Origin of the sequence: Thermocrispum sp. (assembly GCF_002919275.1) — a bacterium.
Lineage (GTDB): Bacteria > Actinomycetota > Actinomycetes > Mycobacteriales > Pseudonocardiaceae > Thermocrispum > Thermocrispum agreste.
In genome coordinates, this window is the sequence record NZ_PKFA01000007.1 from 1 (window position 1) to 57,467 (window position 57,467).

General features: G+C 70.3%; 50 protein-coding genes and 2 pseudogenes (1 of these 52 running past the window's edge). 16 read left to right on the forward strand and 36 right to left on the reverse strand.

Going from position 1 to position 57,467, the window contains the following annotated elements; genetic code table 11:
* From secA to ahcY, 8 genes are all read right to left on the reverse strand, one after another.
* On the reverse strand, positions 1-2,648 hold a 2,648-nt coding region (gene secA, locus CXP56_RS01465), incomplete at its 3' end, for a preprotein translocase subunit SecA (protein ID WP_286899308.1).
* Between the two features lie 234 nt (positions 2,649-2,882).
* A complete protein-coding gene (gene hpf / locus CXP56_RS01470; RefSeq protein WP_028847691.1) occupies positions 2,883-3,563 on the reverse strand; it encodes a ribosome hibernation-promoting factor, HPF/YfiA family in 681 nt (226 codons plus the stop codon).
* An 855-nt stretch (positions 3,564-4,418) separates the two neighbouring features.
* The gene (locus CXP56_RS01475) at positions 4,419-5,261 is read right to left on the reverse strand and encodes a ComF family protein (RefSeq protein ID WP_286899309.1); all 843 of its coding nucleotides are present in this window, start codon (positions 5,259-5,261) and stop codon (positions 4,419-4,421) included.
* Positions 5,262-5,371: 110 nt separating this feature from the next.
* The gene (locus CXP56_RS01480; protein WP_028847690.1) at positions 5,372-7,099 is read right to left on the reverse strand and encodes an LpqB family beta-propeller domain-containing protein; all 1,728 of its coding nucleotides are present in this window, start codon (positions 7,097-7,099) and stop codon (positions 5,372-5,374) included.
* On the reverse strand, positions 7,096-8,712 hold the full coding sequence (gene mtrB, locus CXP56_RS01485; protein ID WP_051310253.1) for an MtrAB system histidine kinase MtrB: 1,617 nt from the start codon (positions 8,710-8,712) through the stop codon (positions 7,096-7,098). Before mtrB ends, CXP56_RS01480 begins: the two co-directional genes overlap by 4 nt.
* A 102-nt stretch (positions 8,713-8,814) precedes the next feature.
* Positions 8,815-9,492 (reverse strand): MtrAB system response regulator MtrA, encoded by a 678-nt coding sequence (gene mtrA / locus CXP56_RS01490; RefSeq protein WP_028847689.1) that lies wholly within the window; start codon positions 9,490-9,492, stop codon positions 8,815-8,817.
* Between the two features lie 101 nt (positions 9,493-9,593).
* The gene (locus CXP56_RS01495) at positions 9,594-10,241 is read right to left on the reverse strand and encodes a dTMP kinase (protein WP_028847688.1); all 648 of its coding nucleotides are present in this window, start codon (positions 10,239-10,241) and stop codon (positions 9,594-9,596) included.
* Positions 10,242-11,413: 1,172 nt separating this feature from the next.
* The gene (ahcY, locus tag CXP56_RS01500) at positions 11,414-12,889 is read right to left on the reverse strand and encodes an adenosylhomocysteinase (protein ID WP_286899310.1); all 1,476 of its coding nucleotides are present in this window, start codon (positions 12,887-12,889) and stop codon (positions 11,414-11,416) included.
* A 142-nt stretch (positions 12,890-13,031) separates the two neighbouring features.
* On the opposite strand from ahcY, the gene CXP56_RS01505 reads away from it, so the two are divergent.
* On the forward strand, positions 13,032-15,392 hold the full coding sequence (locus tag CXP56_RS01505; protein WP_286899311.1) for a hypothetical protein: 2,361 nt from the start codon (positions 13,032-13,034) through the stop codon (positions 15,390-15,392).
* A gap of 47 nt (positions 15,393-15,439) precedes the next feature.
* Here the strand turns inward: CXP56_RS01505 and CXP56_RS01510 are convergent, their stop codons facing one another.
* The 6 genes from CXP56_RS01510 to CXP56_RS01535 form a co-directional block, all read right to left on the reverse strand.
* A complete protein-coding gene (locus tag CXP56_RS01510) occupies positions 15,440-16,408 on the reverse strand; it encodes a cation diffusion facilitator family transporter (RefSeq protein ID WP_051310158.1) in 969 nt (322 codons plus the stop codon).
* A gap of 99 nt (positions 16,409-16,507) precedes the next feature.
* A complete protein-coding gene (gene manA, locus CXP56_RS01515) occupies positions 16,508-17,728 on the reverse strand; it encodes a mannose-6-phosphate isomerase, class I (protein WP_028847685.1) in 1,221 nt (406 codons plus the stop codon).
* A gap of 1 nt (position 17,729) precedes the next feature.
* Entirely contained in the window at positions 17,730-18,824 is a 1,095-nt protein-coding gene (locus tag CXP56_RS01520) for a hypothetical protein (protein ID WP_286899314.1), read from the reverse strand.
* On the reverse strand, positions 18,821-19,042 hold the full coding sequence (locus CXP56_RS01525; RefSeq protein ID WP_286899316.1) for a Trm112 family protein: 222 nt from the start codon (positions 19,040-19,042) through the stop codon (positions 18,821-18,823). The genes CXP56_RS01520 and CXP56_RS01525 overlap by 4 nt, the downstream gene beginning before the upstream one ends.
* Positions 19,043-19,067: 25 nt before the next feature.
* Positions 19,068-20,426, reverse strand: a complete 1,359-nt coding sequence (locus CXP56_RS01530; protein ID WP_028847682.1) for a phosphomannomutase/phosphoglucomutase — start codon at positions 20,424-20,426, stop codon at positions 19,068-19,070.
* Positions 20,427-20,489: 63 nt separating this feature from the next.
* Positions 20,490-20,852, reverse strand: coding sequence for a DUF3499 domain-containing protein (locus tag CXP56_RS01535; RefSeq protein WP_028847681.1), 363 nt, complete (start codon positions 20,850-20,852; stop codon positions 20,490-20,492).
* A gap of 216 nt (positions 20,853-21,068) precedes the next feature.
* Here CXP56_RS01535 and CXP56_RS01540 point away from each other — a divergent pair, with 216 nt between their 5' ends.
* Positions 21,069-21,503 carry a metallopeptidase family protein gene (locus CXP56_RS01540; RefSeq protein ID WP_028847680.1) on the forward strand — a complete coding sequence of 145 codons (435 nt, stop codon included), beginning with the start codon at positions 21,069-21,071 and terminating at the stop codon, positions 21,501-21,503.
* A gap of 7 nt (positions 21,504-21,510) precedes the next feature.
* On the opposite strand, the gene CXP56_RS01545 is transcribed toward CXP56_RS01540, so the two are convergent.
* Complete coding sequence (locus CXP56_RS01545; RefSeq protein WP_353744519.1) at positions 21,511-24,873, reverse strand: glycosyltransferase; 3,363 nt, start codon at positions 24,871-24,873, stop codon at positions 21,511-21,513.
* A 60-nt stretch (positions 24,874-24,933) separates the two neighbouring features.
* On the reverse strand, positions 24,934-25,218 hold the full coding sequence (locus tag CXP56_RS01550; RefSeq protein ID WP_028847678.1) for a WhiB family transcriptional regulator: 285 nt from the start codon (positions 25,216-25,218) through the stop codon (positions 24,934-24,936).
* A 313-nt stretch (positions 25,219-25,531) separates the two neighbouring features.
* On the opposite strand from CXP56_RS01550, the gene CXP56_RS01555 reads away from it, so the two are divergent.
* Positions 25,532-26,320, forward strand: a complete 789-nt coding sequence (locus CXP56_RS01555) for a site-2 protease family protein (protein WP_028847677.1) — start codon at positions 25,532-25,534, stop codon at positions 26,318-26,320.
* An 86-nt stretch (positions 26,321-26,406) separates the two neighbouring features.
* Here CXP56_RS01555 and CXP56_RS01560 read toward each other — a convergent pair whose 3' ends face one another.
* From CXP56_RS01560 to CXP56_RS01575, 4 genes are read right to left on the reverse strand one after another with little or no spacing between them, the layout of a single operon-like run.
* Positions 26,407-27,174, reverse strand: coding sequence for a hypothetical protein (locus tag CXP56_RS01560; RefSeq protein WP_342665120.1), 768 nt, complete (start codon positions 27,172-27,174; stop codon positions 26,407-26,409).
* Complete coding sequence (locus CXP56_RS01565) at positions 27,059-27,649, reverse strand: hypothetical protein (RefSeq protein ID WP_342665109.1); 591 nt, start codon at positions 27,647-27,649, stop codon at positions 27,059-27,061. Before CXP56_RS01565 ends, CXP56_RS01560 begins: the two co-directional genes overlap by 116 nt.
* Positions 27,646-28,479 (reverse strand): N-acetyl-1-D-myo-inositol-2-amino-2-deoxy-alpha-D-glucopyranoside deacetylase, encoded by an 834-nt coding sequence (gene mshB / locus CXP56_RS01570; RefSeq protein ID WP_038045015.1) that lies wholly within the window; start codon positions 28,477-28,479, stop codon positions 27,646-27,648. Before mshB ends, CXP56_RS01565 begins: the two co-directional genes overlap by 4 nt.
* Positions 28,476-28,757 carry a hypothetical protein gene (locus tag CXP56_RS01575; RefSeq protein WP_028847674.1) on the reverse strand — a complete coding sequence of 94 codons (282 nt, stop codon included), beginning with the start codon at positions 28,755-28,757 and terminating at the stop codon, positions 28,476-28,478. Before CXP56_RS01575 ends, mshB begins: the two co-directional genes overlap by 4 nt.
* Before the next feature lie 379 nt (positions 28,758-29,136).
* Between CXP56_RS01575 and CXP56_RS01580 the strand changes: the two genes are divergently transcribed.
* From CXP56_RS01580 to CXP56_RS01605, 6 genes and pseudogenes are all read left to right on the forward strand, one after another.
* Positions 29,137-30,774, forward strand: coding sequence for a peptide ABC transporter substrate-binding protein (locus CXP56_RS01580; protein WP_286899321.1), 1,638 nt, complete (start codon positions 29,137-29,139; stop codon positions 30,772-30,774).
* 134 nt (positions 30,775-30,908) lie between these two features.
* Positions 30,909-31,832 carry an ABC transporter permease gene (locus tag CXP56_RS01585; RefSeq protein ID WP_028847672.1) on the forward strand — a complete coding sequence of 308 codons (924 nt, stop codon included), beginning with the start codon at positions 30,909-30,911 and terminating at the stop codon, positions 31,830-31,832.
* A gap of 7 nt (positions 31,833-31,839) precedes the next feature.
* Positions 31,840-32,058, forward strand: a pseudogene (locus tag CXP56_RS01590) (ABC transporter permease); the annotation flags it as partial.
* A gap of 303 nt (positions 32,059-32,361) precedes the next feature.
* Positions 32,362-33,129, forward strand: a pseudogene (locus CXP56_RS01595) (ABC transporter permease); the annotation flags it as partial.
* 5 nt (positions 33,130-33,134) lie between these two features.
* Positions 33,135-34,172: an ABC transporter ATP-binding protein gene (locus CXP56_RS01600; protein ID WP_038045013.1), complete on the forward strand. Its 1,038-nt coding sequence runs from the start codon at positions 33,135-33,137 to the stop codon at positions 34,170-34,172.
* Entirely contained in the window at positions 34,165-35,163 is a 999-nt protein-coding gene (locus CXP56_RS01605; protein WP_028847670.1) for an ABC transporter ATP-binding protein, read from the forward strand. Before CXP56_RS01600 ends, CXP56_RS01605 begins: the two co-directional genes overlap by 8 nt.
* Before the next feature lie 145 nt (positions 35,164-35,308).
* On the opposite strand, the gene CXP56_RS01610 is transcribed toward CXP56_RS01605, so the two are convergent.
* Positions 35,309-37,036 (reverse strand): ABC transporter family substrate-binding protein, encoded by a 1,728-nt coding sequence (locus tag CXP56_RS01610; RefSeq protein WP_286899324.1) that lies wholly within the window; start codon positions 37,034-37,036, stop codon positions 35,309-35,311.
* A gap of 113 nt (positions 37,037-37,149) precedes the next feature.
* The gene (gene typA / locus CXP56_RS01615) at positions 37,150-39,051 is read right to left on the reverse strand and encodes a translational GTPase TypA (RefSeq protein ID WP_028847668.1); all 1,902 of its coding nucleotides are present in this window, start codon (positions 39,049-39,051) and stop codon (positions 37,150-37,152) included.
* A gap of 188 nt (positions 39,052-39,239) precedes the next feature.
* On the opposite strand from typA, the gene CXP56_RS01620 reads away from it, so the two are divergent.
* Positions 39,240-39,434 carry a hypothetical protein gene (locus CXP56_RS01620; protein ID WP_038045012.1) on the forward strand — a complete coding sequence of 65 codons (195 nt, stop codon included), beginning with the start codon at positions 39,240-39,242 and terminating at the stop codon, positions 39,432-39,434.
* 520 nt (positions 39,435-39,954) lie between these two features.
* Here CXP56_RS01620 and CXP56_RS01625 read toward each other — a convergent pair.
* From CXP56_RS01625 to CXP56_RS01640, 4 genes are all read right to left on the reverse strand, one after another.
* Positions 39,955-40,257, reverse strand: coding sequence for a YciI family protein (locus tag CXP56_RS01625; RefSeq protein ID WP_028847667.1), 303 nt, complete (start codon positions 40,255-40,257; stop codon positions 39,955-39,957).
* Between the two features lie 76 nt (positions 40,258-40,333).
* Positions 40,334-40,726, reverse strand: a complete 393-nt coding sequence (locus CXP56_RS01630; RefSeq protein ID WP_028847666.1) for a (deoxy)nucleoside triphosphate pyrophosphohydrolase — start codon at positions 40,724-40,726, stop codon at positions 40,334-40,336.
* Complete coding sequence (locus CXP56_RS01635; RefSeq protein ID WP_051310250.1) at positions 40,723-42,078, reverse strand: sensor histidine kinase; 1,356 nt, start codon at positions 42,076-42,078, stop codon at positions 40,723-40,725. The genes CXP56_RS01630 and CXP56_RS01635 overlap by 4 nt, the downstream gene beginning before the upstream one ends.
* Positions 42,079-42,092: 14 nt before the next feature.
* Positions 42,093-42,785, reverse strand: coding sequence for a response regulator transcription factor (locus CXP56_RS01640; RefSeq protein ID WP_286899329.1), 693 nt, complete (start codon positions 42,783-42,785; stop codon positions 42,093-42,095).
* 139 nt (positions 42,786-42,924) lie between these two features.
* Here CXP56_RS01640 and CXP56_RS01645 point away from each other — a divergent pair, with 139 nt between their 5' ends.
* From CXP56_RS01645 to CXP56_RS01655, 3 genes are read left to right on the forward strand one after another with little or no spacing between them, the layout of a single operon-like run.
* Positions 42,925-44,088 (forward strand): LolA family protein, encoded by a 1,164-nt coding sequence (locus CXP56_RS01645; protein ID WP_028847663.1) that lies wholly within the window; start codon positions 42,925-42,927, stop codon positions 44,086-44,088.
* Between the two features lie 8 nt (positions 44,089-44,096).
* On the forward strand, positions 44,097-45,125 hold the full coding sequence (locus CXP56_RS01650) for an ABC transporter ATP-binding protein (protein WP_286899333.1): 1,029 nt from the start codon (positions 44,097-44,099) through the stop codon (positions 45,123-45,125).
* Positions 45,125-45,991 (forward strand): ABC transporter permease, encoded by an 867-nt coding sequence (locus tag CXP56_RS01655; RefSeq protein ID WP_286899335.1) that lies wholly within the window; start codon positions 45,125-45,127, stop codon positions 45,989-45,991. The genes CXP56_RS01650 and CXP56_RS01655 overlap by 1 nt, the downstream gene beginning before the upstream one ends.
* Positions 45,992-45,997: 6 nt before the next feature.
* Here CXP56_RS01655 and CXP56_RS01660 read toward each other — a convergent pair whose 3' ends face one another.
* Positions 45,998-47,041: a thiamine ABC transporter substrate-binding protein gene (locus CXP56_RS01660; protein WP_028847661.1), complete on the reverse strand. Its 1,044-nt coding sequence runs from the start codon at positions 47,039-47,041 to the stop codon at positions 45,998-46,000.
* Between the two features lie 53 nt (positions 47,042-47,094).
* Here CXP56_RS01660 and CXP56_RS01665 point away from each other — a divergent pair, with 53 nt between their 5' ends.
* The gene (locus tag CXP56_RS01665) at positions 47,095-47,409 is read left to right on the forward strand and encodes a 4a-hydroxytetrahydrobiopterin dehydratase (RefSeq protein WP_028847660.1); all 315 of its coding nucleotides are present in this window, start codon (positions 47,095-47,097) and stop codon (positions 47,407-47,409) included.
* Between the two features lie 119 nt (positions 47,410-47,528).
* Here the strand turns inward: CXP56_RS01665 and CXP56_RS01670 are convergent, their stop codons facing one another.
* From CXP56_RS01670 to cutA, 7 genes are all read right to left on the reverse strand, one after another.
* Positions 47,529-47,720 carry a hypothetical protein gene (locus CXP56_RS01670; RefSeq protein ID WP_028847659.1) on the reverse strand — a complete coding sequence of 64 codons (192 nt, stop codon included), beginning with the start codon at positions 47,718-47,720 and terminating at the stop codon, positions 47,529-47,531.
* A gap of 45 nt (positions 47,721-47,765) precedes the next feature.
* Entirely contained in the window at positions 47,766-48,299 is a 534-nt protein-coding gene (locus CXP56_RS01675) for an MmcQ/YjbR family DNA-binding protein (RefSeq protein ID WP_028847658.1), read from the reverse strand.
* A 109-nt stretch (positions 48,300-48,408) separates the two neighbouring features.
* Positions 48,409-48,942 carry a putative immunity protein gene (locus CXP56_RS01680; RefSeq protein ID WP_028847657.1) on the reverse strand — a complete coding sequence of 178 codons (534 nt, stop codon included), beginning with the start codon at positions 48,940-48,942 and terminating at the stop codon, positions 48,409-48,411.
* A 9-nt stretch (positions 48,943-48,951) separates the two neighbouring features.
* Entirely contained in the window at positions 48,952-49,275 is a 324-nt protein-coding gene (locus tag CXP56_RS01685; RefSeq protein ID WP_028847656.1) for a nuclear transport factor 2 family protein, read from the reverse strand.
* A 169-nt stretch (positions 49,276-49,444) separates the two neighbouring features.
* On the reverse strand, positions 49,445-50,320 hold the full coding sequence (locus tag CXP56_RS01690; protein ID WP_038045011.1) for an alpha/beta fold hydrolase: 876 nt from the start codon (positions 50,318-50,320) through the stop codon (positions 49,445-49,447).
* A gap of 15 nt (positions 50,321-50,335) precedes the next feature.
* A complete protein-coding gene (gene ychF / locus CXP56_RS01695) occupies positions 50,336-51,418 on the reverse strand; it encodes a redox-regulated ATPase YchF (RefSeq protein ID WP_028847654.1) in 1,083 nt (360 codons plus the stop codon).
* A gap of 179 nt (positions 51,419-51,597) precedes the next feature.
* The gene (gene cutA / locus CXP56_RS01700) at positions 51,598-51,915 is read right to left on the reverse strand and encodes a divalent-cation tolerance protein CutA (protein WP_028847653.1); all 318 of its coding nucleotides are present in this window, start codon (positions 51,913-51,915) and stop codon (positions 51,598-51,600) included.
* A gap of 107 nt (positions 51,916-52,022) precedes the next feature.
* Between cutA and CXP56_RS01705 the strand changes: the two genes are divergently transcribed.
* Both CXP56_RS01705 and CXP56_RS01710 read left to right on the forward strand, forming a co-directional pair.
* Entirely contained in the window at positions 52,023-53,549 is a 1,527-nt protein-coding gene (locus CXP56_RS01705) for a DNA-3-methyladenine glycosylase 2 family protein (protein ID WP_028847652.1), read from the forward strand.
* Positions 53,546-54,052: a methylated-DNA--[protein]-cysteine S-methyltransferase gene (locus tag CXP56_RS01710; protein ID WP_286899343.1), complete on the forward strand. Its 507-nt coding sequence runs from the start codon at positions 53,546-53,548 to the stop codon at positions 54,050-54,052. The genes CXP56_RS01705 and CXP56_RS01710 overlap by 4 nt, the downstream gene beginning before the upstream one ends.
* Before the next feature lie 6 nt (positions 54,053-54,058).
* Here the strand turns inward: CXP56_RS01710 and CXP56_RS01715 are convergent, their stop codons facing one another.
* A complete protein-coding gene (locus CXP56_RS01715; protein ID WP_286899344.1) occupies positions 54,059-57,010 on the reverse strand; it encodes an AAA family ATPase in 2,952 nt (983 codons plus the stop codon).
* Positions 57,007-57,467, reverse strand: partial view of an exonuclease SbcCD subunit D gene (locus CXP56_RS01720; protein ID WP_286899347.1) — the 3' end only. Its footprint extends 724 nt past the window's final position; 461 of the gene's 1,185 nt are visible here — the last part of the coding sequence; its start codon lies beyond the right edge, outside the window; the stop codon is at positions 57,007-57,009. The genes CXP56_RS01715 and CXP56_RS01720 overlap by 4 nt, the downstream gene beginning before the upstream one ends.

Sequence of the window (57,467 nt, forward strand, 5' to 3'; positions counted from 1 at the left end):
TGTGCCGGGTCCGAGGGAGTGGCGGCGTGAGAGCGACTTCGCCAAGCCTGCAGTCGCGGTGAACGGTCGTCCCAGCGCGCGGGCCGCTCGGCCCGGCCGTTGCCGCGCGCGGCAGCCGGGACCTCGGTGGCCGCCTCCGCGGGCGCCTCCGGCTCCACCGGCTCGACCTGCGCGTTGAACAGGATGCCGACGACCTCTTCCTTCAGCGAGTCCAGCATGGCCTGGAACATGTCGTAGCCTTCGCGCTGGTACTCGATGACCGGGTCCTTCTGCGCGTACGCCCGCAGCGAGATGCCCTCCTTGAGGTAGTCCATCTCGTACAGGTGCTCGCGCCACTTGCGGTCCAGCACCATCAGCACGACGTGGCGCTCCAGCTCCCGCATCGCGCCTTCGCCGCGCTTGCTGTCGATCTCCGCCTCGCGGCGTTCGTAGGCCTTCCTGGCGTCTTCGACCAGGGCGTCGCGCAGCTGCTCCTTGGTGAGGTCCGGATGGCTGCTCTCGATCTCGTCCCAGGTCACCGACACCGGGTAGAGGGTGCGCAGGTTCGTCCACAGCTTCTCGTGGTCCCAGTCCTCCGCGTACCCCTCGGCGGCGACCTCCTCCACGTAGTCGGTGATGACGTCGTGGATCATGTGCAGGCACTGCTCGCGGAGATCCTCGCCCTCCAGCACCCGGCGGCGCTCGGCGTAGACCACCTTGCGCTGCTGGTTCATCACCTCGTCGTACTTGAGGACGTTCTTGCGGATCTCCATGTTCATCTGCTCGACCTGCGCCTGGGCCGACTTGATGGCGCGAGTGACCATCTTGGCCTCGATCGGCTGGTCGTCGGGCAGACGCATGGTCGTCATGACCCGCTCCACCATGGACGCGTTGAACCGCCGCATCAGTTCGTCCTGCAGCGACAGGTAGAAGCGGGACTCACCCGGGTCACCCTGACGTCCGGACCGGCCGCGCAGCTGGTTGTCGATCCGGCGCGACTCGTGCCGTTCGGTGCCCAGCACGTACAGGCCGCCGGCTTTGATGACCTCTTCGGCCTCGCGCTTGCTCTCCGCGATGGCCTTCTCGTGCTCGGCCGGGTAGGCGGCCTCGTACTCCTCGGGGGTCTCGACCGGGTCCAGGCCGCGCTCGCGCAGCGCCTGGTCGGCAAGGATCTCCGGGTTGCCGCCCAGCACGATGTCGGTGCCTCGGCCCGCCATGTTGGTGGCGACCGTGACCGCGCCCTTCTTCCCCGCCTTGGCGACGATCAACGCTTCCCGCTCGTGGTGCTTGGCGTTCAGCACCTCGTGCGGGATGCCGCGCTTGAGCAGCAGCTTCGACAAGTACTCCGAGCGCTCGACACTGGTCGTACCGACCAAGACCGGCTGGCCCTTGGCGTGCCGCTCGGCGATGTCGTCGGCAACCGCCTCGAACTTGGCCTCCTCGGTCTTGTAGATCAGATCCGGCATGTCCTTGCGGATCATCGGCTTGTTGGTCGGGATCGGGACCACGCCGAGCTTGTAGGTCTGCTGGAACTCCGCCGCCTCGGTTTCGGCGGTACCGGTCATGCCCGCCAGCTTCTCGTAGAGCCGGAAGTAGTTCTGCAGCGTGATGGTGGCCAGCGTCTGGTTCTCGGCCCTGATCTCGACGCCTTCCTTGGCCTCGATCGCCTGGTGCAGGCCTTCGTTGTACCGGCGGCCGGCCAGCACGCGGCCGGTGAACTCGTCGACGATGAGGACCTCGCCGTTGCGGACGATGTAGTCCTTGTCCCGCTTGAACAGCTCCTTGGCCTTCAGCGCGTTGTTCAGGTAGCCGATCAGCGGGGTGTTGGCCACCTCGTAGAGGTTGTCGATGCCCAGCTGGTCCTCGACGAACTCGACACCCTTCTCGGTGACACCGATGGCGCGCTTGCGCTCGTCCACCTCGTAGTGCACGTCCCGCTTCATCAGCGGCGCCAGGCGGGCGAACTCCTGGTACCAGCGCGAGGACTGGTCCGCGGGCCCGGAGATGATCAGCGGGGTCCTGGCCTCGTCGATGAGGATCGAGTCCACCTCGTCCACGATGGCGTAGTGGTGGCCACGCTGGACGCACTCGTCCAGGCTCCACGCCATGTTGTCGCGCAGGTAGTCGAAGCCGAACTCGTTGTTGGTGCCGTAGGTGATGTCGGCGTTGTAGGCGGCCCGCCGCTCGTCCGGCGACATGTGCGCCAGGATCACGCCGACCTCCAGGCCGAGGAAGCGGTGCACCCGGCCCATCCACTCGGCGTCGCGCTTGGCCAGGTAGTCGTTGACCGTGACGACGTGCACGCCTTTGCCGGAGATCGCGTTCAGGTAGGCGGGCAGCACACAGGTCAGCGTCTTGCCTTCACCGGTCTTCATCTCGGCGACCTGACCGAGGTGCAACGCGGCGCCGCCCATCACCTGCACGTCGTAGTGCCGCTGGCCGAGCACGCGGGACGCGGCCTCCCGGGCGACCGCGAACGCCTCGGGGAGCAGGTCGTCCAGCGACTCCCCCTTGGCGTGGCGTTCCCGGAATTCGTCTGTCTTCGCCCGCAGCTGCGCATCGGACAGGGGCTTGACGTCGTCTTCGAGGGCGTTGACCGAGTCGGCGATGTACTTCAGGCGCTTGACCCGTTTACCCTCACCCGCTCGCAGCAGGCGGCTCAAAACCATTCCGGCTCGACCTCACTGAGTATTGCTGTCGTTCACGGTGCATGAAGCTGGTTGTCCATCGTAGTGGGCAACCAGTGAGAACAACGGTCGCCTCGAGGTGAATAGTTCCTCTTCGTACACCGACTTTCGTCGTCAACCTACCTTGCCGCCGCGTCGCACCGGCCGGAACGGCCCGATGCCCCGAGCCGGTTCACGGCATCGGGGCATCGGTGCATCAAGGGTTGCTGCCTGGCCTCAGCCCAGCCTGATCACCCCGTAGTCGAATCCTTTCCTGCGGTAGACCACGCTCGGTTTGCCGGTCTCCGAGCAGTTGAACAGGTAGAAGTCGTGTCCCACCAGTTCCATCTCGTAAAGGGCCTGGTCGACCGTCATCGGCGTGGCGGGATGGGTCTTCTCCCGCACGATGCGGCCCGGCTCGTGTACCTCGACTCCGTCGTCCCAGCGCTTCTGCTCGGGGACGGTGACCTCGTCCGTTTCCTGGTCCTCGACCGCGGCGCGTGGCGCCGGCGCCTCGAGTACCGCCGTGGATGCCCGGCGCTTGCCGTTTGCCGAACCACCTGCGGCTGCCGCCGCGGTGGCCTCCGCAACCGACTCGGGGCATCGCCTCCCGTAACTCACCCTCCTGCGGTCGTGCATCCGGCGCATGCGGTTCTCCAGCTTGTTCACCGCTGCGTCCAGTGCCGCGTAAAAGTCACCTGCCGTGGCCTCGGCGCGGACCGGCGAACCCTTGCCCATGCCGGTGATCTCGACGCGCTGGCAGTTCTTGAGCTGACGACGGTTCGGCTCGTGGAACAACTCGACGTCGAATCGGATGATCTTCCTGTCGTAGCGCGCGAGGCGGGCCAGCTTGTCGCTGACGTGGATCCGATAGTGGTCGGGTACCTCGACGTTGCGGCCCTTCACGACGATGTCCATTCACGACCTCCCTAGCTCGCGATGCGAGCTCTGTGATCAACGGGGCTCGGTACCAGTACGTCGATCAGCTCACCGGCACCGAAGGGACATGGACTGTTCACCTCCTCGTGCCTGGCAGGATTCGGGGGGAACCTGATAGCGCAGCACGTTAGCTGCTGACGTCCATGAACAACAGCCCCCGGTGCGGGGGATAGAAAGCCGTGGTGCATAATGCGCGATCCTCGCGCTGCGCGACCCGCAACCGGCGAAACCGACAGGTTGATCGGCCACTCGAGTGGCCTGGATCTCACCCGCACGGAGCAAAGTCACCGGAAACCAGCGGCTCCGGGTAACAATTTGGCCTCGAGGCCACGCGACGCCCACAGGGGTGAATTCCGACTGACGACCGCCTTGTGACCGAGGCCTCACACCCGGACAACGATGCACGAATGCCGGTAGTTCCCAGTCGGCACAGCCGATAGTTCCCACCCGGCGCAGCCGACTGTCCTCAACCGGTACAGCCGACCGCCCCCGGTCGACCCAGGCGGCAGTCCCCGGACGACACAGGCAATAGTTCCCAGTCGGCACAGCACGCGGTCTCCGGGTCGGCGCAGCGGGCACCCCCCGTCGGTGCGGTCGACGTTCCCCGGTCGGCACAGCCGACAGAATCCGTTCGCTCCGGCACTACCGGATCGCCACATCTGCGGGGGCGGGTCTCCCCTGGCCCCCGCGTCACCGCAGGACATCCACCAGATCGCCACCTCTGCGGGGGCGCGTCGCACCGCCCGAGCGTCGCCCCTCCTCTCTCCTTCTCGCCCTCTCGCGCCGCCCCTCCCCGCGGCCTGCGATACCCGGCCCCGCGCCGACGGAAGTCGGTCACTGCACCCACCGGAAAGCCTGCGGCGATGTCAGCGTCAGGACAGCAGCAACCACCACTTTCGCCGTGTCGAGCACCCGCACGGCCTCAGCGGCCGTGGCACCGGTCGTCAGCACGTCATCGAGCACGACGACCTCGGTGCCGGCGGCGGGACATCCATCGCGGACGACTCGCATCCGGCCGGCAAGGTTCGCAGCTCGCGCCACGGCATCCAGACCAACGGCGTCCCGCACTCCGGAGGTCAGGCGAAGCGCGGGCGCCACCGCGGTCGGTACGCCAGCTGATGCCAACTCCGCAGCGCACGCCTCGGCAAGCCGGAGAACATGCTGCCCGCCACGCATTCGCGCGGCTGCCTTCGTGGACGGGACCGGCACCAGAACGACCGCGTCCTCGGCCGGCTCGGTTCGCGGGCGGCTGTCCGGCGACCCACGATCCGCAGCGCCGGGACCGTCGCGAGCCCTGCCGGACGGACGACACCCCGTACCACTGTTCCGACCGCTATCGACTTGGATGCCCACTGCGGCCCGGTCTCGTTGCGATGTCCCGGCCCGGACCTCGCCATCGCCCTGGAAACTCCCGGTGCGCAGGCCGAGCACCCCATCGGCCAGCACGCGGCCCAGCACTCGCGCGAGGTCGCGGCGTCCCCGCTCTTTGTAGGCCAACACCAGCTGACGTGCCGGACCGCGGTAGCCGGCCATGGTGAAAGCGGGAACGCCGCACGGCAGCGGGCGCGGCACCGGCAATGGGCCGGTGAACTCGCTCAGGCACCGGTCGCAGCATGCAGAGCCGACCGCGCCACAGGCGGCACAGCGGACAGGGAAGATCAGATCGAGCAAGCGCATGCACCCAGGATCGGGCCGCTTCACCGCATTGACGAGACCTCGCACCGGATACCCGACGCGAGTGGACCAGTCGTCGGCGTTTCGGCGCGCGAATGGCGCCGTATGTGCGGTCAGCCGGGGAAGAAGGGTGACTCCATGCCCTCTTGCGTGTTCCGCTGGGAATCCCACGGCTCGCCGGTGGACGACACGGTCCACAGGCCGTTCTCGTCCGCGGCGAGCACCCGGCCGTTGGGCAGAGCGGTGATCCCCTTGACCGGCGGCTGGAGGTTCGCAGCGTTGTACACCGCGGAGGTGAAGCCATCAACCGACACCTGGATCACGGGCTGGGAGGAGGAGTCCGTGGCGACGACGAGCTCGTGCTGGGTCATCCAGTCCACGTCCTTGATGTCGGCCAGTATCGACTGCTGGAGGATGCGCGGCGTGGTCAACGAGACGGTGCTGGCGGTGCGCTTGACCGCGGCGATGACCAGCTTCCCGTCGGCGACCATGGCGGCCCTGGTGCCGTCCCTGGACAAGCGGAACGCGGTGATCCGGCCGAAATTCCGCAGCTCCTTCGAGTCGACCGTCCTGGGCACCCAGGCACCGTCCGGCGTCAGCTGCGCGCGCACGACCCGCTTGCCGTCCACCACGGTCCACACCTCGTAGCTCACCTTGTTCTCCGGGTAGGCCGGCTGCCAGGTCGGACGGGTCATGCTCTTGCCGCGGATGTTCACCGGCGCGAGCTGTTTGCCCAGCTCCCCCACCCGCAAGCGGAGGTCGTGGCCGACCCGCTCCACCAGCGCGAGCTGGCCGCCTTCCAGCGATTGCGCGGCGCTGACCACGTTGTACCCGCCCGCCCCCGCGGGGCCCGGCATCGGGTCGCCGTCCTTCAACGAGTAGATCCTGCCGTTCAGCACGGCGTAGCCGTCGCTGTCGGCGATCTTCGGTGTCGCAGGCTTCAAGTCGCTGCGTCGCCAGTCGGTACGGTCCGGAAGCAACGGCTTGCCGTCCGACTGCAAGCGCACCAGGTCGACGTTCTCCAGCGACATGACGACCTGGGTGACGATGCGCCTGCGCTCCTCGGTGCTCACGCCGACCAGGCCGGTCAGTGGCACCTCGACGGCGGTCCCCACCTCGCGCACGTTGGTCTCCATCGTCGCGGCCGACAGCGGGTCCTCCACCGCGCCGCGAATAGAGTACGACGGGCCGTGCATGAGCAGGTGCATGATGCGGCTGGTCAGGCCTTCAGCGGGTTGCGCCGCCACGTATCGCAGGTCGGGGACCAGCACGTCGCTGTTCGGCGCGTAGAAGTACAGCCGCGTGGTGAAGAAGTTCTTGCTGAACTGCTCGCGGTTGGTGATCACCAAGCTGGGCAGCTCGACGATCCGCCATTCGCCGGTGTCCGGCTGCCTGCGCAGCCGCAGCTTCTTCTCCAACGGCTCGTTCTGCGGGGTGAACGAGCGATCCGGCCCGAGCTTGCCGATCATGTTCCCGACCAGCGTGATGACGGTTTCGTTCTCGTCATCGGGCTGCTCGGCTTGCGGGGCCCGGATGGTGTTGAAGTTGTCGTCGAGGATGAGGATTTCGCTGCGCGGCTTCCACTGCTTGGCCACCTCTGGAGCGAGGTACTGGCGCGACGCCGCGTGCAGGTCGGCTTCCTGGGCGTTCGCCTCCACGAAGGCACGCACGACGTCCGCCGCAGGCAGGTTCTTCTCCGGCGGCTGCAAACCCTCGGTGACCTCCGGACCGGTCGGAGCCGCACGGATGGCCTGCGGCTTGGTCTCCAACGGCAGGTTCGCGCAACCGGCCGAAGCCAGTGCAACGACCACGGCGAGCACACCGAGCTTGCGCGACCTCATCGGCTCACCTCCGCACGATCTCCGCCCAGGCCGGCGTCGTCGCCGGCGGGCAGCGCCGCCCGGCCGTTCGGGGAGCTGCCCGGCGGATCCGGCGGCAGCGGGAGCGGGCTGCTGGTGATGTCCTTTCCTTGCTCACGGGGCAACGTCAGCCGGAAGCAGGCGCCCTTGCCGGGCTCACCCCATGCCACGAGTTCGCCACCGTGCAGCCGGGCGTCCTCCTGGCTGATGGACAGACCGAGGCCGGTGCCGCCGGTGTGCCGGTTCCGCGACGGGTCGGCGCGCCAGAACCGGTTGAACACCAGTTCTTCCTCTCCGGGCCGCAGTCCGACGCCGTAGTCGCGCACGGCGACGGCGACCGCGTCGTCGCTGACCCCCATGAACAACCGGATCGGCCGCCCCTCCCCGTGGTCGACCGCGTTGGCCAGCAGGTTGCGCAGGATGCGCTCCACCCGCCGCGCGTCGACTTCGGCCGTCGCCTCGGTGTCGGGCATCACCAGCTCGATCGGCGATCCGGCGTTGTCGGCGAGCACGCGCACCTGCTCCCGTACGCGTTCGACGATGGAGCGCAGGTCGATGTACTCGGCCGCCAGTTCCTCCACACCGGCGTCCAGCCGGCTGATCTCGAGCAGGTCGCCGAGCAGCTCCTCGAAGCGGTCCAGCTCGTCCACCAACAGTTCCGCGGAGCGGGCCAGGCCGGGTGGGAACTGTTCGCGCGACGCGTGCAGCACGTCCGCGGCCATCCGGACGGTGGTCAACGGCGTGCGCAGCTCGTGCGAGACGTCCGAGGTGAACCGCCGCTGCAGCTGCCCGAACTCCTCCAGCTGCTGGATCTGCTGCTGGATGCTCTCGGCCATCTCGTTGTAGGAGACGGCGAGCTTGGACAAATCGTCCGTGCCCGCCACGGGCAGCCGCTGGTCGAAATCACCCTCGGCGAAGCGGGCGGCCGCGGTCGCGGCGCGGCGCACCGGGATCACCACCTGCCTGGTCACCAGGTTGGCGATGCTGGCGACCAACAGCAGCAACACGAACCCGCCGACCAGGAACGTGTTCTGCACCGTGTTCACGGTGTTCTGCTCCGCGGTCAGCGGGAACAGCAGGTAGAGCTGGAGCGGACGGCCGGTCGCCGCGGTCATCGGCTCGCCGATGATCAGATACGTCTTGCCCTCGACGGTGTGGATCTGCTTGGCCTCCTGGCGTTGTTCCACGAAGCGGCGCAGGTCCTCGGGGACCTTCCAATAGTCCCCGGCGGCGATCGGCTCGTCACTGCCGGGCACGGTGCCGCCGACAAGCACCGGCTCGAAGATGCCCGCCGCCGAGCCTTCCGGGTCCTGCACCGACGGCGCCGAGAAGGTGATCTGCTTGCGCGCGTTGACCAAACGCTCGCCAAGCGTCTCCGGCGAGATGTCCACGCCCGCCAGCTCGCGGCGTGCCGTCTCCAGCACCGAGCGGGCCTGCGCCAGCGCCGCCTTCTCCTTGGCGTCCAGCAGCCGTTCGGCGATCTGGTACTGCAGCACCATGACCAGCACGAAAACCACCGCGGACGACAACGCCAGCGTCGACGCGGTGACCCGGAACTGCAGGGAACTACGCCACAGATCGCCGATGGCTGCCATGCGCGCGCGACCGAACGCCACAATTCGGCCGATGATCCGACCGAACCGACGACCGACGTCACTCACCTGCACGCATACAGCCTAGATCCGCAGGGTGGCGGCTTACGGCGGGCCGGCCTTGTAGCCGACGCCACGCACCGTCAGCACCACCTCGGGATGCTCCGGATCGCGCTCCACCTTGGACCGCAACCGCTGGACGTGCACGTTCACCAGTCGCGTGTCGGCCGCGTGCCGGTAGCCCCACACCTGCTCCAGCAGCACCTCGCGGGTGAACACCTGGCGCGGCTTGCGGGCCAGCGCGACCAGCAGGTCGAACTCCAACGGGGTGAGCTGGATCTGCTTGCCGTCCCTGGTCACCTCGTGACCGGGGACGTCGATGACCAGGTCGCCGATGGTGAGCTTTTCCGCGGGCTCGGACTCCAGCCGCCGCAACCGCGCGCGCACCCGCGCGACCAGCTCCTTCGGCTTGAACGGCTTGACCACGTAGTCGTCGGCGCCGGACTCCAGGCCGAGCACGACGTCCACGGTGTCGCTCTTCGCGGTCAGCATCACGATCGGCACACCGGACTCGGCACGGATCGCCTTGCACACGTCGATGCCGTTCATGCCCGGCAGCATCAGGTCGAGCAGCACCAGATCCGGCTTCAGCTCGCGTACCGCGGGCAATGCCCGGGAGCCGTCCGCCACCACAGCGGTGTCGAAACCCTCACCGCGCAGCACGATGGTGAGCATCTCGGCGAGGGCCGGATCGTCATCGACTACCAGTACGCGTGCCTTCATGACCCTATGTTCGCACTTTCGGTGTGATCTGTTCCGTCAGGCCCCAGTGGTGTCGCGCTCACCCCGGCGTCGAGCGGCATCGCTCTGGTCCGTTCGGGTGATCATGCGCCGAATCCCAGGTCGGCGGCGAGCCGTCGCACATCGACCGAATGCTCGGCGTCGACGACGTACCAACCGGACAGCCACGACGTTTCGGCGAGCTCATCGTAGACCGCTGCCACCCTGGCCTGGAGATCTCCGTCCGCTTCGTAGGTGTCCCTGCCCCTGGCCGCGTCGGCGGCGGCGCGGCTGCGAGCGCGTTCGCCGGCCACCTCGGGAGGCACCCGCAGCAAGATCTGCGCGTCGGGCACGGGGACACCGAACCGCTCGATCTCGAGCTGGTACACCCAGGAGACGAACTCGCCGTCGACACCTTGCCCCAGCCGGGCTGCCCCGTATGCGGCGTTGGACGCGACGTATCGATCGACGAGTACGACATCGTGGTGCTTGGCGGCCTCACGTAGTTCGTCGGCCGCCGCCCGCCGGTCGAGGGCGAACAGGAGCTGGAAGCCGTAGACCGAGTCGGTGAGGTCACCCAGGCGGCCGTGCAGGCCGTCACGGATGAGGTCGGCGTGCACGTCCACGCCGTAGCGTGGGAAGGCCACTGTGTGGACGGTCGCGTCGAGGGCCTCCAGATGCGCCTTCAGCGCAGTCGTCACGGTGTTCTTGCCCGCACCGTCCAGGCCCTCGATGACCAGCAGTTCTCCCACGGCCATGAGCCTACGACCCGAGCCGGTGCCTGCCGCACGCAGAGCGGGAGAGACCAACACGGTGCTTCGCCACGCAGGCAAACCGAGCACGGCGACTCCGCCAAGCCGGCGCCGAACACGGCCACGTCCACGCGAGCCCAGCCGCGATGACCCCGAGCCCAGCCGCGATGACGCCGAACAAAGACGGATTCCCAGGCTTGCCGACTGAGCTCGGAACCCACGCCGCACAGTGGGGTCGGCGCAAGCCCGTTACCACGACGCGCCGAGTAGCCGGCTGACCGCAGCGATTCCCGGCAAACAGACCGAGAACGAGGCACCCGTGTTGCGGACGGGCGAGCGGCATCGGGCCGGGCCGCACCCGGGACAAGCAACATCCGGCCGCAGCACACCCAGGACAAGCAGCATCGGACTGGGCGGCACCGGCCGATGGGCAACCCCACCGGAGATCGGCAGGCTGCACGGCACGCGGGGCGCCGCTCGACCCCTCGCGCCAACGACGAGAACTGTGCCTGGACGCACGGCCACACCGCGCGGCCACAACCGGAACGGCACCCTGTCCCGCGCTCCAACGACGCAACTCGACACACCGCACACCGCGCGGCCACAACCGGAACGGCACCGGGGCGACAGCCGGAACGGCATCCCGCCTGGCGACACCGACAAACGGAACAGCGCGCGGCAGGCGCCAACCGGACAGGCGCGCGGCAGGCGCCAACCGGACGGGCGCCCGGCACACGCGACGCGACAGCCGAACCAGCGCCTGGGATGACACCGGACAGCGCCTGGAACGACACCGACAACCTTGGCGGCTGCCGGGACGGCGCCACGGTCATGACCGTGCCCCAGCGACACGGCCGCCACCTGCCGACAGCGAAACACCCCGGGCCGAACACCGCTCCGGCCCGCGAGGGCGCGCCGAACCCCGGTGCCGCTAGTGCCTCAGCCACACCGCCCGCGCGCATACCGGGCACCGGGCACGGCAGACCCATGTACCGGGCGAGCAGCGAACAGTCGCGCAGCAACAGCGGGCACACAGCACGGCACCGGCACGCTGACAGCAAACCCGCAGCACAGCACCTGTGCAGTCGCCGCGGACGCGCACGCCCCCACTCGCCGCCCCCACTCGCCGCCGTCGCTCGCGGCGCCGAGCGGGCCTGCGGTGGCGCCGAAGCTCAGTACCGGTAATGCTCCGGCTTGAACGGGCCCTCGACGTCGACGTCGATGTACTCCGCCTGCTCCTTCGTCAGCTTGGTCAGCTCGCCGCCGAGCGCCTGCAGATGGATCCTCGCCACCTTCTCGTCCAGCTTCTTCGGCAGCCGGTACACCTCGTTGTCGTACTCCTCGTGCTTGGTGAACAGCTCGATCTGCGCGATCACCTGGTTGGAGAAGCTGTTCGACATCACGAAGCTCGGGTGCCCGGTCGCGTTGCCCAAGTTGAGCAGCCGACCCTCGCTCAACACGATGATCGACTTGCCGTCCGGGAACACCCACTCGTCGACCTGCGGCTTGATGTTGATCTTCCGGATGCCCGGGTAGCGGGCCAGGCCCGCCATGTCCAGCTCGTTGTCGAAGTGGCCGATGTTGCCCAGGATCGCCTTGTCCTTCATCCGGGACATGTGCTCGACCGTGACCACGTCCCGGTTTCCGGTCGCGGTGATCACGATGTCGGCGATGGACACCACCGACTCCAGCCGCTTGACCTCGTAACCGTCCATCGCGGCCTGCAGTGCGCAGATCGGGTCGATCTCGGTGACGATCACCCGCGCGCCCTGCCCGCGCAGCGATTCGGCAGCGCCCTTGCCCACGTCGCCGTAGCCGCAGACCACCGCCACCTTGCCGCCGATCAGCACGTCGGTGGCCCGGTTGATGCCGTCGATCAGCGAGTGCCGGATCCCGTACCGGTTGTCGAACTTCGACTTGGTCACCGAGTCGTTCACGTTGATCGCCGGGAACAGCAGCTCACCCTGCGAAGCCATCTGGGTCAGCCGCAGCACCCCGGTGGTGGTCTCCTCGGTGACACCGCGGATGCCCTGGGCGATCCGGGTCCACTTCTTCGGGTCGGCCGCCAGCGACGCCCGCAGCCGCTCCAGGACGATGTTCCACTCCTCCGAGTTCTCCTCGTCGGCAGGCGGAACGACCCCGGCATCCTCGAACTGCTTGCCCTTGTGCACCAGCAGGGTGGCGTCGCCGCCGTCGTCCAGGATCATGTTCGGCCCGCCGTCCGGCCAGGTGAGCATCTTCTCGGTGCACCACCAGTAGTCCTGCAGCGTCTCGCCCTTCCACGCGAACACCGGAACGCCCTGCGGCTCGTCCACCGTTCCGTGCGGCCCGACGACGACCGCGGCCGCGGCGTGGTCCTGCGTGGAGAAGATGTTGCAGGACGCCCAGCGAACCTCCGCACCGAGCGCCACCAGGGTCTCGATGAGCACCGCGGTCTGCACCGTCATGTGCAGCGACCCGGAGATCCGCGCCCCACGCAGCGGGTAGACCTCGGAGTACTCCTCACGCAGCGCCATCAGGCCCGGCATCTCGTGCTCGGCCAGCCGGATCTCCTTCCGGCCGAACTCGGCGAGCTCCAGGTCGGCAACGGCGAACTCGATGCCGTTGCGCGTCTGCACCGGTACCGACGGCGTGTTTTCTGCGGTCATAAGGCGTTTCCTCCATGCGTGGTCGTCCATCGAACACTACCGTGGGCCTGCCGGTGGAAGACCGGCGTGGTGCCGCCGCCCACCCGGCGCCGGCCAGCCAAACCGAGCCATCCGACCGACACCGAAGGACCGCTGGTCATCCATGTCCCCCAGGTCACTGCCCGGCCACGACACCCGAGTGGTCGAGCTGCGCGTCCCCGGCCTGGTCGGCGTCACCGGCGAGCAGCTGCTGGACTCGGTCGCGACGGTCACGGTCGACGGCGACGCGGCGGGCGAGCTGGTGCGCCCGGCGGACCGGATGCGCAGACCGGCGCCCGGCCCCGTCCTGCAAGCGCTCGGCCGGTCGCTGCCCCGCACGCTGGAAGGCTACTTGTGGGGCAAGATGACCTCCGGCGGGGCGGTGAAGGCCACCTGGGCGCTGCTGTTCCCGTTCTCGCTGGCCAACGTCGCGCACGGCATGCTGCCCGCTCCCGCCGGCCGGCCGGGCCGCGTTCTGCTCGGCGTCTGCCGAGCGCTGCTGCGGGTCGTCGGCCTGCTGCTGACCGCCCTGCTGATCACCCAGCTCGGCGTGATCAGCCTCGACCTCATCGCCGCGCAATGCCTCGGCGGCACCGAGGACTGCCTGCCATGGGTACCCGGATGGCTGCGCGAGAGCGAACAGCTGCGCATGGCCATGGGCATACTGCCTCCCCTGGCCGTCGTCGTGGCGATGCATCGCGTGTCGGTGGTCAGCTGGCGCCACGCCGGAGTCAGACCTTCCGCCGCTGTCCGGCCGGGAGGCGAACGCTCGGGAACGCCACGGCGGCTTGCCGGTGACGTCCTCCGGCCAGGGCCGAACGCGGCGATCCTGCGGACATTGCACACTGTCACGTCGCTGCTGTGCGTGGCTTTGTTGCCACTCGGTGGCCCGTTCACCCGCCAGGACGATCCCCTGGCGCAGGTGGTGTGGATCGTCGACCTGGTGCTGCTGGTGCTCGTCTTCGTGGCCGTGGCCGCGCTCGACGACGTGGCCGCCGACCTGCGGCGCGTGTTTCCCCGGCCCGCGCGTGCCGTGGCGGTCGGTGTCGCCGGGCTGCTCGTGCCCGCCGCCGGGTTCGCCGGCTCCCCGCTGGGGGCGGGCCGCGCCGGGCTGGACTCGATGACCGAAGGCATCCTCGCCGCCCTGGTGCTGGCCTGGCTCGGCTTCGCGTCGCTGCTCGTGCCGTTGGCGTTGACCGCCCGGCGGGGGTGGAAGGACCTGCCGCACCGGCTGCGGCCGTGGCTGGGCGGCTGGGCCGCCGCGCCCACCGTGCTGCTGGCCTGCCTGATCGGCGCGGGCTTCGGCGCCGGGCTGGCCATCTCCGTTCGCGAACTGCTCGACGCCTCCGCGCTGGCCCTGCCCGACAGCTACCAGGGGATCACGTTGCTGTGGGGAGCCGGCACCATCGCCGCACTGGTGCTGTGGACCGGATTCCGGACGATCGCGCTCCCGCTGCGCAGGCGCCGCCGGGGCATCCCGCCGATCGTGCGGCTGCTGCACGACGACCACGAGGACCAAAAGGAAGCCGCACGCGCCTGGGCCACCGCGATCCTCGAGCGCAAGCACATGCACCGGCTGGTCGCGGCCCTCGCCCTGTTCCTCGCCGGGATCGCCGCCGTGCTCATCACCCGCCGGATCGCCGGCTGGGAGGTGCCGGTCGAGCTGCGCTTGCTGGACGACCTCGGCGTGGTGGCGCTGGGCGTGCTGGCTGCCGGGCTGCTCCGGGTCGTCTACACCGCCGCCCGGCAGGCCGGCCGCAGCAGGCACCTCGGCGCACTGGCCGACCTGGTGTTCTTCTGGCCTCGGCGGGCGCATCCCATCGTGCCCCCGTCCTACGCCCTCAAGGTCGTCCCCGACCTCGTCGAGCGGGCCCAGCACCACCTGGCGGAACCGAACACCAGGGTGGTGCTCGCCGGCTACAGCCACGGCGGTTTGCTCGCCCTGATCGCGGCCGCACGGCTGACCGACGTCTGCCCGCCCGACCAGGTCGAGCGCCTCGGCCTGATCACGGCGGGCACCCCGGCCCAGTGGGGCTACCAGCGAGCCTTCCCCAGCCTGCTGCCGACCGCCGAGCTCGCCGAGCTGTTCGGGCGCCTGGCCGGCCGCTGGCGCGGCCTGTGCCGGGGCACCGACCCATTCGGCGGCGGCGTCACCACGTGGCGGCACCAGGTGGTCGCGGGCAAACTGCTGGGCGTCGGCTACACCCCGGACGGCGACATCAGCCCGCTCGCCCCCGCGATCCGCGGCCCGTCGTCGGCGTTGATCATCGGCGGCGACCACTGGCTGGCCGACCCGGTCGCCCGCCAGCCCGACGTGGACCGGCGCTGGGCACCGGGCGTTCTCCGGCACAGCGACTACCTGGTCGACCCGGAATGGGATCACGCGGTCGCGATCGCCGCGGGCTTGGCACGGCCGGAGACAGCCGCCGCCAAACACGACGGCGAGCAGACGTCATGGCTCAGCGACCTGCCGCGCCTGCACTGAACCGCCGCTTGCGGGGCAGCACCCACGCGTCCCGGTGATCCGCCGGTTCAGCCCTGCTTCTCGCTGCCCGCCGCGTTCGCCGTGCCCTTGTCCGACGGCCCGGACAGCTGCCGGTCCAGGTCGGGCTCGAGATAGATCAGCCGGGCAGCAGGCACCTTGGCGCGCACCCTGGCCTCGGCTTCGTCGATGGCCCGCGCCACCTCGGGCAGCGACAACCGCGGAGTGAGCGCCAGCTTCGCGGCCACCAGCAACTCCTCCGGGCCCATGTACTGGGTCTTGATGTGGATGACCCGCTCGACGTTCTCCCCGGTTTCCAGCTCACCGACGATGGTCTTCAGCTCCTCCGGCGGCGAGCCCTCACCGATGAGCAGGCTCTTCATCTCGACCACCAGGATGATCGCGATGACGCCGAGCAGCACACCGATGCACACCGTGCCGACGCCGTCCCAGATCGGGTCCCCGGTCAGCACGGTCAGCCCGACACCGCCGAGCGCCAGCACCAGGCCGACCAGTGCGCCGGCGTCCTCCAGCAGCACCACCGGCAGCTCCGGCACCCTGGACTGCCGGATGAACTGCCACCACGAGGCGTCGCCCTTGAGCTTGGCCGACTCGACGATCGCGGTGCGGAAGCTGAACCCCTCCAGCGCGATCGCCACCACCAGGATGATCACCGCGACGATCGGCGAGTCCAGCTCGTGCGGCTCGGACAGCTTCTCGATGCCCTCGTAGAGCGCGAACAGCGAGCCCAGCGAGAACAGCATCAACGCGACGATGAACGACCAGAAGAACCGGTCCCGCCCGTAGCCGAACGGGTGCTGCAGGGTCGCCCGGCGCTTGGCGGTGCGCTGCCCGAGCAGCAGCAACCCCTGGTTGGTGGTGTCGGCGACCGAGTGAACCCCTTCGGCCAGCATCGACGACGACCCGGTGACCGCGGCACCGACGAACTTGGCCGTCGCGATACCCGCGTTGGCCAACAGCGCAGCGATGATGGCCCTGGTACTGCCCTCGGCGGCCACGCACGTCCTCCCTCACGTCCTTCGAAGTCGACGGGAGCTTATAGGACGTGCGGGTGGCCGCTTGCGTGATCTCCGCCCTGGTGTGGCGCGAGCGAGGCTTCAGCCGGTGGTCGCCCGGAAGATCTGCGCGCCGCCCGCCTCGGCAGGCCGCACCGCCACCGGCGGCTCGCCTGCGGGCAGCCACACCGAACGGCCGCGCGGGACGGTCAGCTCCCGCTCCCCGCGCAGCACCACCGAACCGCGGCTGCACAGCACGATCTGTGGCCGTCCGCCGGCCAGCACGATCTCCCCGTCGTCGCCGTCGGTCCACTCCACGCGGGACAGCTCGAACTCCGGCGCCGGGGTGTGGTAGACGCGGATGCGCGGCTCGTCCGGATCCGGATCCCCCGTGCTCACCGGCATCTCGCCGCAGGTGAAGTCCAGCACGCGCAGCAGCTCCGGCACGTCGACGTGCTTGGGGGTCAGGCCGCCCCGCAACACGTTGTCCGAGTTGCCCTGCAGCTCGATCGCCATACCGCGCAGGTACATGTGCAAATTGCCCGCGGGCAGGAAGATGCCCTCGCCCGGCTGCAGCGTCAGCCGGTTCATCAGCAAGGAAGCCAGCACGCCCGCGTCGCCGGGGTGGCGGTCCGCCAGCTCCAGCGCAGTGTGGCACTCCTGCTCGAACTCGCCGCCGGCGTCGACGTGCTCCGCGCACGCCTTCAGCACCGCGGGCAGCAGCTCGTCGAGGTGCTGCTGCGGCATCGTGATCCACGTGGTGAACAGCGCCCGCAGCCCGTCCCGGTCCGGCTGCCCGGCCAGCAGTCCCGCACTCTTGGACAGCTCCGCCGAATCCAGCGCGCGCAGCAGCGCCACGGTGCGCTCGGCGGGCGCGAACCCGGCCAGCGCGTGGAACTCGGTCAGTGCGCAGACCAGCTCGGGCTTCGGCGTCGGGTCCGGGTAGTTGCGGTGCGGCGCGTTCCGCGGAATGCCCAGCTTCTCCTCCCTGGCGAAGCCTTCCGCGGCCTGCTCGGCCGACGGATGGGCCTGCAGGGACAGCGGCTCGTCCGCCGCGAGCACCTTCAACAGGAACGGCAGACGATCGGAGAATCGCCTGGCCACCTCGGGCCCCAGCTGGCCGGAGGGGTCGGATTCGATCAGCTCGAGCAGGCTCTGCTCCCCGCCGTCGGGGGTGGCCACCCGCGAGGGGTCTTGCGGGTGGGCGCCCATCCACAACTCGGCCTCGGGATGCTCGGTGGGCGCAGGACGACCGGTGAATTCCGCCAGTGCCGTCCGCGATCCCCAGGCGTACGGACGCACCGCGTTGCGCAGCAATCGCATGTCAGGCCTGCACCGAGTGATAGCGTCCGCCGACCGTCCCCGAGGCGAGCCCCAGGTACAACGCCGCCATCTCCATGCGCAACGCCAGCACCGCGGCCAGCGCCGGCTCCGCCACACCCAGTTCATCGGCCATGTCGAGTACCTCCGCTTCTGGCAACACCTCGTGCGCCGACCGCCGCACCACGCTGGCCGCCGCGTCGGTGCGGATCGCCACCAGCAACAGCCGGATCCGCGGCACGACCCCGTCCTGCGCCTCCTCCTCGGGGTCGGCGAAGATGCTGGATCCAGTGTGCTCGTTGACCACCGCCCGGTGTAGCGCCACTCGAGTTACCGCGTGCCGGTATTCGGCCGCATCGGCCACCACCGCGGCGTCCGCGGCCAGGGCATGCGCACCGTAGCCCGCGACCGCGGCGGCCACCGGATCCAGTCCCCACAGCAGCGGCGTGCGCTCCGCCCAGCGCAGCGCCAGCGACTTCGCCGGATTGACGAACGACTCGTGGCCGAGATGGTTGCGCTCCGCCTCGGCGTCGAGCTGATCCGCCACCAGGTCGACGTCCACCGGCAGCAGGTTCAGCCCGGACACGGTGAGCAGCCCGGTGATCAACGCGCACGGGAAGCTCTCCGGGATCGCCCCGCGCAGCTGGGGAGAGATCAGCAGGCCCCGGCCGGCGACCGCGGCGGCTACCGGCCCTTCCGGCGGCGCGGTCAGCACCACGGTCGCGCCGTACCGCACCGCCCGGTCCAGGGAGACCGCCAGCTCGTCGTCCCCCGGGTCGGCGGTGAAGGCGTACACCACGTCCAGCGCACCGACCCAGTTCGGGACCACGTCGGTGACCACCACCGGCACCGGACACCCCGGAGCCAGCAGGCTCGCGATCACCCGCATGGCGGCGCGGCCGGTGCCCTGCCCTCCGGCCAGCACCAGCGCCCGCGGCCGGTCGACGTCCAGATGCCTGGCCAGATCCTGCTCGCGTGCGATCTCCGCGGACGCCCGCACCTGCGCACCGGCCATGGCCGCCGCGCGCAGCCGCGCTTCGGTGTCCGCCTCGGCCAGCCGAACCGGATCGTCGAGCAGGGTGTCGTCGAAGCCGGTCATTGCTCGCCCGCGTCCTCCACCGTGTCCTTGCCCGGCTGGATCGCCTCGTCCAGCAACAGCACCGGGATGCCGTCCCGCACCGGGAACTGCCGCCCGCACTCGGTGCAGGTCAGCACGTCGGCGTCGGGGTCGTCCGGCGTCCCGGCACGCAACGGAGCATGATCCTCCGACGGGCAGGCCAGAATCTCCAGCAGCTGCTCGTCCAGCTCTACGGCCACGCTTCCTCCCTACCAGGGTCCGCCGCTACCCGCGGATGATCGCCAGCACCTCGTCGGCCAGCGCCGCGACCGCGTCCGCGTCGGCCGCTTCCGCATTCAGCCGCAACAGCGGCTCGGTGTTCGACGGACGCACATTGAACCAGCTTCCGTCCGGCAGCTCGACCGTCAGGCCGTCCAGCTCGTCGATCCGCACGCCCGGCCGCTTGGCGAACGCCTCCTTGACCGCCATCATGCGCGCGACCTGGTCGTCCACCCGGGAGTTGATCTCGCCCGAGCCCGCGTAGCGCTGGTATTGCGCGGCGAGCTCGGACAACGGCCTGTCCTGCTCGCCGAGCGCGGCCAGCACGTGCAGCGCCGCCAGCATGCCGGTGTCGGCCCGCCAGAAGTCACGGAAGTAGTAGTGCGCCGAGTGCTCACCGCCGAAGATCGCGTTGGTCTCGGCCATCGTGGCCTTGATGAACGAGTGGCCGACCCGGGTGCGCACCGGCTTCCCGCCGTGCTCGCGGACCAGCTCGGGAACGGCCTTCGACGTGATGAGGTTGTGGATGATCGTGGCGCCCGGTTCCTTGGCCAGCTCCCGCACCGCCACCAGCGCGGTGACCGTGCTCGGCGGGACCGGCTCGCCGCGCTCGTCGACCACGAAGCACCGGTCGGCGTCGCCGTCGAAGGCCAGCCCGGCGTCGGCCCCCAGCTCGCGCACCTTGGCCTGCAGATCGCGCAGGTTCTCCGGCTCCAGCGGGTTGGCCTCGTGGTTGGGGAACGTGCCGTCCAGCTCGAAGTACAGCGGCTCGATCGTCACCGGCAGACCGTCGAACACGGTCGGCACCGTGTGCCCGCCCATGCCGTTGCCCGCGTCGACCACCACGCGCAGCGGTCGAATACCGCTGAGATCGACCAGTTTGCGCAGGTAGGCCGCATAGTCGGCGAGCACGTCCCGCTCGGTGCGCGTACCGCGCGGACCGTCGTAGCCGGGCACGCCCTGCTCGACCGCCTCGCGGATGTCGGCAAGGCCCGACTCCTGCCCGACCGGGCTGGCCCCTGCCCGGCACAGCTTGATGCCGTTGTAGGCGGCCGGATTGTGGCTGGCGGTGAACATCGCGCCGGGCAGATCCAGCGAACCCGAGGCGAAGTACAGCTGATCGGTGCTGGCCAGGCCGATCGACACCACGTCGACGCCCTGCGCGAGCACACCTTCGGAGAACGCCCGCGCCAGTCCGGGCGACGAGTCGCGCATGTCGTGGCCGATCACCACCGCCCGCGCGCCTTCGCCGCGCATCAGGCGCGCGAAAGCCGCGCCGAAGTCACCGACCAGTTCCTCGGTGAGCTGCTCGCCCACCACACCCCTGATGTCATACGCCTTGACGATGCCCGACAGGTCAGTCACACGGCCCCCGATTTCTTGACAAGCAGCAGCGGATACCGGTGCCGAGCCTACCGGGACCGGGCCCTACGTGACCGGGTCGGGCAGCACGCGCAGGTGGCCGCGACGGGTGCCGCCGCTCGGCGGCCGCTCGTCGGGCTGCTGCTGCGGCGGGGGTTCCTTCCTGCCCGCCTCGCGGACGGCTTCCGCCAGCGCGGTCAGCTCGTCGCTCGACGGCTCGTCGGAGAAGTCACCCTCGTGCCGGACGACCTCCCAGCCCCTCGGGGCGGTCAAACGCATCGCGTGTTCGGCGCACAAGTCGTAGGAGTGCGGCTCCGAGGCCGTGGCCAGCGGACCGACAACGGCCGTCGAATCGCTGTAGGCGTAGGTCAGCGTGGCGACCGCGGGAAGTCCACACCCCGACCGAGAGCACACACGCACGGTTCGCATGGCCGCAAACTGTAGCCGGAGTCGACCAGCACTGGGCGGAGGCGCACCGAGGGAAATCACATCGTCACCATCGGGCCACCCCGATGTCCGTCCGATGGTGCCCGCACGGGCAACGGCGACCGCCCGAATGCGCCTTTCACCCGCGCGGCGGGCGGCACCACCGGGCCGTCGGCACATGCCGGCGGGATGCGGACCGCCACGACGTAGGCTGCCAGCGTGGGTAGCAATCGCATCCGCCGACGGGATCGACGCGGCCGTGGCCTGCGCGGGCCGCTGCTGCCCGCGACGCTGCCGGCGGCGGCCACCCGGGCGGAGCAGTTCGACGCCTTGGTGGTCGAGGTGCTGGAGCCCATCGAGGCGCGCTGGGCGCACAAGCTGGCGGAGCTCGACGTGGCGGTGGACGAGGTCCCGGACGTCCGCGGAGAACCCGACGACGAAGGGCTGCTGCTGGACGGGCTGGTGCCGCTGTCCCGGCTGGTCCCGGTCGGGGTCGACCGCAACGGGGTGCCCACCAGGGCCAGGATCGTCGTCTACCGGCGTCCGCTGGAAGCGCGCGCCAAGGATCCGGAGGAGCTGGCCGACCTGGTGCGCGAAGTGTTGGTCGAACAGATCGCCACTTATCTCGGCGTCGATCCCGACGACGTCGAGTAGCACCCCGCTAGCCTTCGTCACCACCCGGCGACGTCTTCCTGCGCCTGCTGGGGATCGCGGTCAGCAGGGTGAACAACACCGCGCCGATCTGAGCCAGCAGCAGGATCTCCCGCACCGTGTCGTCGTGGCTCACCTCGACCTCGGCGGACCGGGTCGGCACCTCGACCGCGACCTGGTGGCCCCACGCCCGCACGATCGGCCGCTGCCTGCCGTCGACGGTGGCTTGCCAACCGGCTTCGTGCGTGGCGGCCAGCACCAGCAGGCGCCCCGCCGGGCCGTCGGAGACCCGCACCCGCACGTCCGGCGGGCTGGTCTCGACCACCGCGACACCTTCGCCTTCGATGTCCCCGGTCGGCGGCTCGCCGCTCACCGCCAGCTTGGTCACTTCCGGCGCGATCAACGTGACCGGTCCGCTGGGCGGGCGTAACCGGATCAGCTGCCGGCCGTCGGCAAGCGGCGGCGCCGTCGTCGCGATCTCCCCTGCGGTCGTGATCACACCCGCAGCGGGCACGCCCGGCGGGAGCGCGATGAAACGGACACCCGCTGCACCGGCCGCAGCCATGGTGTCCCGCACCGCCTCGGGGTCGCGCGAGGTGAGCAGCACCTGCTGCCATGCCGCGAGCCGTTCGGCCGCGCCGTCCGGCAGCTTGAGATCGTCGTCGCCGAACCGAGGCGTGCGGCCGGCGGACAGCCGTGGCGGATCACCGTCGGCACGCAGCTCGAGGATCGCCGTCGAGGTCCGGCGCAGTTCCGACGCGATCGCCGCGGTCGGCTCGATCCGGTCGGCCGGGCGCAGCGGGCCTTCGCGGCCTGCGACCACCGCGGCCGCGGCGAAGACGATCAGCCCGCCGAAGGACACCGCGACCGCCAGCCGCTGAGCCAGCCCGAGCGGGGCGCGCCGCAGATGCGCTCCCGTCTCGTACTGGGTCACCGCGAGCAACACGCACAGCAGGCCCAGCCCGATGATCAGCAGTGGCGCTCCGGCCCACCCCACCCGGGCCTCGCCGCCGCCGGGCGGAACCATCGGCACCAGCAGCACGACCGCGAGCGCGGCGCCACCCAGCGCCACGATCCCGCCGCCGACGACCGCGCTCAGGGCCGGCCGGACGATCACGCCGACCAGCGCGGCGACGATGAGCACCGCACCCAGCGGCACGGCGCCGACACCGCCGGGGTGCAGGGAGAACAGCTCGCCGCCGCCTGCCGTCACCTCCGGCAGGCGGGCTCCGACGCCATGCAGCAGCAGAGCCGGGTTGCGCACCCACTCGGTCGGCCACGGCAGCAGCAGGGCCAGGGGCAGCAAGGCCACCACGGCCATCCCGGCGATGCGCCGCGTCATCCGCACGGTCGACGGCGCCACCACGAACCCGGCCACCAGCCCGATGACGATCACCACGTGGGTGAGCGGGCTGAAAGCACCGATCAGCGCCACCCCGAGCGCCGTGGCCCCCGCGGTGGACAGCCAGCGCCGTCCGTCCCGGGCATCCGGCTTGGCCAGCACGTCCGGCCGGAGCACCGCACCGATGCCTGCCACGACGAGCGGCAGCAGGATGTGCGCGACCACGACGTCGAGTCGACCCTGCGCGACGGCAGCAGTGGCGGGCGGCAACACCGCGTAGACGGCGGCCAGCAGCGCACGCACCCAACGCCGGACCCTGAGCCTGCGCGTGGCGGCATATGCGCTCAGCGCTGCCAGCGGGATGTCGAACAACAGCAGGAGCGCCACCAGTGCGGCGGGCCCACCGACCGGCGCCAGCGGAGCACCGAGCGTGCCCAGCACTGCCAGCGCCGCAGGCGCGTGCGCCGACGTCCCACCCCCGACGGCGTGCCAGCCGGTCAGGTAGCTCGTCCAGATCTCCGCGAGCGAACCGACCGGCAGCAGCCGTCCGCCGGCCAGGTCGAGCCCCAGCCGATGCCAGTTCACCGCGAGCGCGAGAGCGACCGCTCCCACCGTCAGCAGCAGTCCGGGGGCGAGCAGGGTCGCGGTGAGGATGCGCTTGCGGTCGATCTCGACGAACACCAGGCCGGTGGACGCGGCGTGGGCGCCCGGGGACGGCCGCCACCGCTGTTCCTCCTCGCGTTCGTCCTCGGCGGGCAGCTGACGTGCCGCTTCCTGGCCGGCCAGCGGGACGGCCACCACGCCACGCGTCCGGCCACCGAAGGTGGCTGCCTTCAGCTGCTCCGGCGGCGTCCACGTCGTCCTGACCGCCTTCATCTCCGGCAGGCGGCCGAGCGCGACCTCCTGCGCCACGTTGCGCCGCACCAGCGCCAGCACGAGACGGCGGACGCCGCGGCGGACACGCGCGAACCGGCCGATGAGCAGGCCGCGTACCGGCGAACGCTTCCCACCTGGCGCGAGACGGCGCCACTCGGCGGCACGCCGGGCGCGATCCGCCCGGAGGCGCGCCAGTCCGCCGAACACCACCCCGGCGCCGGCGAACTCGGCACGCGCCCGCAACGAGCGTCCGATCAGCAGGAAGGCGATGCCGCGCAGCAGGCACAGCAACGCCAGCCGGGGCACCCCCACCAAGAACGACAACCGGGAGCAGTTGAGCAGGAACGTGCGCACCCCGGCGCGCCGCTCGGCGATGCGGAGCGCGGCCGGGTCGGTCGATTCCAACGCGGCCGTGTCCCGGTCACCGGCCTGCACCGCCCTGGCGTGCCGGATGTGCGCCTGCGGCACGCTGAGCACGGTCCTGCCGACCGCGTTGGCCCGCCACCCGAAGTCGAGGTCCTCCCCAAGCAGCGGAAACGACTCGTCGAACCCGCCGACGTCGTCCCACAGCGCCCGGTCGACCAGTGCGCCCGCGCTCGGCACGGCGAGCACTTCGGTGCTCTGCCCGGTCGGGCCGTCCAACGGGGTGCCCGAGGTCTTCAGCCCGCTGTCCTGGCGGCGGTGCCCCGACGCATCGGTGGACAGCCCGGCCTCGACCACCAGCCGGGGATCGGCCCAGTCCACCCCGAGCGGGCCGAGCACGGCCGCCGACGGCGCCGCCTCCGCGGCATTCAGCAGGGTGGCCAGGCAATCGGGTTCCGGAGCGCTGTCGTCGTGCAGCAGCCACAGCCACCGCACCTCGTCGTCGAACGTCTCGTCGGCCAGCTTCACGCCTGCCTTGACGGCGGCGGCGTAGCCACTTTCCCTCGGGACCGTCACCACCGCGTCGATCACCGACGCCGCGGATTCGGCGGCTTCGTTCAGCAAGGACGCCGTGCGGTCGGCCGAACCGGTGTCGACCGCGACGATGCGTGCAGGACGAACACTGCTGCGCTGGAGTGCTCGCAACACCGTCGGCAGCCACGCTTCGCCATCGTGGCACACCATCACCGCGAGCACGGGCGCCGTTTGCGGCGCTGCCTGGCCTTCCGACACGTGCAGAAGGTAACCGCCGCCGGGGCGCGCTCCCGTCATCACCCCGCGCAGCGGACGCGGCTACGCCGTGCGCTTCTTCAGCTTGCGCCGCTCCCGCTCCGACAACCCACCCCAGATGCCGAAGCGCTCGTCGTGCTGGAGCGCGTACTCCAGGCACTCACTGCGCACCTCGCACCCCTGGCAGATGCGCTTGGCCTCCCGGGTCGAGCCCCCCTTCTCCGGGAAGAACGCCTCCGGATCGGTCTGCGCGCACAACGCGCGCTCCTGCCAGTCCTGCTCCTCGGCCACGTCGAACAGCTCGGCCAGGATGTCGAGCTCGGGTGCGGAGTTCCCCACCCCACTCATGGCCTCCCCCTGACGCCTTGGTTCCGCGTTACCCACGTCCGCCTCCTTGCCTCCACGCAGCTTGCGGCGAACACATTCGTCCCCGGACAACCGCACCACGATTTCCGCTGTCTACCTGCGCAGCGACGCAAATGACATTACTGTGATTACACCCTTGTGATCCCACCCGGTCAAGCGAAGTCCCATAGTTGGGGGATACGAATTCCGCGACGCGCAAGCCGACACGCCGAGCAATTGGTTGGTTCCTCACGGTGCTGCCGGCTTGATACGGCCCACTGCGGGCGCGGGGTCGCTGGTAGTTCAGACTAAACGGGTGCCTCGATCAGCTGTGCGCCCCAGTCCGATCTTCCTCGCCCTGCTGGCCGTCGCCGTGGCCGGGGGCCTGCTCGCCGCGTTCTTCCCGCCGGTGGAGCTGGACGTCTCCGGCGAGGCGGGCACCAATCCGCTCGGCATCACCGGGATCGTGCTGCTCGTGCTGGGCGGCTGGGCGGTGTCGCTGACGCTGCACGAGTTCGGGCACGCCGTGGTGGCCTACCGGGGCGGGGACCGGGAGGTGGCGCACAAGGGCTACCTGACCATGGACATCCGCCGCTACACCGATCCGATCCTGTCGCTGGTGCTGCCGCTGCTGATCCTGGCCATCGGCGGCATTCCGCTGCCGGGCGGCGCGGTGTGGATCAACCAGTGGGCGCTGCGCTCCCGGGCGGTCTCGTCGGCGGTGTCGCTGGCAGGCCCGCTGTCCAACCTGGCGCTCGGCGTGCTGCTCACCGGCGCCGTCGCCCTGTTCCCGGACATGCCGTTCGGCCTGCTGTGCGGGCTGTCGCTGCTGGCGATGTTCCAGATCCTGGCGTTCGTGCTGAACATCCTGCCGGTGCCCGGGCTGGACGGCTACGGCGCGATCGAGCCGTATCTGTCGCCGCAGGCGCGCGAGTTCGGCGCCAAGGCCAGGCCGTGGGCTCCGCTGGTGCTGTTCGCGCTGCTGATCGCGGTGGAGCCGGTGGCGCGGGTGTTCTTCGAGTTCTCCTACTTCGTGTTCGGCCTGGTCGGCGGGAACGAGCTGGCCGCGATCATCGGCCTGCAGCTGTTCCAGTTCTGGCGCTGACCGGGCCCGCCGCGCCCGGTGGCCCGGCATCGCCACACCGACGCACCGGCCTGGCAGGCGCGCACCGACGCACCGGCCTGGCGGGCTCACGCCTGCGTGCCGGCATGCTGTTGCATCCACCTCCTGGCCCGCTTGGCCGCCTTCTTCAGCGCCGACCGCTCGGACAAGTAGTCCGCGGGTGCCCCGATCACCGGGAACACCCCGAACATCCGATAGATCAAGCGGCCTTGCGGGCGCTTCTCCAGCTCGTCGCTGATCGCCAGCAGCGTCCGCCCGAGGCGCCACAACGTGACCGCCAACGCCTTCAGCGACATCTTGCCGCCGGGTTTGCCGGGCAGGTCCTCGGTGAGCTCGCCGATGCGCCGGCGTTCTTCTGGCTGCTCACCGGCCGCCAACGCCCGGTCGACGTCGCGGTCGAACAGCACCCATGCCAGCAGCCGCACCCGATCGGCCTTGTCCGTCACGCCGTGCTCGCCTGCGATCGCGCACAACAGCAGCCCCTGGGCGGCGGCGCCGACCGCGTCCTGCACCGGAAACCGGTCGGCCAGTGCACCGCCGAGGCCCGGAACGGCGGTGATCAGCGCCGTGATGCGGCCGACGCGGTGGATCCACCACGCCGTGCGTTCCTCGGCGTCCATCCGCTGCCAGCCCGCACTGCCTGGCACCCGTACCGCGGCGAGCCCGTCGATCAGCCGCCTGCGCAGGGTCGGTTCGACCTGCTCCAGCTCGGCAAGCGACTCACCGCGTTCCTCGGCCGCCGCCATCTTCGCCCGCAGCCCCAGCGGGTCGGCCTCGCGCAGAGCGTCGAGCACCGGTGCGGTGGCCGCCACGAACGGGCGCAGCACCGCCACCACTTGCTTGTCGCTGATCGGCTCCGCCACGACTCCCCCTGCTCACTCCGTTGTCCGTCGACTGTCGACCCAACCGCACACCGAGCATCAGCGCACCCGGAATCGAACCGGCGGCCAGCAGGCCGATGCCCCGCCAGTCCTGGATCAGCACCATGTCGCCGCCCGGGCCGCCCAGGCCGAGCACCAGCACCGTGGCCAGCCACAGCGCCAACGGCAGCGCGGCCAGCCCCACCGGGGCGTGCATGCGGACGGCCACCCGGGCAGTCTGCGACACCAGCCACGGTGTGCTGACCGCAGCCACCACCAGGCTGATCGGCAACGGGTACCAGCCCGCCAGCGGCAACACCGCTCCGTCCAGCCGCAGCGGCACGAAGAACACCTCGAGCACCGCCAGCAGTACGGCGTCGACCAGCAGCAGCGTGAGCAACAGCTGGTCGGCGACGTCCGCACGGCTGCCATGGCTTTCCGGACGACTCATGCCAGCCCGCCGAACAAGTCGTCGGAACATCCACCGGACGGCCCGTGCGCCAGCCGGAAGTACTCGGCGGTCAGGTCCGGCTGCACCCGGTTGTTGGACAGTGCCCAGCACACCGGCGGACCGTCCCACACGGCGATCTGTGTGGCATGCGCGCGCAGGGCGGCTTGCTTCGCGGCGGCCGCGCTCCGGGTGTCGACGACGGTCGTGACCACGTCGTCCGGGACGGTGGGCACGTCGTCGATCTCCGGCACCGTGAACGGCAACCCGGGTACCGACCGCAACCGGTCCAGCGATTCGGCCACCGGGGTACGCGGCGAGACCACGTGGAAGACCCGCCGCACCGGCTCGGCCCGCACCGCGGCGGCCATGGTGACCTGGTGGGCGCGGATGTGGTCCGGGTGCCCGTAGCCGCCGAACTCGTCGTAGGTGACCACCACCTGCGGCCGGAGCTCGTCGATGATCGCCGTCAGCTGGGCCGCCTGCTCGTCGAGGTCGCCCCGGACGAAGGCGCGGGGATGCTCGGCCGAGGGGGTGCCCGCCATCCCGGAATCCCGCCAGCGGCCGATGCCGCCCAGGTAGCGGTGCTCGGCGACACCCAGCGCCCGGCACGCGGCCATCAGCTCGCCGTGCCGGTATCCGCCCAGCTGATCGGCCGCCCATGCGCCCAGCTGCGCCAGCTCGGCCGGAATGATCTCGCCCTCCTCGCCCAGCGTGCACGTCACGACCACGACCCGTACGCCCTCCGCGGCGTAACGGGCAATGACGCCTCCGGTCGCGAGCGTTTCGTCGTCCGGGTGCGCGTGCACCAGCAGCAAAGTGCGATCACTCATACGCCTACCGCTGTCCGGTCGATCCTGGGCAGGCGGCCACGGCGCGCAACCGCGCCGCCCACCACGTCCGGCGGGGTCACCGGCCCCGGCGGCCTTTCGTTCCAGCCGACCCGGTCCTGCACGAACTGCTCGGCGGACGGAGGTTGCTGGCCACCCGGTCCCTGCACCGGTGCCGGCAGCACCCCGTCGAAGACCGGGATCCGGCCGGAGGTGACGAGCACCACGGTGCCGTCGTCGTGGCAGGCGTCCCGGGCCTCACCGCTGTGCAGATGCTTCATCCGCCGCTTCTTTCGTCCCTGACCCCCACGCGGACAGCCTAGGACCCGGCGAACCGCGACCCGCGCGGCGGCTCACTTCGGACACTGTCGGCGAGGACGATGCGGCTCTGCGTCAATGCCATACACATGGGGTAGTCGGCCGCATTCGCATTGTTACTGTCGGGTAAAAGGACCACTCGACGGACTGGACATTATTAGCCCAAAAGAGGTAGTAGTGTCCGATTGTGACGGCTTCGTGACGTCATTCGTGGCCAGTTGACGACAGCGGCGCATTAGCGTCCCAACGTCCGGGATGAGCGACGACTATTCCGACAAAGCCCGCGGCAACCCTGTGCCGCGCAACGCGAGACACCTCAAGGTATGAGCTCGGAGGAGACCCATGCGTAGACCACGCTGGATGGCGGCAGTGGCCTTGGTGCCCATCGTCGCCTTGACGTTGACCGCCTGCGGCGGCGACGACGGCGCCGGCGAGGCGGCAGACAGCAAGATCACGGTGAGCGGTACCGCGCCGGAGAACCCGCTCGTCCCGGGTAACACCAGCGAAGCAGGCGGCGGCAAGATCGTCGAGGTCCTCTACAGCGGCCTGATGCGCTACGACTCCGACACCGGTGAGCCGGTGCCGGAGCACGCCGAGAAGGTCGACGTCTCGGAGGACGGCAAGAAGATCACCTACACCCTGAAGAAGGGCTGGAAGTTCCACGACGGCACCGAGATCAAGGCGGAGCACTACGTCAAGGCGTGGAACTACACCGCCTACACGCCGAACGCCCAGCAGCACTCCAGCTTCTTCGTCGGTGTCAAGGGCTACGAGGACGTCACCAGCGAAGACCCCGACGGCGACGGCCCGAAGAAGGCCCCGACGCCGAAGAAGAAGGAGATGTCCGGCGTCAAGGCGCTCGACGACTACACGCTGCAAGTCGAGTTCGACAAGCCGATGCCGGCGTTCCAGTACAAGGTCGGCTACAGCGCGTTCATGCCGCTGCCGGACGCCTTCTTCGAGAACAAGGAGGCGTTCGAGAAGAAGCCGATCGGCTCCGGCCCGTTCAAGTTCGTCAAGCAGACCGCGAACAGCATCGTGCTCGAGCGCTTCGAGGACTACCAGGGCCCGAAGAAGCCGAGCATCAAGACCGTCGAGTTCCGCTTCGGTACCCCGGAGTCGGACTACGACGCGGTTCGCGACAACAACCTCGACTTCTTGAACAACATGCCGCCGAAGGCGCTGGTCGACAACGTCTGGCAGCAGGACCTCAAGGGCCGCTCCGGCCCGTCGGGCAACCTGTCCATCCAGGAGCTGTCGTTCCCGCTGTACGACCCGAAGTTCAAGGACCCGAACCTGCGCAAGGCCATCTCGATGGCCATCGACCGCCAGCAGATCTCCGACAAGATCTACGGCGGTAGCCGCACCCCGGTGAAGGGCTACGGCGTGCCGAACCTGCCGCTGTGGGAGGACGGCGCCTGCGGCGAGCTGTGCGAGCACAACCCGGAGAAGGCCAAGGAGCTGTTCGACAAGACCGACTGGGGCAACAAGCCGATCGAGATCACCAGCAACGCCGACGGTGGCCACAAGGAGTGGATCGAGGCGGTCTGCGGTCAGATCGAGGACGCCCTGGGTGTCGAGTGCAAGTTCGTGCCGGTGCAGGAGTTCGGCGTCATCCGTGAGATGGTCAACAACCGGGAGATGACCCAGATCTACCGCGCCGGTTGGGGCGCCGACTACCCGCACGTGGAGAACTTCCTCAACCCGATCTTCCGCACGGGTGCCTCGTCGAACGACAACGGCTACTCGAACCCGAAGGTCGACGCCAAGCTGGCCGAGGCCGACGCGACCGTCGACGACGAAGAGGCCGCGCGGCTGTACCACGAGGCCGAGGAGCTGATCGCGCAGGACATGCCGGTCATCCCGCTGTGGAGCAACCCGTACATCGCGGGCTGGTCCGAACGGCTCGAGAACGTCAAGGTCGGCAAGCTGACCGGCGAGCTCGACCTGCTCTCGGTCCGGATCAAGTCGGAAGACTGACCGCGCTCGGTCGCATGCACCGACGGCGGCTGGCCCACTGCTGGTGGGTCAGCCGCCGTCTGCCGACCGCCAACCGGTACCGTGCCCGGCGGGTTGATCCCCGTAGCGGCGGCACCGGTGGATAAGGAGAGCTCATGGGCCGTTACGTCATAAGACGCTTGTTGCAACTCATCCCGGTGTTCATCGGCACCACGTTCCTGGTGTACGTGCTGGTGTGGGCCCTGCCGGGCGACCCGTTCGCCGGCATGTGCAAGAGCACGTGTCCGCCGGAGTTCCGCCAGGCGATGATCGAGAAGTACAACCTGGACGAGAACATCTTCGTCCAGTACTTCACCTACCTGGGCAATCTGCTGCAGGGCGACTTCGGGACCACCTACTCCGACCGGGAGGTCGGCGAACTGATCGAGGCCGCCGCTCCGGTGTCGATCACCTTGGCCGCCATCGCGGTCGGCTTCGAGGCGCTGATCGGCGTCACCGCGGGCATCCTCACCGGCCTGCGGCGCGGCAGCTTCATCGACAACCTGGTGCTGGTGTCCACGCTGGTGGTGATCGCGTTCCCGGTGTTCGTGATCGCGTTCGTCGTCCAGCTGGTGCTGGGCAGTTGGCTGGACATCATCGACCTGACCGTGTCGTCGGATCCGAGCTTCACCGAACTGCTCGCCCCAGGCTTCGTGCTCGGCAGCTTGTCGATGGCCTACGTCGCCCGGTTGACCAGGACGTCGATCGCGGAGAACCGGCGCGCCGACTTCGTCCGCACCGCGGTGGCCAAGGGCCTGCCGCAGCGCCGCGTGGTCGGCGTGCACCTGCTGCGCAACTCGATGATCCCGGTGATCACCTTCCTGGGCACCGACCTGGGCAGCCTGATGGGCGGCGCCATCGTGACCGAGGGCATCTTCGGCATCAACGGCGTCGGCGGGCTGGTCTACTCGTCGATCCTGTCCAAGGAGGGCACCGTCGTCACCGGTGTCGTCGTGCTGCTGGTGATCGTCTTCCTGATCACCAACCTGATCATCGACCTGCTGTACGCCGTTCTCGACCCGAGGATCCGCTATGAGTGACCCCACGATGGCCGCCGAAGGCGTACCCGCCGGTCAGACCGGCGACTACATCACCGCGGCCGAGCACGCCACGGGCACCAAGGAGAAGACCCGCAGCCTGTGGTCGGACGCATGGCACGACCTGACCAGGCGGCCGCTGTTCGTCATCTCGATGGCCGTCATCGCGTTCTTGGTCGTGGTGGCGATCTTCCCGTCCTGGTTCGCCGAGGAGAACCCGCGGCTGCGGGACCTGGACCGCGCCAGGATCGGGCCGAACGTGCCGTACCTGGCCACCGTGCTGGCCATCATCGGGTCGGGCATCACCGTGATCGCCGCGATCCTGGCCACCGTGGGCAAGCTGCGGGACGGCGTCAGCAGGAAGATGGCGCCCTACGTGGCGGGCATCGGCGGCGTCCTGCTGCTCGCCGGCGGCTTGATCAACTCGGTTACGCTGTACCTGGTCATCGGGGCGCTCGTGTTCGCCTGCGGCGTGGTGTCCGGCGTGCCGAAGGTCAGCCGCTTGCTGCGCGGCAACGCCGGCACGTGGGGCGTGGTCGCCCTGCTCGCCGTGGCGGGTGGCGCCGGCCTGTTCATCGCGCTGGACGATTTGTCGACCGTCGAGGTCGGGGCGGCGTTCGGCTACGACCAGCAAGGCCGTGACATCTACGCGCGGGTGGTCTACGGCACTCGCTACACGCTCCTGGTCGGGTTCAGCGCGACCCTGCTGACCGTGCTGATCGGCAGCTTGATCGGCATCCTGTCCGGCTACTTCGGTGGCTGGCTGGACAGCCTGCTGTCCCGCATCGGCGAGGTGTTCTTCGGCCTGCCGTTCGTGCTCGGCGCGATCGTCATCCTGAGCGCGTTCCGGTCGGCGGGGTTCGACAGCGCACCCGCCATCGTGGCCATGGTGGTCATGTCGATCTCGGTGCTGTCCTGGCCGGTGTCGATGCGCATCATGCGATCCGCCGTCATCGCTGCCAAGCAGCAGGACTACGTCAAGGCCGCCAGGGCGCTCGGCGCGTCGTCCGCCCGGATCATCTTCCGGCACCTGCTGCCGAACTGTCTCGCCCCGGTGCTGGTCTACGCCACGATCGCGCTCGGCGCGTTCATCGGCGCCGAGGCGACGCTGTCGTTCCTCGGCATCGGCCTACGTGACCCGGCCGTGTCGTGGGGCGTGATGATCGCCGACTCGCGCGACTACATCAGGGCCTCGCCGTTGCTGCTGATCTTCCCGGCGTCGTTCCTGACGCTCACCGTGCTGGTGTTCGTCACCATCGGCGACGCCGTCCGCGAGGCGCTCGACCCGAAGCTGAAGTAGGAGCCATGACTGCCAACACGTCAGAGTCGGTGTTGACCGACCCCACCACGAACGGGCAGGACGGACCCCTGCTCGAAGTGCGCGACCTGCACGTCGAGTTCCGCACCCGCGACGGTGTGGCGAAGGTGCTCAACGGCGTGAGTTACCACGTCGACGCCGGGGAGACGCTGGCGGTGCTGGGTGAATCCGGTTCCGGCAAGAGCGTCACCGCCCAGACCATCATGGGCATCCTCGACTCGCCCCCGGCGTTCGTCACCGGCGGCTCGATCAAGTTCCGCGGCCAGGAGCTGCTGAAGCTGTCGCCGGAGAAGCGGCGGCTGTTGCGCGGCGACGGGATCGCGATGATCTTCCAGGACGCGCTGTCGGCGCTGAACCCGGTGTTCACCGTCGGCTTCCAGATCGAGGAGCAGCTGCGCATCCGCAAGGGGATGAGCAAGGCGGAGGCCCGCAAGCGGGCCATCGAGCTGCTCGACCTGGTGCGCATCCCGAACGCCAAGGGTCGCGTACGGCAGTACCCGCACGAGTTCTCCGGCGGGATGCGGCAGCGCGCGATGATCGCCATGTCGCTGGCGCTCGACCCGCAGCTGCTCATCGCCGACGAGCCGACCACCGCGCTGGACGTCACCGTGCAGGCCCAGATCATGGACCTGCTGGCCGAGATCAAGAACGAGCGGCAGATGGGGCTGATCCTCATCACCCACGACCTGGGCGTGGTGGCGGAGACCGCCGACCGCATCGCGGTGATGTACGCGGGCCGGATCGTCGAGCACGGCGACGCCCGCTCGGTGTACAAGGCACCGGGCCACCCGTACACCATCGGGCTGCTCAACTCGCTGCCCCGGCTGGACCAGAAGGGCCAGACGCTGGAGACGATCAAGGGCTTGCCGCCGAGCTTGCTCAACATCCCCAGCGGCTGCCCGTTCCACCCGCGGTGCCCGCAGGCGGCCCCGGTGTGCAGCACGACGGTGCCGGGCAACCACGACCTCGGCAACGGCCGGTACAGCAAGTGCCACTTCGCCGAGGAGGTGGTCCGCAATGGCTGAGCCCATCCTGCAGGTGCGTGACCTGGTCAAGCACTTCCCGGTCAGGCAGGGCATCGTGTTCAAGAAGACGGTCGGCCACGTGCGGGCCGTCGACGGGGTCTCGTTCGACCTGCACAAGGGCGAGACGCTCGGCGTGGTCGGCGAGTCCGGCTGCGGCAAGTCGACGCTGGCTCAAGTGCTGATGTGCCTGGAGCCCCCGACCAGCGGCTCGGTGCTGTTCGAGGGCAGGGACATCTTCAAGCTGCGCGGCAACGAGCTGCGGGCGCTGCGCCGCGAGATCCAGATCGTGCTGCAGGACCCGTACACGTCGCTGAACCCGAGGATGACCGTCGGTGACATCGTCGGGGAGCCGTTCGAGATCCACCCCGAGGTCGCGCCGAAGGACTCCCGGCGGCGCAAGGTGCAGGAGCTGCTGGAGGTGGTCGGGCTCAACCCCGAGCACATCAACCGCTACCCGCACCAGTTCTCCGGCGGTCAGCGGCAGCGCATCGGCATCGCCAGGGCGCTGGCGCTGCGGCCGAAGGTGATCATCTGCGACGAGCCGGTGTCGGCGCTGGACGTGTCGATCCAGGCGCAGGTGATGAACCTGCTGGACTCGCTGCAGAAGGAATTCGGCCTGTCCTACATCTTCATCGCGCACGACCTGTCGGTGGTGCGTCACCTGTCCGACCGGGTCGCGGTGATGTACCTGGGCAAGATCGTGGAGATCGGCACCGAGGACGACATCTACGAGCGGCCCACCCACCCGTACACCCAGGCGTTGCTGTCCGCCGTCCCGGTGGCCGACCCGGACGTGCGGGGCACCAGGCAGGTGATCCGCCTGGAGGGTGACGTGCCGAGCCCGCTCAACCCGCCGTCGGGATGCCGGTTCCGCACCCGCTGCTGGAAGGCACAGGAACTGTGCGCCGAGAAGGTGCCGGAGCTGGTGGACCGGGTCGCCGGACACCCGAGCGCGTGTCACTTCGCCGAGGAGCGATCGGTGGTTCCGTGACACTCACTCCCTGCGCGAAAGGCCCCTGCCGGATGCGGCAGGGGCCTTTCGCTGTCGTCGGTCCGTGTCGTCACGAATCACTCGCTGCAGCGCGCCGCTGCCCGGCGGGCGCACACAGCGCGGAGCACCGGCTCCCGTCCCGGCGTCACTCGGTGATGCGCAGCCAGTTCACCGCCGAGCCGAACGGGCCGGCCAGCGGAGGCCCTTGGGTGACCCCGGAGACGTCCCGGCCGACCGCGAGCGTGTCGGCGAGCTGGAACAGCGGGATGGTCACGTTCTCCCGCCACAGTCGAGGTTCGAGACTGCCCAGCTCGCTGCGCAGCGAGCGCTCCCCCGTCAGCACGTCGTCCACCCTGGATTGCAGGTACTGGTCGCACCAGCCGGCGACGTTGCCCGGCTCGAAGTCGGCGTCGGTGTCGTCCGAGGTGTCCGCCTTCCGGCAGGAGAAGCGGGAGGCGAAGTCCGTGGCAGGATCCAGGCTCACCGCCCGCGGCCCGACCAGGACGTCGACGAACACCTCGTTGCCCGAGCCGTCGTCGATCGGCTCGGCGTCCGGGTCCGCCGGGTCCACCGCATACAGCTCACGCGGGTCCGGCTGCACCGCTTTGGCCTCGACGCCCGCCTCGGTCAGTTGCTCGGCGAGGCGCTCGGCGATCGATGCGTACGGCTCCTGCTCGCCGGGAGACGCCACCACCAGGCTCAGCGGTTCCCCGTCCGCGTCGGCCCAGCCCTCCGGGGTGAGCCGGTAGCCTGCCTGCCGCAGCAGCGACTCCGCGCGCTGCGGGTCGGGCTTGCCACGGTCGGCGGGCAACGTGGCTCGATAGGCGCGCTGCGAAGGGGCCAGGACCTGGGCGTCGGCGCGTAACTTCTCGGCCGGGCCACCACCGGTGCCGATCCGGATCAGCTCGTCACGGTCGATCAGTGCCGCGATCGCTTCCCGCACCTGCTCGTCGGCCAGCGGTTCGCGCACCGGGCGCAACGCGATCTCGGCCACCTGCGGGCGGTGCACGGTGTGCAGTTCGACCGCCTTGCCGAGCGCGCGCAGGTCGGCCATCCGGCCGGCATCGGTCGCGGTGAGCGAGAACTGCAGGTTGTTGTTCCGCAGCTCCTCGGCGGGCCCCTCGCTGTCCACCGCGCGCAGGATCAGCTGGTCCACCGCCGACGGCTTCTCCCAGTACCGCTCGTTGCGTTCGATCAGGATCTCGCCACGGCCGACGTCGATCGTCTTGATCGCATACGGCCCGCCGGAGGCGGGATAGCTGCTGATCATCGCCTCCTGCCATCCGCCAGGGATGTCCTTGAGCAGGTGCGACGGCAGCAGGTTCGCAAACAGCGACCGCCAGCCGGGAAAGCGCTTGGCGAAGGTCACCTCGACCCGTTTGCCGCCTTCCCTGGACTGCACGTCGGTGATCAGCCGGTAGCCGGCGGGCCCCACCGTGCCCGGCTGAGTGCGCATCTGGTCCGCCAGGTAGCGGAAGTCCTCCGCCGCGATCGGCGCCCCATCGGACCACGAGGCGTCCTGCCGCAGCGTGTACGCCACGGTGAACGGGTCCTCGTCGACGACCTCCACCGACCGCATCAGGGTCTTGTCCAGCTGGTACTTGCCGTCCGGACCCAGCCGGTAGACCGACGGCAGCAGCAGCTGGGCCAGCGCCGTCGTGGTGGTGGACATGTCGGCCAGCTGGTGCGGGTTGTACCCGCCGGCGATCGAGTCGACCCCGATGACGATCTGATCGGGCGTGCTGCTCGCGGTCGGGCTCGGCGGCACCGACGTCGGGGGCGGTGGCGGCGGTGGGGTGCTGGTGCAGCCCACCACAGCCAGCAGAACTGCACCCAGTGCGGCCCCCACTCGCCATGTCCGACGACGGCTCATCAACAGCTCCTCACTCGACCCTGTGCAGCGAACTTTGCCAGAGCGTTCGAGGGCGCGCCGCCGATTTGCGGGATACGGCACCGTGATCTCGGCCGGCAGCCGGAATTCCTGGCTCAGCCGACCGCGGCCGCGTCGCGGGACCGGGCCCGGGACCGCTCCTTCGCGCGGGTCGATGCCTCGAGGACGACTTTACGGACACGGATCGCCTTGGGGGTGACCTCGACGCACTCGTCGGCCGCGCAGAACTCCAGCGCCTCCTCCAGGCCCAGCTTGCGCGGGCGGTTCAGCCGCTCCAGCTCCTCGCCGGTGGACGAGCGCATGTTGGTGAGCTTCTTCTCCTTGGTGATGTTGATGTCCAGGTCCTCGGCGCGCGGGTTCTCCCCGACCACCATGCCTTCGTAGACCTCGGCGCCCGGCTCGACGAAGAACGTGCCGCGGTCGGCCAGCTGCAGCAGGGCGTACGTGGTCACCGTGCCGCTGCGGTCGGCGACCAGCGAGCCGGAGTGCCGGGTGCGCAGCTCGCCCACCCACGGGAAATAGCCCTCGAAGACGTGGTTGGCGATGCCGGTGCCGCGGGTCTCGGTCAGGAAGTCGGTGCGGAAACCGATCAGCCCGCGCGCCGGGACGACGTACTCCAGCCTGATCCGGCCGGTGCCGTGGCCGGACATGTGCTCCATCCGGCCCTTGCGCGCGGCCAGCAGCTGGGTGATCGCGCCCAGGTACTCCTCCGGTGCGTCGATGGTCAGCCGCTCGAACGGCTCGTGCAGCTTCCCGTCGATCATCTTGGTCACCACGTCGGGCTTGCCGACGGTCAGCTCGAACCCTTCCCGGCGCATCTGCTCGACCAGCACGGCCAGCGCCAGCTCGCCGCGGCCCTGCACCTCCCAGGTGTCCGGGCGATCGGTGGGCAGCACCCGCATGCTCACGTTGCCCACCAGCTCGCTGTCCAGCCGTGCCTTGACCAGCCGGGCGGTGAGCTTGTCCCCGCCGCCGCGGCCGGCCAGCGGCGACGTGTTCACCCCGATGGTCATCGAGATGGCCGGCTCGTCGACGGTGATCCGCGGAAGGGCCACCGGATGATCGACGTCGGCCAGCGTGTCGCCGATGGTGATCTCCGGGATGCCGGCGATCGCCACCAGATCCCCGGCTGCCGCCTCGGTGGCGGGCACCCGTTCCAGGCCCTTGGTGACCAGCAGTTCGGAGATCCGGACGTGCTGCACGCTGCCGTCCTCGCGCAGCCACGCGACCGTCTGGCCCTTGCGCAGCCTGCCGGAATGGATGCGGACCAGCGCGATCCGGCCGAGGAAGCTCGACGCGTCCAGGTTCGTCACCAGTGCCTGCAACGGCTCGTCCGGGTCGCCGGTCGGTGGCGGGATGTGGTCGAGCAGCGTCTCGAACAGCGGGTCCAGCGTGGCGTCGTCCGGCTGACCGCCGTCGGCGGGCTGGTTCAGCGATGCCCGCCCGGTGCGGGCACACGCGTAGATCACCGGGAGGTCCAGCACCGCGTCGTGGTCGACGTCCTCGATGTCGGCGGCCAGCTCCAGCAGCAGGTCCTGGGTCTGCTCGACGACCTCGGAGATGCGCGCGTCGGAGCGGTCCACCTTGTTGACCACCAGCACCACGGGCAGCTTGGCTTCCAGCGTCTTGCGCAGCACGAACCGGGTCTGCGGCAGCGGCCCCTCGCTGGCGTCTACCAGCAACAGCACCCCGTCGACCATGGCCAGGCCGCGTTCCACCTCACCGCCGAAGTCGGCGTGGCCTGGGGTGTCGATGACATTGATGGTCACGTCCCCGCGGGTGATCGCGGTGTTCTTGGCCAGGATGGTGATGCCTTTCTCCCGCTCCAGCTCGCCGGAGTCCAGCACCCTGTCCACCGGCTCGGCGTGGTCCCCGAAGGCGCCTGCCTGCTTGAGCATGGCGTCGACCAACGTGGTCTTGCCGTGGTCGACGTGCGCCACGATGGCCACGTTGCGCAGGTCGGTGCGGACGCGGGCTTTGCCTGCGGATGCGGACACGAGTCGGCTCCTCCACGGAGTTTTCGGGGTGCATCGGGACGCCACCGCGATCCGCACGCGGGAAACGCGCTGCTCCTGGCGGCCATTTCAGGATACTTGCCCGTCCGGTGTGGCCATCCGCACACCGCCTTTCCCGACACGCCACCTAGCCTGGGAAAGAGCGATTTCGGCAGCGAACGGACATTTCGGTGGGCAAGAAGGCCACGAAGGCCACGCAGGCGGCCACGGCGGATGCGATCAGGCAGCGGGCCAAGGCCAGGGTGCGCAAGCTGATCAAAAAGGGCAAGGTCAAAAAGAAGTGCTGCAAGTCCCAGCCGCGCTGCAAGAAATGCCCGGTGCGCGCGTTGAAAAAGACACAGAAGAAGCTGGCCCGCGCGGCCTGACTGCGGAGCCGGGTGAAGCGCGGCCTGACGCACCGGATGAAACAAGTTCCGGCGGGTGACACACGGCCCGGCCGGCGACCCACGACGACGACTGCCACCGCAACAGCCGGCACGCAGCCCGACGCGACAGCCGACACGCCGCCTGCCTGGTGGCCTGACGCGGCAGCCGACACACGATCCCGCGCGCCCCGCCCAACGACCCGCCACCGCAGCCCGACACCACGGCCGACACACAGCACCAGCGCGCCCCTGTCGACGACCTGCCGCGGCCCGATCGGCGCTCGACACAGCCCGACATGCACCCGCCCCGTACCCAAACACGGCAGCCGACACACGATCCCGCGCGCGCCCCGCCCAACGACCTGCCAGGCAACCCGACACCACGGCCGACACAGCCGAATCCGCAACCAGACACGGCAGCGGACACACAGCCCGGCGTGCCCCTGTCGCCGGCCTGTCACGCGGTCAGGAGCGCGCCCGGCCGAGGGCCGAAGCGCCGCGACGCCGCCTCAGTGCGCACTCAGTGCGCGGCCAGTGCCTCGTTCAGCTCGTTCAGTTCGCGCGCGGTCCGGGTGGCTTCGAACTCGATGACCTCGTAGTGCACCAGGTGGCGGTACGCCAGCGGATCGGTGGCCAGGATGGCGTCGAGCTTCCCCCGCGGCATCCGCCTGGCCAGGATCACCCCGCCGACGCGCGGCGTCCGCCAGCCGGAGAGCAGGAAGTCACCGGCCGCGTAATGCCGGGACAACCACTCGGCGTGGTCGGGAAGCACGAGGTCGATCTCTTCGATCGGCGCGGTGCAGGTGCTCAGTACGACGTACATGGTCGCCCCTCCTTCACCAGTGGTTGCGGGGCCCGACTACCACGGTAAGCCCGATCCGGCCGGATGCGACCGGTCGTCACCCGTCCAGCAGCGCTTGCAGGTCCGGCAGCACCGCGCGATCGGCGGGCAGCCAGTCCACCTCCGTCAGCTCGCGCGCCGACAGCCAGCGCAACGCGCGGTGCTGTAGCGCCTGCGGTTCCTGCCCGTCGGCCAGGTGCACCAGGAAGATGCGCAGGACCTTCCCGGCGGACAGCGGCAGGTCTGGCCCGATCCGTGCGCCGACGCCGACCTCGACCCCCAGTTCCTCGGCGAATTCCCGGCGGAGGGCCGCGGCCTCGTCCTCCCCCGGCTCGACCCTACCGCCGGGCAGCTCCCACTTGCCGGCGATCTCCGCCGGATGGGCGCGCTGCGCGGCGAGCAGCAGGCCGCGGCGCACCAGCGCGCCGCCCACCACCGTCACGTCGGTCATTCCGCCTCCATCGCACGCCAGGCCACCTGGAACCTGGCCCCGCCCTCGGGTGACTCCCCCACGGCGACACGGCCACCGCGCCGCCTGACCAGCTCGGCCACCAGCGCCAGGCCGAGACCGGCACCGCCGCTGTCCCTGGCTCGATCATCCGCCACCCGGTAGAAGCGGTCGAACACGCGTTGGCGATGTTCCGGAGCCACACCGGGGCCGTCGTCGTCGACGACGACACGCGCCACCGAGCGCGCCGTCAGCACGGACACCACCACCTGCGCACGTGCGTAGCGGACGGCGTTGCGCAGCAAGTTGTCCAGCACCAGCTCGACCTCGGCGTGATTGGCCTGTGCCCACACCTCGGGCGACGCCGCGTTGACCTTGACCACCGGCCCGTCCGCGGGAAGGCGGCCCACCGCGGCGCGGGCCTCGGTGACCAGCTCCACCGGGGTTGCCGGGGGAAGCTCACCGGCGTCCGAACGGGCCAGCGCCAGCAGGCCGTCCAGCAACGCCGACAGTCGCTCGGACTCGGCCAGCACGTCGCCGAGCACTTCCTGTGCCGTGTCCGGGTCCGGGTTGGCCACCGCCACCTCGGCCTGGACCCGGATGGACGCCACCGGCGAGCGCAGCTCGTGCGCCGCGTCGCCGGTGAACCGGCGGAGGCGATCTGCGGCCTGCTCCTGCCGGTCCAGCAGGTGGTTGAAGTCGCGCGCCAGCGCCTGCAGCTCGTCCCCGGTCCGCGGCACCGGCAACCGCTCCGACTCCGCCAGCCGCCGCACCGCCCGCCGCATCCGGCCGACCGGCCGCAACGCCGCCCCGACGGCCACCCACACCACGACGCCGGCGACCACCGCCGCGACGACCGCGGCCAGCAGCAAGCCGTTGGCACCACCGGCCAGCGCGGCGGTGAAGCCCACCAGGCCGGCCCCGGCCACCACCAGCCGCTGCGAGCCGTCCGGCGCGGTCGCCACGGTGCCCCGCCACCGCACCGGTGGGTTGCCCGCCGTCTGCACCGGCAGCCCTGCCTTGAGCTGACGCACCGCGGCGGCCGTCAACGGCCGGTCGCCGCGACCGTCCACCGGGTTCCCGGCGATGTCCAGCACGCGCACGGTGAGACCGGGTCGCTCGGCGGGTAGCTCGCCTGCGCGTACCACCCTGGCCGCCGGTTCCACCGTGTTCGCCAGGTCCTCGTCCAGCGAGTCCAGCAGCAACGACTCGAGCGACCGCCCGCCGAGCACGGCCAGCCCGAGCAGGCAGGCGGCGGTCACTGCCGTCGCCACCAGCGTGATGCGTCCGCGCAGCGTGCCGGTGAAGGGAAACCGGCGTCGGCGCCGAGCCGGGAGGGAGTCGACCGGGTGCATTCGCCGGTCCTGCATCAGACCGGCGGCAGGGCTTCGTCCAGCTGGTAACCGTGCCCCCGCACGGTGCGCACCAGCCCGTCCGCGCCCGCCGCCGCCAGCTTGCGCCGCACGTAGCCGACGTAGACCTCGACGTTGTTGCGCGTGGCCGCTTGTTCGTCACCCCAGATCTCGGCCAGCAGCTCGTCCTTGGTGACGACCGCGGGCGCCCGGCTGGCGAGCACCTCGAGCACGGCGTACTCGCGCGGGCTCAGCGGGACGGTGGTGCCGCCCCAGCGTGCGGTGCGGGCCGACCGGTCGACCTCCAGCCTGCCGATGCGCACCGTGCCGCGCATCGAACTCTCCGCCGCCCGCCGCAGCACGGCGCGCAGCTGCGCGAGCAGCACGACGAACGAGAAGGGTTTCACCACGTAGCCGTCCGCCCCCAGGTCCAGGCCGTCCGCCTGGTCGATCTCCCCGTCCTTGGCCGACACCAGCAGCACGGGTGTCCGCACCCCCTCGGCCCGCAGCTGCTGCAGCACGCGGTAGCCGCTCAGCCCGGGCAGCATGATGTCCAGCAGGACGGCGTCGAACGTCCCCGTGCGCGCGAACCGCAACGCGGTGGGCCCGTCGGCCGCGGTCACCACATCCATTCCCTCGGCACGCAGGCCCCGGTCGAGCGCCTTGCGCACCCCTGGTTCGTCGTCGACGACCAAAACGCGCGGTTGCATGTACCCACTATCCCCGAACCGGCAGACGAAGGCGCGCGGTCCTCTCAGCGCGGTCTCAGCTCCTCAGCCCGATCTCAGCCACCGGGGTGGAAGGTGGGTGGCAGGCCGGGAACACTGGTCGACGACGCAGGGAGAAGACATGCAACCACGAACGAAAGGGCTCGTCGCGGCGCTGACCGGGACGGCACTCGGCGTCGGGGGCCTGGTCATGCTGACCGTGCCCGCAGGCGCGGACGATGCGCCGGTGCTGCCCGAGATCAGCGCCCAGGAACTCGTCCGGACCGCGTTGCAGGCCGACCCGCCGGCGTTCGCCGGGAAGGTCGTGATGCAGCAGAACCTCGGTCTGCCGGTCCCGACCGGCGGCGACGGCTCGGGCGCCGCCAGCTTCGGCCTCGGGTTCGAATCCGCCCGGATCTTCCACGACGGCGACGAGGGCGTGCGCATCGCCATCCAGGACCTCAGCGCCGAGTTCACGCTGGTACGCAACGCCGACGAACTGTGGACCTACGACTCGGCGGAGAACACCGCCACCCGCCTGGACACCGACGACGTCGAGGCCGCCAGGGAGCAGGCAGGCAAGCCGGGCCCCCGGCGGATCCCCAGCAGGCAGCCTGCGGAGATGGCCGACCCGGCCAAGGTCGCCCAAGCCATCGTCGATCGGCTGTCCGAGACCAGCACGATCACGGTCGACGGCACGGCCATGGTGGCCGACCGCCCGGCCTACGAGCTGGTGCTGACCCCGAAGCCGACCGAGCGCACGGTGTTGCGCGAGGTGAAGGTGGCCGTCGACGCCGAGACCCGGCTGCCGCTGCGGTTCGAGGTGATGGGCAACGGGTCCACCGAGCCGATCTTCAGCCTCGGTTTCACGGAGTTCACCGTCGGCGCACAACCCGAGCGGCTGTTCGAGTTCACCCCGCCGAAGGACGCGAAGATCGTCGACGCGCAGAAGGCGCTGAAGGAACGCGCGGACATGGCCCCGTCGCCGCAGGAGCAGGAAGCCATGCAGCGCTTCGGCAGCGCGCTCGACGTCGTCGGTGACGGCTGGGACACCGTGCTGACCGGCAAGGTCCCCCAGGACGTGCCGGCGGAGCGAGCCCACCCGGACGGGGAGTCGGACCGGTGGGACGGCGACGCTGAATCGCCGCAGGACCTGCTGGACGGCTACGGCAAGCGGATCACCGGCGCGTTCGGTGCCGGCTACGTGATCACCAGCAATGCAGGTTCGGCGCTGATCACCGACGACGGCCGGTTCGCCGTCGGCGCGGTCCCGGTGCAGGTCCTCGAGCAAGCACTGGCGAAGTGAGGACGAGCATGACACGTGACGAACTCGCCCGGACGGTCCCCGCGCCTGCCACGGCGGGCGCGGGGGCTCGCCCCGTGGTGGCGCGGACCAAAGGGGTGCGCAAGGTCTACCGCAGCACGATCGCCGTGGACGGGGTCGACCTGGAAGTGCCGGAAGGTGCCGTGGTCGGCATGCTCGGCCCGAACGGCTCGGGGAAGACGACGACGATCCGCATGCTGCTCGGCCTGGTACGGCCCACCGAGGGAGAGGTCGAGCTGTTCGGCCAGCCCATGCCGGAGTCCGCGGAGTCGACCCTGCCGCACGTGGGCGCGCTCGTCGAAGGCCCGGGCTTCCACCCGTTCTTGAGCGGAAGGGACAACTTGCTCCGGTTCGCCGCCGCCGAACCGTTGCTGCCCTCGGCCAAGATCACCGCGGCGGTGACGAACGCGCTCGAGCTGGTCGGGCTGACCGCCGCGGCCGACCGTCGCTACCGCGGCTACTCGCTGGGCATGAAGCAGCGGCTGGGACTGGCCGCGGCGCTGCTGGTGCCACGCAAGCTGGTCGTGCTCGACGAGCCGACCAACGGCCTGGACCCGGCAGGTACCAGGGAGGTCCGCAGGATCATCGCGGAACTGCACGCCAGGGGCACGACGGTGCTGGTGTCGTCCCACCTGCTGTCCGAGGTCGAGGCCACCTGCACGCACGTGATCGTGCTCAGCAAGGGCACCGTGGTGGCGCAGGGCGAGCTCAGCGAGCTGCTGGAAGCCGGCAACCCGACGCTCGAGGTGGTCACGCCGGACGCCACCCAGGCGGTCGAGGCGCTGCGCGCCAACCGCATTCCGGCCCGGCTGGCGCCGGACGGGATCCTGGTCGACCTGGTGACCACGCCTGCGCCGCGGGTGATCGAAACGCTGGTGCAAGCCGGGGTGTCGGTGTACGAGGCGCGCCGGAAGCGCACCGGCCTGGAGGACCTGTTCGCCCGGCTGACCGAGACGCAGTCCGACGACCTGCCCACCGATCTGCACCTGAACGACGTCGACCACGTGGGGGTGGCGTGATGACGGCCATTGCCTGGGACGAAACCCCGGAGGTCACCGATCGCCGCCACCGGGCTCCGCTGTCGCGGCTGGTGCTGGCCGAGGTGCGGTGGATCTTCCGCAGGCCGCGCACGCTGGTGGTGCTGGCGCTGCTGGCGATCTTCCCCCCGATCATCGGCATCTCGATCGTCCTGGCAGGTCCTGGCGAGGCCAGCGGCGAGGCGCCGTTGTTCGTCGCGGCCGCCACCAGCGCGCTGTCCATACCGCTGGGATCGTTCATGATGCTGATGAGTCTCTTCCTGCCGTTGGCGGTGGCCATGGCGGGAGCGGACGCGATCGCCGGTGAGCAGTCGGTCGGCGCACTGCGCGGATGGCTGGTCGCCCCGGTCTCGCGCGGGCGCCTGCTGGCCGTCAAGGTGTTCGGAGTGCTCGCGGTGGCGCTGGTGGCCGCCGGCCTGGTGGCGCTCACCGGGTTGACCACCGGTCTGATCCTCAACGGCATGGACGGCATCATCACGCTGTCCGGCACCACGCTGGGCTTCGCCGACGCGCTCGGCCGCATCGGCCTGGCCGTGGCGTGGGTGACCCTGCAGCTGCTCGCGGTCGGCGCGGTGGCGCTGGCGATCTCCACCACGACCGAGCATCCGATGCTGGTGGTGGCCCTGGTGCTCGGCGGGCTGATCGTGTCGCAGGTGCTCAGCGTGTTCGACTCGCTCAGCTGGTTGCACCCGTTCCTGCTGCCCGAAGGCTGGGTGGCCGCGATGCCGCAGCTGATGCGCGATCCGGTCAGCCTCGACCTGCTCGGCGAAGGTGCGTTGCGTGCGGCTTGCTACGTCGTCATCGGGTTGTCGCTGGCCTACGCCAGGATCGTCACGCGGGACGGCTGACCCCGGTCAGCCGCCCATCACCTGCTGCCATCGCGCCAGGACCTGCTTCCGGCCCGCGTCCGCCGCGCGGGCCGGAAGCGCGCCCGGCTCCTCCGGAGCGGGAACCTTGTCCGCCCACTCCTCCGGCAGCTCGACGCCCATCCGCACCGGATAGGTCCCGTACGCCTCCGGCACCGCCTGCTGGAACTGCTGGGTGAGCAGGAAGTCGACCAGTTTGCCCGCCCGCTCGTCGCTGTCCGCGCTGGCCAGCACCGCGGCGTAACGGACCTGCTCGTGGCAGGTGTCCTCCAGCACCGACGTCCGCCCGCCTTCGTCGCCGGACAATTGCCCAGGCAGCGTCGCCGACGCGATGACCAGCGGGTGTTCCCCTTTGCCGCCCGTGGCGGTGTACTGCTGGCGGACGTCGGCGTCAGTGGGCAGCACGGTCACCCCGTTGTTCTTCAGCCGCTTCCAGTAGCGCTGCCAGCCGCCGCGGCCCTGCTGGGCGATCGAGCCCAGCAGGTAGGTCATGCCGTGCTGGGACGTCTTCGGGTCCGGCATGGCCAGCAGGCCACGATAGGCCGGGTCGGCCAGATCCTCGGCGCTCTCCGGTGGCGGCACGTCGTGCTCGGTGAACCAGGTTTCGTCGACGTTCACGCACACCACGAGCCGGTCGATCGCGGAAAGCCGCTGCTGCTCGTCCACCGAGAACCGCTGCTGGCCGCGATTGGCCTCCGGGCTGGTGTAGGGCGTGAGCACGTCGTCCCGCAAGGCCTGCTGGACGGTCGAGGTGTCCAGGCCGAGCACCACGTCACCGGCGGTGATCTTGCCGAGCGCCTCGACCAGCTCCGTCGGGGTGTCCCCGATGGTGCGGTGCTCCAGCTGCAGTTCGGTCTGCCGTTCGAACGCCGCGTGCAGCTCCTGCGGGATGGTCCAGGACGAATCGGTGACCAGGGTGACGGTGCGTTGCTCTTCCGGCCGCTGAGGCTCGTCGGTGCCGCATCCGGCCGCGACCATGCCAAGCGTCAACAGCAGCGCGGGGACCTTCGCGCGCCGAACTCGGTTGATCACGTTCCCTCCCGTAGCCCGGGCAAGCCTACCGATCGGCTGGCACGATGGAGCACATGGCGGAGGAATCCACAGCCAGGTCACCCGAGCTGCTCACCGACGACCAGATCAGCGAGGATCTGACGCGCAGGCCGCATTGGCGCGCGGAAGGCAACGCGCTGCGTCGGACCGTGGAGCTGCCGTCGTTTGCGGATGCCATCGAGGCGGTCGGCAGAGTCGGCGCGATCGCCGAGGAGCTGGATCATCACCCGGACATCGACATCCGGTGGCGCACGCTGCACTTCTCGCTGAGCACGCATTCGGCGGGCGGCATCACGGCCAAGGACATGCAGCTGGCGGACAAGATCGACGACGTGCTCGCCGGGTACTGAGGCAGTGTCGCGTCTCGTGGTCGTCTCGTCTCCGGCCACACGGTCGGCGACGGCGCAGGTCTGTTGCCTGGCGTGGCTGGCCGCGCCTGCAGCGCTGCGGAACGCGGCTGCGCCGGCGGTCAGCCGCGACGGTCCTTGCGCTGGCGCGCGTCTTCCTCCCGCACTTCTGCGGTGCGCAGCGCATCTTCGGCTTCCGCGACGACCTCGAGCGCTTGCATCTCGCGAGGCTGATCGATTTCCTCGCGGATGATCCGCTCGAACTTCTCGCGGGTTTTCCTGAAAAGTCTTATCCGGGCCAACAACTCATCCACATCGCCGCATCTCGCCGGAACGAACGCGTCCCGGTACCCGTCAGTCTACCCGCGAAAAGCCATTTCACTCGCGCTGAGTGACTGTTCGAGTACGCGAATGGCCTTGGGGCCGACCCCGTGCAGGGCGAGCAGTTCCGCCCTGGAATGCTCGGCGACCTGGGCCAGCGTGCGGATTCCGGCCGCGAGCAGCGCCCGCCTGGCCGGCGCCGGGATGGTGCGCGGCAAGTCGCTTCCGGCGACGTCGCCGGCGTAGGCAGCGTCCAGCGCGGCGACCAACTTCCTGGGCGCCTGATGCCGCCATGCCTGCCGGACCAGCTCGTTCAGCTGCTGCCCGTTGATCTTCGCGAGCGGGATCTTCAGGCCGATCGTCCTGTCCGCCCGGACGATCGGCTCACCGCCCACCCGCAGGCGCGTCTCGGCCACCTGCTCCGGCGACAGACGCAGCTGCACTTGCCCGTCGGAGGTGACCGAGACGAAGCCGCGGCCGTGCACCAGGAAGGACTGCAGCCCGAAGTGATTGCCTTCCTCGACTTCGGGGAGCGCCAGCGCGGCCTTGCGCAGCTGCGTCATCGACGTCATGAGCAGAGTTTAAGCGCGCGACCTACGGTGCGGGCCTTCGCGAGAACGCGGCACCGGATTTTGCCAGGAGCCCGCCCGATTTCCGCGTGATCGACGGCCATCCGGTCGATCAGCTGCCGAGTCCGGTACTGCGCAGCCTGAAGTCCACTTCGGCCATCAACTCGGTCACCCGGCGTCGTCCCGGAGACGGCGGCGGGTATCGGCGAAGCACGCCGACCACCGCGGGCGTTGCCCTGCTGCACGCTAGCTCGATCGCCTTCTCGGCCGCCACGGCATCCGCTTCGATTTCCGCGATCCGTGCCGCGTTGGCGGCGGCACGCAGGATGTGGGCGACTTGGTGCTCCTTGGAAATCGGATGCAGGTAGGCGGCCGAGGCGGCATCCCCGGCGGCTTGCGCGGCCAGGCGGGCGGGTTCGTCGGGCGCTGCGCCGGCCGCGCGATGGGCGTCCATCGAGGCCACGCGCAGCCGTTTGGAGCGAGGCGCCCCGTCGACGAAGTCCCAGGCCGCTGCCACGGCAGCGCGCGGCCGGTGGTCGCCGGGTTGCGCCCGTTCGAAGACCGGCAGGAGGTCTTCCGCCGTCTGGGCGACGAACCGCACAACGGCGCGCAGCTCGTCATGGCTGAGTTCGAAGTCGGCGGTCACAAGGCGTTTCTAGCCCGCGCGGATGGTCATCCGCGACAGCCGGTCACCGTCGATGTCGAAAACGAACATCGAGCGCCCGTTGGCGTAGCTGGAGCGCCAGTCGCCGACGACCGTGACGGTGTCCTGGGCCGCGTCGACTTCCTCCACGGTGAGGGTGCCGCGCGCACCGATGAATTCCTTGTCGCTCCAGGCTTTGATCTCGTCGCGCCCGGTGAAGACCCGGCCCCAATCGTCCACCGCCCCGCGGTCGGTGAACGCGTTCAGAAAGGCTTCCTCGTCGTGAGCGTTGACCGCGTCGATGAACGAGGCCACCGGCTCCGGGACGGTCGGCATGGCGTCCTCCTCGGAGTGTGTCGGCCGGTCGTCCGCCAGCCCGGCGGACAGGTGACTGCACGATCGACGGCGACGATGCGGTCTGCTGGACTCGTGGACGGGCCCGGCATCGGGTTCCGGTAGCAGCATGAACCACACCGGAGGGCCCGGCAACCGGAGCGCGAGCTGGTCAGTCGCGCTGTCCCAGCGCCGCTGCCAGCACCTTCTCCGAGTGCGTCCACAGCAGCGCACCCCCGGCGTCGGGAACGATCTGGCGGACCGCGTCCGGGATCCGGTCGGCCAGCGTCCGGCCGTGATCCGGGGAATGCGAGCGGTCCCGGGCGCCGAACAAGATCGTCACCGGACAGCGGACGTCACCCAGCCGGAGCGGCCAGGGTTGCATGGCGATGAGCGTGTCCCGGACGTAGCCGGCTCCGTCGTTGGCGAAGCCCTCAGCCAACGAGCGGCGATACAGCGGCAGGAACGTCTCGCTGGTGTAGAACCGGCGGTCGGCTTCGTCCGAGGACGACAGCACCATCTCGGCCATGGCGTCCGCCGTGAAGGCGCCCAGGATGCGCGCCGCTTCGTCCGGATCGTCCGCGGCGAGTTGCGCCAAACGCGCCGCATCCTCGGGCACCTGCGCCTGGACGTCCGGGTGCGCGACTTCGTCGGCGGGTGAGACCAGCACGAGCCGGGAGACCCAGCCCGCGGCGGCCGCGGCCAGCCCGAAGACGCTGCCCTGCGAGTTGGCCACCACCGGCAGCGTGACGCCCGCTCCGAGGACTCCCGTCACGAAGGCTCGGTAGTCCGCTGCCGTCGATGCCAGCGTTCGCTCCGGATGCACGTCGGAACCGCCCATGCCGGGACGGTCCATGGTGAGCAGGCGGACGTGCGCACGGTCCAGCATCTGCTCGCCGAACCGCATGCTCTTGCCGGTGCCCGCGCCGGCGACGAACAGCACCGGGTTCCCGTCCACCGGACCGAACGACTTCCCGGTCAAGGCCCGGCCATCCGCCGTCCGCACGACCAGGTCCGACCCGCCCGGCTGCTGACTGAGTGAACTCACTCGGCCCGCCCTGCCTCAGACGTTGAACCGGAACTCCACCACGTCGCCGTCGGCCATGACGTAGTCCTTGCCTTCCATACGGACCTTGCCCGCGGCGCGTGCGGCGGCCATGGATCCGGCCTCGATCAAGTCGTCGTAGGAGACGACCTCGGCCTTGATGAAGCCGCGCTCGAAGTCGGTGTGGATCACGCCTGCGGCCTGCGGCGCCGTCGCCCCCTGCGGGATGGTCCACGCGCGGGCCTCCTTCGGCCCCGCGGTCAGGAACGTCTGCAGGCCGAGCGTGCGGAACCCGGCGCGGGCCAGCGCGTGCAGGCCGGGCTCCTGCTGGCCGATCGACGCCAGCAGTTCCCGCACGTCGTCCGGGTCGTCCAGCTCCAGCAGCTCGGCCTCGACCTTGGCGTCCAGGAACACCGCCTCGGCCGGGGCGACCATCTCGGCCAGCTCCTTGCGCTTGGCCTCGTCGGTCAGCACCGACTCGTCGCTGTTGAACACGTACAGGAACGGCTTGGCGGTCAGCAGCGACAGCTGCCGCAGCGCGTCCAGGTCGACCTCGGACTTCGCGGAGAACAGCGTGCGGCCGCTGTCCAGGATCTCCTTGGCCTTCTGCACGTTCTCCAGCGCGGGGCGGGCTTCCTTGCGGGTGCGCGCCTCCTTCTCCATGCGCGGCAGCGCCTTCTCCAGCGTCTGCAGGTCGGCGAGGATCAGCTCGGTGTTGATCGTCTCCAAGTCGTCCGCCGGGCCGACCTGGCCCTCGACGTGCGCCACATCCGGGTCGTCGAACGCCCGGACGACCTGGCAGATCGCGTTCGCCTCCCGGATGTGGGCCAGGAACTTGTTGCCCAGCCCGGCGCCCTCGGACGCCCCCTTGACGATCCCCGCGATGTCGACGAACGACACCGTGGCGGGCACCGTCCGGGCGGAGTCGAACATCTCCGCCAGCTTGTCCAGCCGCTCGTCCGGCAGCGGCACCACACCGACGTTCGGCTCGATGGTGGCGAACGGGTAGTTCGCGGCCAGCACGTCGTTGCGGGTCAGGGCGTTGAACAGGGTGGACTTGCCGACGTTGGGCAGTCCGACGATGCCGAGGGTCAGACTCACGCCATCCGAGTCTACGGAGCACTCCCCCGTTCGCGCTGGCCGGGCCGACGCGGCTGGTCACGGCCGTCCTCAGGCGGCGGCAGCAGCTCCAGAGCCTGCCACTGGCGTACCGGTCGGCCGCCCGGGCCTGGTCCGGGTAGCGACGCGGCCCTGCCTTCGCCGGGACCTGCGGTGCGGGCCTAGCGGCGGGTTTCCTGCACCACCCACGCCAGGTACTCGGCCGAGCCGCCCTCGACCGGGGTCGCGATGATCTCCGGAACGTCGTAGGTGTGCTTCTGCTTCAGATGCTCGGTCAGGTCGGCGGCCCGGTCGGCGGCCGTTTTGATCTCGACGCGCCATTCCTGGTCCGTCCTGACCTCGCCCTCCCAGCGGTAGACGCTGGTGATGGGCACGATCTGTGCGCAGGCACCCAGCTTCGCCTCGATCACGCTCGCGGCCAGCTGACGCGCTCGGTCCTCGCTGTCCGTGGTGGTTGCCACGACGACGTGTTCGGCCATGTGTCGAGGGTACCGAGCGACCCCCACTCGGCCCTGGGCCCGCACGCCCCGCCATCATGTCCGATTTCCGCCAGTGCTGCCGCGTCGCCGGTGGCAGGATCGGCTCCATGACAGCCACCGCGAAAGCCGTCCGGTCCGCCATCTGGCGGGACTTCGACGCGTGCTACCGCGCCGTTGCCGCTCGGGATGCTCGCTTCGACGGCCAGTTCATCACTGCGGTGTCGACGACCCGGATCTACTGCCGCCCGTCCTGCCCGGCCGTCACGCCGAAGCCGGAGAACGTGCGCTTCTATCCGACCGCGGCCGCAGCGCAGGCGGCGGGTTACCGGGCCTGCCGACGGTGCCTGCCCGATGCGGTGCCCGGCTCCCCGGAATGGAACGTGCGCGCCGACCTGGCGGCCCGGGCCATGCGGCTGATCGCCGACGGGGTGGTGGAGCGCGAGGGCGTGCCGGGCCTGGCGCGCCGGCTGGGATATTCGGAGCGGCAGCTGAACCGCGCCCTGACCGCCGAGCTCGGCGCGGGACCGCTGGCGCTGGCTCGTGCGCATCGGGCTCATGCCGCCCGGCTGCTGATCGAGCTGACCGACCTGCCGTTCGGCGATGCGGCGTTCGCCGCCGGATTCTCCAGCATCCGCCAGTTCAACGACACCGTGCGCGAGGTGTTCGGCTGCACGCCGACGCAGCTGCGCGCTCGCCGCAAGCACCCCACCCCCGCTTCGTCGCACGGTGGGCGTGTCGAGCTGAACCTGCGCCTGCCGTTCCGCGAGCCGTTCGACGCCGCCGGCGTCTTCGAGTTCTTGGCCGCTCGCGCGGTTCCTGGCGTGGAGACCGCACACGAGGACGGCTACGGGCGGACCCTGCGCCTGCCCCATGGCACCGCGACCGCGTGGCTGTGGCCGCCGAAGGGTCCGTCGTCGCGCCACGTCCACTGCCTGCTGCGGCTGTCCGACATGCGCGATCTCAGCAGCGCGGTCTCCCGGCTGCGCCGCCTGCTGGATCTCGATGCCGACCCCGCAGCGATCGACGGCGTGCTCGCCGCCGAGCCTGCACTGGTCACCGGCGTCGCCGGCACACCAGGCATCCGGGTGCCCGGCGCCGTCGACGGGCCCGAGCTGCTGATCCGCGCGTTGCTCGGCCAACAGGTCAGCGTGGCGGCGGCACGGACCGCGGCCGGGCGCCTGGCGGCTGCCCTCGGTGACCGGCTCCCGGCCGCCGACGGCGAGCTGACCACGCTCTTCCCCACCCCGGAATCCATCGCCGAGCACGGCCTGGAAGTACTTGCGGGCCCACGACGCCGAATCGAGGCCATCGTCGACGCCGCGGACGCCATCGCTGCCGGAAAGCTCGACGTGCACATCGGTCGAGACCCGGACGAGCTGCGGGCCGAGCTGCTGGACCTGCCCGGTGTCGGGCCGTGGACCGCGGACTACGTGGTGATGCGAGTACTCGCCGCACCTGACGTGCTCCTCGTCGGCGACGTGGCCCTGCGCCAGGGCGCCGCCGCGCTCGGACTCCCCACCGACCCCGCCGACCTGAGCCGACGACTCGACGCCGTGCGGCCATGGCGCTCGTACGCCGGCATGCACCTCTGGCGCGCCGCGCCGAAGAAGACCTCCAGGAAAGGACGACCATGACCGCCACTTGGTCCACTGTGGACACTCCGATCGGGCCGTTCACCGCGATCGCGGCCGACGACGGCGCCGTGCTGGCCTCCGGCTGGACCGCGGGACCGGACACCCTGACCCCGTTGATCGCGGCGACGCTGCGCCCCGCCGGGCTGCGCAGGCTGCCCGACCTCGGGCCGATCACCCGCGCCGTGCAGCGATTCCACGACGGCGACCTCGCCGCCATCGACGACATTCCGGTGCGGCAGCGCTCCGGGGAATTCCTCACCCATGCCTGGGACGTCCTCCGTAAGGTGCCACCGGGCCAGCCAGTCACCTACAGCGAGTACGCGGCGCTGGCCGGACGCCCCTCGGCGGTGCGGGCAGCCGCCTCCGCCTGTGCCCGCAACGCTGCCGCCCTGTTCGTGCCTTGCCACCGGGTGGTGCGCATCGGCGGCGCGCTCGGCGGTTTCCGCTGGGGGCTCGACGTCAAGCGCTGGCTGCTGGCCCACGAAGCAGAGGCGGCCCGCTGAGCGGCCTCACACCTGCATGTGGAGCGTCGACCCGGTGCGCCCCTTGCGCACGAACAACTTGGTCGGAATCCGCTGCCGCATCTCCTCGACGTGGGACACCAGCCCGACGACCCGGCCGCCGGCGCGCAGCCCGTCCAAGGTGTCCATCACGACATCCAGCGTCTCGGCGTCGAGGGTGCCGAAGCCTTCGTCGATGAACAACGTGTCCAGCTGCACGCCACCGGCCTCCGCCGAGACGACGTCGGCCAACCCGAGCGCCAGCGCCAGCGATGCCAGGAACGACTCCCCACCGGAAAGGGTCTTCGTCGAGCGGACGGTGCCGGAGTAGTCGTCCAGCACGTCGAGCCCCAACCCGCCCCTGGTGCCGCGGGCGCCCGCCGCGTCGCTGTGGACGAACGCATAGCGGCCTTGGCTCATCACCCGCAGGCGGGCGGTGGCCGCGACCGCCACCTCCTCCAGCCTGGCCGCGAGCACGTACGAGCGCAGCGACATGCGTTTGGTGTTCTGGCCGCGGCCATTGAGCACGTCGGTCAACGCGTCCAGCTCGGCGAACTCCGCCTCCAGCGGCGCCAACCGGGCGCTGCGCTCCTGCAGCCGCTCGCCGAGTTCTTCCAGTTGCTCGACCCGGTCTTTTGCGGACTGCTCGGTCACCAGCGCCGCGTCCGCGGCCTTCCGGGCCTGCTCTGCTTCTGCCTTTGCGCCCGCGACGTCGACCTGCATGTCCGGCTCGATGCCCGCGAGTTTCGGATCGGCCAGGATGTCGCGCGCGCTGCGCTCCTGGACCTCGGCGTCGGTCACCTCCGCGTCAAGCCGCGCGATCACCTCCGGCTCGCGAGCCGCGGCCAGCGCGGCGTCGACCGACGGGAAGCCTGCCGAGCGCGCTGCCTCCGCCACGGTGGCCCGTTGCTCGGCCACGCGGGCTTGGCAGCTCGCCACGGTTGTCCTGGCGTCGGCAAGCACCTCGCACGCTTTCGCCCGGTCGAGCAGCGACAACCGGCGCTGCTCGACGGACGGGAACTCGCCGCGGGCGTCGGCCAGCCTCCGCTCCGCTTCGGCGATGGCCTCCCGCAGGCTGCGCGCTTCGGCCTGGGCGGCTGCCCGGGCCTGCTCGGCACCGGCCCGTGCCGTGGTGAGCTGGTCGATGCGCTCCTGGGTGCCGGCCACGGCGGCTTCCAGCTCTTCTGCTCGGGCAGCCGCCTTCTCCAGCCCGGCCAGCTCGCGCTCCGCCTCGGCCACCTCGTGCTGCAGCGTTTCCGCGGTACGGCCACGCAAGCGCGCTCGGAGTTCGGCGACCGCTGCCTGCGCTTCGTGCTTGGCTTGCTCAGCCTCGCTCCGCAGCCGGTGAGCGTCGTCCTCCGCCTCGACTGCCGCCCGGACGGCGTCTTCGCTGACCGCGCCTTCGCCTGCCCGGGTGGGTGCCGGGTGCTCCGTCGAGCCGCAGACCGGACACGGATCTCCGGCGGAGAGCTGTCCGGCCAGCTCGGCGGCCATGCCCGCCAGCCGCCGGTCGTACAGCCGCTGGCGTTCCTCCCTGGCGTTCTGGTGGGTATCGATCGCTTCGCGCAGGCGTTCCTCGGCCTGCTCGAGGGCCCGCTGCAGCTCCGGCAACCGCTGAGCGAGGGCCAGCGCCTCGCTCAGCTCCTGATGCACCGTGCGCGCGTGTTCCAGCTTCGTGGCCGCGGCCTGTGCCGCTGCCAGCTGCCCGCGCAACCCCTCCAGCCGGGCAGGCAGGCCGTGCAGCTCGGCGTCGACGTCGGCGATGCGACGCTCGGCGTCCTGTGCTTGCTCCGTGACCCGATCGAGGCGCTGCTGCCGCTCCCGCTGCCTGCTGGCTTCCTCGATCGCCCCGGCCAACTGGCCCGCCTGCTCCCGCAGCGCCCCGGCCCTGGCGCGCAGCTGCGCGGCCGGCTTGTCCGCGTCTGCTTCGTCCACCGCGTCGGCCGCCGCCGCCTCCGCGCGCAGGGCCTTGGCCAGCTCGTCCTGAGCCCGCTGCCACTCGCGATGCGCGGCCCGCACCGATTCCGCCCGGCGGGCTTGCGCCAGCTCGTCGCGGGCGCGCTGCAGTTCGTCCGCGCGCGCCCGAAGCTGCTCCAGTTTCGCGGTGTGCGTGGCGACGAGCTGGACACGGTCACGCAAGTCGCGCCGCTCGGCCAGTGTCGCTTCGGCCTGCTTGCTCGCCTGGAACGCCGCGGCGGCCTGCTTGGCGGCCAGCTCGTAGTCCTCGATCGCCCGTTGCGTGGTCTGCTTCGCCCACTCCAGGATGCCGGTCTCCGGCGGCTCCTGCCCGGCCGCTTGGGCGAACCGCGCGACCCACTCCCGGAAATCGGCCCGCGCCAGGTCAAGCTCCGCGCGGCGCTGCCGCCGATGCTCGACGAACCAGTCCTGCACCGCTTCGAAACGGTGCGTGCCGAACAGCTTGTCCAGCAATCGCTCCCGCTCGGCCGTGTCGGCGCGCAGGAACGTCGCGAACTCGCCCTGCGGCAGCAGCACCACCTGGAAGAACTGGTCCGCAGTCATGCCGAGCAGCCGCTGCACGGTGCGGGCCACCTCGTCGATCCGGGTCACCGGGTCCCCGTTGTGCCAGCCGGGCGGATCGCCGACCCAGGTCAGTGACGCCTTGGCCGGTTGCTTCGTGGTTCCTTCTCCGCGCTTCTTGGGCCGCTCGTACTCCGGGAAACGCTCGATGCGCATCCGGTGCGAGCCCACCGTCAGCTCCAGGGCGACGCGCGTCGGCGTGGCCGGATCGGCTTGGTCGCAGCGCAGCCGCTTGACCTCCCCGCGTGCCCCGGGCACCACGCCGAACAGCGCGAACGAGATGGCGTCCAGCAAAGTGGTCTTGCCCGCACCGGTGTGCCCGCAGAGCAGGAACAAGCCGTCCGCGCCGAGCGCGTCGAAGTCCACCGACTCGGTCCGCGGGAACGGGCCGAACGCGGTCAGTTCGAGCCGGTGCAGCCTCACGAGCCGACACCTGCCGACACGGGTGCTCCCTCCTCACGACGTCCTTCCCGTTCCGGATGGCTCGCCCGCAACGCGCGCTCCAGCAGCGCCCGCTCGGACGGCCTCGGGCCCGCGCCCCGGCAATCGGCCAGGAAACGCTCCACGATCTCGGCGTCCTTCCTGCCCCGCACGGCCTCGGCATACCGCAACGCGTGGCTCGTCCCGCCTCCTTGCGGCTGCCAGTCCAGGTACACCGCATAGGGGAAGCGCTCGCGCAGCCTGCGCATGGCATCGAGCGGGCGCACCCGATCGGTCAGCGTCACCGCCAGGTAGCAGTCCCGGACGTCCTCGTGCGCCGGGTCGGCCAGGATCTGCTCCAGCTCGCCGGTGATCGTGGCCAGCGCCCGCGGCACGGGCAGCTCCAGGCGCTGGACCCGCTCGAGCCCGCCCGGCCCGAGATCGACCAGCCAGGCGGACT

What these genes read in the sequence shown, in the direction of transcription:
- hpf (WP_028847691.1), bottom strand. Translation starts at nt 3,563, where the DNA reads ATGGACATCGTCGTGAAGGGCCGCAACGTCGAGGTACCCGACCACTAT.
- CXP56_RS01475 (WP_286899309.1), bottom strand. Translation starts at nt 5,261, where the DNA reads ATGCGCTTGCTCGATCTGATCTTCCCTGTCCGCTGTGCCGCCTGTGGC.
- CXP56_RS01480 (WP_028847690.1), bottom strand. Translation starts at nt 7,099, where the DNA reads ATGAGGTCGCGCAAGCTCGGTGTGCTCGCCGTGGTCGTTGCACTGGCT.
- mtrB (WP_051310253.1), bottom strand. Translation starts at nt 8,712, where the DNA reads ATGGCAGCCATCGGCGATCTGTGGCGTAGTTCCCTGCAGTTCCGGGTC.
- mtrA (WP_028847689.1), bottom strand. Translation starts at nt 9,492, where the DNA reads ATGAAGGCACGCGTACTGGTAGTCGATGACGATCCGGCCCTCGCCGAG.
- ahcY (WP_286899310.1), bottom strand. Translation starts at nt 12,889, where the DNA reads ATGACCGCAGAAAACACGCCGTCGGTACCGGTGCAGACGCGCAACGGC.
- CXP56_RS01505 (WP_286899311.1), top strand. Translation starts at nt 13,032, where the DNA reads ATGTCCCCCAGGTCACTGCCCGGCCACGACACCCGAGTGGTCGAGCTG.
- manA (WP_028847685.1), bottom strand. Translation starts at nt 17,728, where the DNA reads ATGCGATTGCTGCGCAACGCGGTGCGTCCGTACGCCTGGGGATCGCGG.
- CXP56_RS01520 (WP_286899314.1), bottom strand. Translation starts at nt 18,824, where the DNA reads ATGACCGGCTTCGACGACACCCTGCTCGACGATCCGGTTCGGCTGGCC.
- CXP56_RS01535 (WP_028847681.1), bottom strand. Translation starts at nt 20,852, where the DNA reads ATGCGAACCGTGCGTGTGTGCTCTCGGTCGGGGTGTGGACTTCCCGCG.
- CXP56_RS01550 (WP_028847678.1), bottom strand. Translation starts at nt 25,218, where the DNA reads ATGAGTGGGGTGGGGAACTCCGCACCCGAGCTCGACATCCTGGCCGAG.
- CXP56_RS01565 (WP_342665109.1), bottom strand. Translation starts at nt 27,649, where the DNA reads ATGAGTCGTCCGGAAAGCCATGGCAGCCGTGCGGACGTCGCCGACCAG.
- mshB (WP_038045015.1), bottom strand. Translation starts at nt 28,479, where the DNA reads ATGAGTGATCGCACTTTGCTGCTGGTGCACGCGCACCCGGACGACGAA.
- CXP56_RS01575 (WP_028847674.1), bottom strand. Translation starts at nt 28,757, where the DNA reads ATGAAGCATCTGCACAGCGGTGAGGCCCGGGACGCCTGCCACGACGAC.
- CXP56_RS01580 (WP_286899321.1), top strand. Translation starts at nt 29,137, where the DNA reads ATGCGTAGACCACGCTGGATGGCGGCAGTGGCCTTGGTGCCCATCGTC.
- CXP56_RS01585 (WP_028847672.1), top strand. Translation starts at nt 30,909, where the DNA reads ATGGGCCGTTACGTCATAAGACGCTTGTTGCAACTCATCCCGGTGTTC.
- CXP56_RS01600 (WP_038045013.1), top strand. Translation starts at nt 33,135, where the DNA reads ATGACTGCCAACACGTCAGAGTCGGTGTTGACCGACCCCACCACGAAC.
- CXP56_RS01605 (WP_028847670.1), top strand. Translation starts at nt 34,165, where the DNA reads ATGGCTGAGCCCATCCTGCAGGTGCGTGACCTGGTCAAGCACTTCCCG.
- CXP56_RS01610 (WP_286899324.1), bottom strand. Translation starts at nt 37,036, where the DNA reads ATGAGCCGTCGTCGGACATGGCGAGTGGGGGCCGCACTGGGTGCAGTT.
- CXP56_RS01625 (WP_028847667.1), bottom strand. Translation starts at nt 40,257, where the DNA reads ATGTACGTCGTACTGAGCACCTGCACCGCGCCGATCGAAGAGATCGAC.
- CXP56_RS01630 (WP_028847666.1), bottom strand. Translation starts at nt 40,726, where the DNA reads ATGACCGACGTGACGGTGGTGGGCGGCGCGCTGGTGCGCCGCGGCCTG.
- CXP56_RS01635 (WP_051310250.1), bottom strand. Translation starts at nt 42,078, where the DNA reads ATGCACCCGGTCGACTCCCTCCCGGCTCGGCGCCGACGCCGGTTTCCC.
- CXP56_RS01640 (WP_286899329.1), bottom strand. Translation starts at nt 42,785, where the DNA reads ATGCAACCGCGCGTTTTGGTCGTCGACGACGAACCAGGGGTGCGCAAG.
- CXP56_RS01645 (WP_028847663.1), top strand. Translation starts at nt 42,925, where the DNA reads ATGCAACCACGAACGAAAGGGCTCGTCGCGGCGCTGACCGGGACGGCA.
- CXP56_RS01650 (WP_286899333.1), top strand. Translation starts at nt 44,097, where the DNA reads ATGACACGTGACGAACTCGCCCGGACGGTCCCCGCGCCTGCCACGGCG.
- CXP56_RS01655 (WP_286899335.1), top strand. Translation starts at nt 45,125, where the DNA reads ATGACGGCCATTGCCTGGGACGAAACCCCGGAGGTCACCGATCGCCGC.
- CXP56_RS01665 (WP_028847660.1), top strand. Translation starts at nt 47,095, where the DNA reads ATGGCGGAGGAATCCACAGCCAGGTCACCCGAGCTGCTCACCGACGAC.
- CXP56_RS01675 (WP_028847658.1), bottom strand. Translation starts at nt 48,299, where the DNA reads ATGACGTCGATGACGCAGCTGCGCAAGGCCGCGCTGGCGCTCCCCGAA.
- CXP56_RS01685 (WP_028847656.1), bottom strand. Translation starts at nt 49,275, where the DNA reads ATGCCGACCGTCCCGGAGCCGGTGGCCTCGTTCATCGACGCGGTCAAC.
- cutA (WP_028847653.1), bottom strand. Translation starts at nt 51,915, where the DNA reads ATGGCCGAACACGTCGTCGTGGCAACCACCACGGACAGCGAGGACCGA.
- CXP56_RS01705 (WP_028847652.1), top strand. Translation starts at nt 52,023, where the DNA reads ATGACAGCCACCGCGAAAGCCGTCCGGTCCGCCATCTGGCGGGACTTC.
- CXP56_RS01710 (WP_286899343.1), top strand. Translation starts at nt 53,546, where the DNA reads ATGACCGCCACTTGGTCCACTGTGGACACTCCGATCGGGCCGTTCACC.